The organism is Halomonas sp. TH-94, from assembly GCF_057473365.1.
Genome location: NZ_JBYCKL010000111.1, coordinates 1 through 57,360, shown reverse-complemented (window position 1 = coordinate 57,360; position 57,360 = coordinate 1). Strand labels below are relative to the sequence as shown.

At 63.7% G+C, this 57,360-nt stretch carries 50 protein-coding genes and 1 pseudogene (1 of these 51 only partly in view); 27 read left to right on the top strand and 24 right to left on the bottom strand.

Translation table 11 applies throughout. The annotated features are described in order from the left end of the window. Positions 1-111 carry the final stretch of an ABC transporter ATP-binding protein gene (locus AC2VNO_RS19130; protein WP_486935618.1) on the top strand. The gene continues 1,482 nt to the left of window position 1, outside the view, so the window shows 111 of its 1,593 coding nt (coding positions 1,483-1,593); its start codon lies beyond the left edge, outside the window; its stop codon occupies positions 109-111. 137 nt (positions 112-248) lie between these two features. Next, positions 249-2,009, top strand: coding sequence for a GGDEF domain-containing protein (locus tag AC2VNO_RS19125; RefSeq protein WP_486935617.1), 1,761 nt, complete (start codon positions 249-251; stop codon positions 2,007-2,009). Here AC2VNO_RS19125 and AC2VNO_RS19120 read toward each other — a convergent pair whose 3' ends face one another. Both AC2VNO_RS19120 and AC2VNO_RS19115 read right to left on the bottom strand, forming a co-directional pair. Next, positions 2,010-2,711 carry a pseudouridine synthase gene (locus tag AC2VNO_RS19120; RefSeq protein WP_486935616.1) on the bottom strand — a complete coding sequence of 234 codons (702 nt, stop codon included), beginning with the start codon at positions 2,709-2,711 and terminating at the stop codon, positions 2,010-2,012. Continuing rightward, positions 2,711-3,526, bottom strand: coding sequence for an amidohydrolase (locus AC2VNO_RS19115; protein WP_486935615.1), 816 nt, complete (start codon positions 3,524-3,526; stop codon positions 2,711-2,713). The genes AC2VNO_RS19120 and AC2VNO_RS19115 overlap by 1 nt, the downstream gene beginning before the upstream one ends. A 168-nt stretch (positions 3,527-3,694) precedes the next feature. Between AC2VNO_RS19115 and rarD the strand changes: the two genes are divergently transcribed. Beyond that, positions 3,695-4,633, top strand: coding sequence for an EamA family transporter RarD (rarD, locus tag AC2VNO_RS19110; protein WP_486935614.1), 939 nt, complete (start codon positions 3,695-3,697; stop codon positions 4,631-4,633). A gap of 4 nt (positions 4,634-4,637) precedes the next feature. Further along, on the top strand, positions 4,638-5,786 hold the full coding sequence (locus AC2VNO_RS19105) for an NAD(P)/FAD-dependent oxidoreductase (protein ID WP_486935613.1): 1,149 nt from the start codon (positions 4,638-4,640) through the stop codon (positions 5,784-5,786). 27 nt (positions 5,787-5,813) lie between these two features. On the opposite strand, the gene AC2VNO_RS19100 is transcribed toward AC2VNO_RS19105, so the two are convergent. Then, positions 5,814-7,403 (bottom strand): methyl-accepting chemotaxis protein, encoded by a 1,590-nt coding sequence (locus AC2VNO_RS19100; RefSeq protein WP_486935612.1) that lies wholly within the window; start codon positions 7,401-7,403, stop codon positions 5,814-5,816. Positions 7,404-7,590: 187 nt separating this feature from the next. Beyond that, positions 7,591-8,865: an O-acetylhomoserine aminocarboxypropyltransferase/cysteine synthase family protein gene (locus AC2VNO_RS19095; protein WP_486935611.1), complete on the bottom strand. Its 1,275-nt coding sequence runs from the start codon at positions 8,863-8,865 to the stop codon at positions 7,591-7,593. Positions 8,866-8,996: 131 nt separating this feature from the next. Between AC2VNO_RS19095 and AC2VNO_RS19090 the strand changes: the two genes are divergently transcribed. The 6 genes from AC2VNO_RS19090 (at position 8,997) to AC2VNO_RS19065 (ending at position 18,015) form a co-directional block, all read left to right on the top strand. Continuing rightward, positions 8,997-10,709: a SulP family inorganic anion transporter gene (locus AC2VNO_RS19090; RefSeq protein ID WP_486935610.1), complete on the top strand. Its 1,713-nt coding sequence runs from the start codon at positions 8,997-8,999 to the stop codon at positions 10,707-10,709. Between the two features lie 272 nt (positions 10,710-10,981). Continuing rightward, positions 10,982-12,142 (top strand): TAXI family TRAP transporter solute-binding subunit, encoded by a 1,161-nt coding sequence (locus tag AC2VNO_RS19085; protein ID WP_486935609.1) that lies wholly within the window; start codon positions 10,982-10,984, stop codon positions 12,140-12,142. A gap of 65 nt (positions 12,143-12,207) precedes the next feature. Continuing rightward, positions 12,208-14,232, top strand: coding sequence for a TRAP transporter permease (locus AC2VNO_RS19080; protein WP_486935608.1), 2,025 nt, complete (start codon positions 12,208-12,210; stop codon positions 14,230-14,232). 55 nt (positions 14,233-14,287) lie between these two features. Beyond that, entirely contained in the window at positions 14,288-15,712 is a 1,425-nt protein-coding gene (locus AC2VNO_RS19075) for an enoyl-CoA hydratase/isomerase family protein (RefSeq protein WP_486935607.1), read from the top strand. Further along, a complete protein-coding gene (locus AC2VNO_RS19070; RefSeq protein WP_486935606.1) occupies positions 15,709-16,902 on the top strand; it encodes an acyl-CoA dehydrogenase family protein in 1,194 nt (397 codons plus the stop codon). The genes AC2VNO_RS19075 and AC2VNO_RS19070 overlap by 4 nt, the downstream gene beginning before the upstream one ends. A 9-nt stretch (positions 16,903-16,911) precedes the next feature. Continuing rightward, entirely contained in the window at positions 16,912-18,015 is a 1,104-nt protein-coding gene (locus AC2VNO_RS19065; protein WP_486935605.1) for an acyl-CoA dehydrogenase family protein, read from the top strand. Positions 18,016-18,133: 118 nt separating this feature from the next. Here AC2VNO_RS19065 and AC2VNO_RS19060 read toward each other — a convergent pair whose 3' ends face one another. The 3 genes from AC2VNO_RS19060 to AC2VNO_RS19050 are packed head-to-tail and all read right to left on the bottom strand — an operon-like array spanning position 18,134 to position 22,271. Further along, positions 18,134-19,522 (bottom strand): hypothetical protein, encoded by a 1,389-nt coding sequence (locus AC2VNO_RS19060; protein WP_486935604.1) that lies wholly within the window; start codon positions 19,520-19,522, stop codon positions 18,134-18,136. Next, complete coding sequence (locus AC2VNO_RS19055) at positions 19,519-21,120, bottom strand: class I adenylate-forming enzyme family protein (protein WP_486935603.1); 1,602 nt, start codon at positions 21,118-21,120, stop codon at positions 19,519-19,521. Before AC2VNO_RS19055 ends, AC2VNO_RS19060 begins: the two co-directional genes overlap by 4 nt. Continuing rightward, complete coding sequence (locus AC2VNO_RS19050) at positions 21,120-22,271, bottom strand: acyl-CoA dehydrogenase family protein (protein ID WP_486935602.1); 1,152 nt, start codon at positions 22,269-22,271, stop codon at positions 21,120-21,122. The genes AC2VNO_RS19055 and AC2VNO_RS19050 overlap by 1 nt, the downstream gene beginning before the upstream one ends. A 217-nt stretch (positions 22,272-22,488) precedes the next feature. Between AC2VNO_RS19050 and AC2VNO_RS19045 the strand changes: the two genes are divergently transcribed. The 9 genes from AC2VNO_RS19045 (at position 22,489) to AC2VNO_RS19005 (ending at position 30,910) form a co-directional block, all read left to right on the top strand. Then, on the top strand, positions 22,489-24,012 hold the full coding sequence (locus tag AC2VNO_RS19045; RefSeq protein ID WP_486935601.1) for a 3-hydroxyacyl-CoA dehydrogenase: 1,524 nt from the start codon (positions 22,489-22,491) through the stop codon (positions 24,010-24,012). A 17-nt stretch (positions 24,013-24,029) separates the two neighbouring features. Then, positions 24,030-25,238: a 3-oxoadipyl-CoA thiolase gene (locus tag AC2VNO_RS19040; protein ID WP_486935600.1), complete on the top strand. Its 1,209-nt coding sequence runs from the start codon at positions 24,030-24,032 to the stop codon at positions 25,236-25,238. Between the two features lie 89 nt (positions 25,239-25,327). Then, the gene (locus tag AC2VNO_RS19035; RefSeq protein ID WP_486935599.1) at positions 25,328-26,143 is read left to right on the top strand and encodes an IclR family transcriptional regulator; all 816 of its coding nucleotides are present in this window, start codon (positions 25,328-25,330) and stop codon (positions 26,141-26,143) included. Between the two features lie 104 nt (positions 26,144-26,247). Next, positions 26,248-27,369, top strand: a complete 1,122-nt coding sequence (locus AC2VNO_RS19030; protein ID WP_486935598.1) for an MlaE family ABC transporter permease — start codon at positions 26,248-26,250, stop codon at positions 27,367-27,369. Further along, a complete protein-coding gene (locus AC2VNO_RS19025; protein WP_486935597.1) occupies positions 27,366-28,172 on the top strand; it encodes an ABC transporter ATP-binding protein in 807 nt (268 codons plus the stop codon). The genes AC2VNO_RS19030 and AC2VNO_RS19025 overlap by 4 nt, the downstream gene beginning before the upstream one ends. Next, complete coding sequence (locus tag AC2VNO_RS19020) at positions 28,172-29,110, top strand: MlaD family protein (protein ID WP_486935596.1); 939 nt, start codon at positions 28,172-28,174, stop codon at positions 29,108-29,110. Before AC2VNO_RS19025 ends, AC2VNO_RS19020 begins: the two co-directional genes overlap by 1 nt. Continuing rightward, positions 29,107-29,730, top strand: coding sequence for an ABC-type transport auxiliary lipoprotein family protein (locus tag AC2VNO_RS19015; protein ID WP_486935595.1), 624 nt, complete (start codon positions 29,107-29,109; stop codon positions 29,728-29,730). The genes AC2VNO_RS19020 and AC2VNO_RS19015 overlap by 4 nt, the downstream gene beginning before the upstream one ends. Before the next feature lie 113 nt (positions 29,731-29,843). After that, positions 29,844-30,533: a DNA-binding transcriptional regulator CsiR gene (gene csiR / locus AC2VNO_RS19010; RefSeq protein ID WP_486935625.1), complete on the top strand. Its 690-nt coding sequence runs from the start codon at positions 29,844-29,846 to the stop codon at positions 30,531-30,533. Positions 30,534-30,688: 155 nt separating this feature from the next. Next, positions 30,689-30,910: a hypothetical protein gene (locus AC2VNO_RS19005; protein ID WP_486935594.1), complete on the top strand. Its 222-nt coding sequence runs from the start codon at positions 30,689-30,691 to the stop codon at positions 30,908-30,910. Here the strand turns inward: AC2VNO_RS19005 and AC2VNO_RS19000 are convergent. Genes AC2VNO_RS19000 through AC2VNO_RS18990 form a run of 3 tightly spaced genes read right to left on the bottom strand, consistent with a single transcriptional unit; the run spans position 30,877 to position 33,316 of the window. Continuing rightward, a complete protein-coding gene (locus tag AC2VNO_RS19000) occupies positions 30,877-31,860 on the bottom strand; it encodes a 5-oxoprolinase subunit C family protein (RefSeq protein WP_486935593.1) in 984 nt (327 codons plus the stop codon). The genes AC2VNO_RS19005 and AC2VNO_RS19000 overlap by 34 nt on opposite strands. Next, a complete protein-coding gene (locus AC2VNO_RS18995; RefSeq protein WP_486935624.1) occupies positions 31,857-32,555 on the bottom strand; it encodes a 5-oxoprolinase subunit B family protein in 699 nt (232 codons plus the stop codon). The genes AC2VNO_RS19000 and AC2VNO_RS18995 overlap by 4 nt, the downstream gene beginning before the upstream one ends. An 8-nt stretch (positions 32,556-32,563) precedes the next feature. Further along, the gene (locus AC2VNO_RS18990; protein WP_486935623.1) at positions 32,564-33,316 is read right to left on the bottom strand and encodes a 5-oxoprolinase subunit PxpA; all 753 of its coding nucleotides are present in this window, start codon (positions 33,314-33,316) and stop codon (positions 32,564-32,566) included. Between the two features lie 216 nt (positions 33,317-33,532). Here AC2VNO_RS18990 and AC2VNO_RS18985 point away from each other — a divergent pair, with 216 nt between their 5' ends. From AC2VNO_RS18985 to AC2VNO_RS18965, 5 genes are all read left to right on the top strand, one after another. Then, positions 33,533-33,970, top strand: a complete 438-nt coding sequence (locus AC2VNO_RS18985; RefSeq protein WP_486935592.1) for a VOC family protein — start codon at positions 33,533-33,535, stop codon at positions 33,968-33,970. 9 nt (positions 33,971-33,979) lie between these two features. Then, positions 33,980-34,957, top strand: coding sequence for a LysR family transcriptional regulator (locus tag AC2VNO_RS18980; protein ID WP_486935591.1), 978 nt, complete (start codon positions 33,980-33,982; stop codon positions 34,955-34,957). A 34-nt stretch (positions 34,958-34,991) separates the two neighbouring features. Then, complete coding sequence (locus AC2VNO_RS18975; protein WP_486935622.1) at positions 34,992-35,975, top strand: TRAP transporter substrate-binding protein; 984 nt, start codon at positions 34,992-34,994, stop codon at positions 35,973-35,975. 68 nt (positions 35,976-36,043) lie between these two features. Continuing rightward, on the top strand, positions 36,044-36,607 hold the full coding sequence (locus AC2VNO_RS18970) for a TRAP transporter small permease (RefSeq protein WP_486935590.1): 564 nt from the start codon (positions 36,044-36,046) through the stop codon (positions 36,605-36,607). A 31-nt stretch (positions 36,608-36,638) separates the two neighbouring features. Continuing rightward, positions 36,639-37,943: a TRAP transporter large permease gene (locus tag AC2VNO_RS18965; RefSeq protein ID WP_486935589.1), complete on the top strand. Its 1,305-nt coding sequence runs from the start codon at positions 36,639-36,641 to the stop codon at positions 37,941-37,943. A 12-nt stretch (positions 37,944-37,955) separates the two neighbouring features. Here the strand turns inward: AC2VNO_RS18965 and AC2VNO_RS18960 are convergent, their stop codons facing one another. The 9 genes and pseudogenes from AC2VNO_RS18960 to osmF form a co-directional block, all read right to left on the bottom strand. Beyond that, the gene (locus tag AC2VNO_RS18960) at positions 37,956-39,797 is read right to left on the bottom strand and encodes a protein kinase domain-containing protein (RefSeq protein WP_486935588.1); all 1,842 of its coding nucleotides are present in this window, start codon (positions 39,795-39,797) and stop codon (positions 37,956-37,958) included. A 59-nt stretch (positions 39,798-39,856) separates the two neighbouring features. Continuing rightward, the gene (locus tag AC2VNO_RS18955; RefSeq protein WP_486935621.1) at positions 39,857-41,152 is read right to left on the bottom strand and encodes a 2-oxo acid dehydrogenase subunit E2; all 1,296 of its coding nucleotides are present in this window, start codon (positions 41,150-41,152) and stop codon (positions 39,857-39,859) included. Positions 41,153-41,404: 252 nt separating this feature from the next. Then, a pseudogene (locus tag AC2VNO_RS18950) lies at positions 41,405-41,563 on the bottom strand (biotin/lipoyl-containing protein); the annotation flags it as partial. A 27-nt stretch (positions 41,564-41,590) separates the two neighbouring features. Beyond that, a complete protein-coding gene (locus AC2VNO_RS18945; RefSeq protein ID WP_486935587.1) occupies positions 41,591-42,568 on the bottom strand; it encodes an alpha-ketoacid dehydrogenase subunit beta in 978 nt (325 codons plus the stop codon). 1 nt (position 42,569) lies between these two features. Further along, complete coding sequence (locus tag AC2VNO_RS18940; RefSeq protein WP_486935586.1) at positions 42,570-43,793, bottom strand: thiamine pyrophosphate-dependent dehydrogenase E1 component subunit alpha; 1,224 nt, start codon at positions 43,791-43,793, stop codon at positions 42,570-42,572. Positions 43,794-44,082: 289 nt separating this feature from the next. Next, positions 44,083-44,835 carry an ABC transporter permease gene (locus tag AC2VNO_RS18935; RefSeq protein ID WP_486935585.1) on the bottom strand — a complete coding sequence of 251 codons (753 nt, stop codon included), beginning with the start codon at positions 44,833-44,835 and terminating at the stop codon, positions 44,083-44,085. Beyond that, positions 44,832-45,773, bottom strand: a complete 942-nt coding sequence (locus AC2VNO_RS18930) for an ABC transporter ATP-binding protein (protein WP_486935584.1) — start codon at positions 45,771-45,773, stop codon at positions 44,832-44,834. Before AC2VNO_RS18930 ends, AC2VNO_RS18935 begins: the two co-directional genes overlap by 4 nt. Then, positions 45,770-46,936 (bottom strand): ABC transporter permease, encoded by a 1,167-nt coding sequence (locus tag AC2VNO_RS18925; protein WP_486935583.1) that lies wholly within the window; start codon positions 46,934-46,936, stop codon positions 45,770-45,772. Before AC2VNO_RS18925 ends, AC2VNO_RS18930 begins: the two co-directional genes overlap by 4 nt. A gap of 3 nt (positions 46,937-46,939) precedes the next feature. Beyond that, the gene (gene osmF, locus AC2VNO_RS18920; RefSeq protein ID WP_486935620.1) at positions 46,940-47,854 is read right to left on the bottom strand and encodes a glycine betaine ABC transporter substrate-binding protein OsmF; all 915 of its coding nucleotides are present in this window, start codon (positions 47,852-47,854) and stop codon (positions 46,940-46,942) included. Between the two features lie 84 nt (positions 47,855-47,938). Between osmF and AC2VNO_RS18915 the strand changes: the two genes are divergently transcribed. Beyond that, positions 47,939-48,931 carry a DUF1853 family protein gene (locus tag AC2VNO_RS18915; protein ID WP_486935582.1) on the top strand — a complete coding sequence of 331 codons (993 nt, stop codon included), beginning with the start codon at positions 47,939-47,941 and terminating at the stop codon, positions 48,929-48,931. 55 nt (positions 48,932-48,986) lie between these two features. Here AC2VNO_RS18915 and cysS read toward each other — a convergent pair whose 3' ends face one another. Together cysS and AC2VNO_RS18905 are read right to left on the bottom strand one after the other, a co-directional pair. Next, on the bottom strand, positions 48,987-50,393 hold the full coding sequence (gene cysS, locus AC2VNO_RS18910; RefSeq protein ID WP_486935581.1) for a cysteine--tRNA ligase: 1,407 nt from the start codon (positions 50,391-50,393) through the stop codon (positions 48,987-48,989). Between the two features lies 1 nt (position 50,394). Next, on the bottom strand, positions 50,395-52,074 hold the full coding sequence (locus AC2VNO_RS18905; protein WP_486935580.1) for a glutamine--tRNA ligase/YqeY domain fusion protein: 1,680 nt from the start codon (positions 52,072-52,074) through the stop codon (positions 50,395-50,397). Positions 52,075-52,230: 156 nt separating this feature from the next. On the opposite strand from AC2VNO_RS18905, the gene AC2VNO_RS18900 reads away from it, so the two are divergent. Then, complete coding sequence (locus AC2VNO_RS18900) at positions 52,231-52,740, top strand: peptidylprolyl isomerase (protein ID WP_228576993.1); 510 nt, start codon at positions 52,231-52,233, stop codon at positions 52,738-52,740. Positions 52,741-52,861: 121 nt separating this feature from the next. Beyond that, positions 52,862-53,626 (top strand): UDP-2,3-diacylglucosamine diphosphatase, encoded by a 765-nt coding sequence (locus AC2VNO_RS18895; protein WP_486935579.1) that lies wholly within the window; start codon positions 52,862-52,864, stop codon positions 53,624-53,626. 41 nt (positions 53,627-53,667) lie between these two features. On the opposite strand, the gene AC2VNO_RS18890 is transcribed toward AC2VNO_RS18895, so the two are convergent. From AC2VNO_RS18890 to AC2VNO_RS18880, 3 genes are all read right to left on the bottom strand, one after another. Beyond that, positions 53,668-54,705 carry a CobW family GTP-binding protein gene (locus tag AC2VNO_RS18890; protein ID WP_486935578.1) on the bottom strand — a complete coding sequence of 346 codons (1,038 nt, stop codon included), beginning with the start codon at positions 54,703-54,705 and terminating at the stop codon, positions 53,668-53,670. A gap of 166 nt (positions 54,706-54,871) precedes the next feature. Further along, complete coding sequence (locus tag AC2VNO_RS18885; protein ID WP_486935577.1) at positions 54,872-56,689, bottom strand: SurA N-terminal domain-containing protein; 1,818 nt, start codon at positions 56,687-56,689, stop codon at positions 54,872-54,874. 223 nt (positions 56,690-56,912) lie between these two features. Beyond that, on the bottom strand, positions 56,913-57,185 hold the full coding sequence (locus tag AC2VNO_RS18880) for an HU family DNA-binding protein (protein ID WP_228576986.1): 273 nt from the start codon (positions 57,183-57,185) through the stop codon (positions 56,913-56,915). Positions 57,186-57,360: the final 175 nt, after the last annotated feature.

The window sequence follows — 57,360 nt, the reverse complement described above, 5'->3', positions numbered from 1 at the left end:
AAGGATGGGGAGTTGGTTGAACAGGGAGAGTGCCTGGCACTGCTGGCAGATCCTGCTAGCGACTATACTCGCGCTCTGGTCAAAGCGGCCGGCTTGGCGCCACAGGCCTAAGTGACTGACGATTCCGGCCAGGCTTTCTCGATTACGACAGCAATGGTAGATAACGGTATAAGTAATCGCATGCTTCGTTGAACCCAGCTGTTAGGAAGTCATGAGATAATGAGCTTCCACTGCCAGGAATCGCCGCCATGTGTCGCCTTGCCTTGCTGCCGTGGCCAATCGCAGCACTGCTGAGCCTGGTGCTGCTCATGCTTCCCCCTGTCACCATCGCCTCGGTGCCCCCGCTGGACCTCGATACGGGGTGGGAGTACCGCTGGGGAGACTCGCCCTTCCTGGCGGATGGCACACCTGAATGGCTTGTCGAACCGGCCACCGAAGGCGTTTGGCAAGCCATCGATTTTCCCTCCAATCCTCCGGGACGCAACGGTATGCGTCATGCCTGGTTCAGGATCACTCTACCGCCCGGCGAATGGCGCGACCCGGTGCTGTACATCTACAGTATCGATTTGATCGCCCAAGCCTATCTGGACGATACGCAGATCTACCAGTACGGCAGCTTCGATGAGCGCGGCGAAGGGGCCTTCATCGGTTGGCCGTGGCACATGATCAGCCTGCCTGAGGATTTTGCCGGCCGCCAACTCACCTTCCGCGTCTATTCCAACTACACAGATATCGGCCTGTGGGGTGAAGTACGCCTGATGGACCGTCCCGAGCTGCTCGGGATGATTCTCAAGCGCTCCGCTGCCGACCTGGCGATAAGCGCGTTCTGTCTGCTGCTTGCCCTGCTTGCGCTCGGCTTCGCCCTGGTGCAACAGCGTCGGCGTACCTTCATCGGCATCGCTCTGTTTTCCAGCGCCTCTGGGATCATGATCCTGGCGGAGACCCAGGCCAGCCAGCTGCTGCTTTTCAAACCACTGGTGTGGGACTATCTGGCTGCGGCCAGCTACTATGCCCTCCCCGTAGGGATAGGGGTGTTATTGGAGACCTGGTTCACAGGCAGGAAGAAACGCTGGATAAAGCGTCTCTGGCACTTCCATCTAGGTTACCTGGTGCTGGCAATCGGCCTTGCGCTTGGCGGTGCCGTCAACCTTTCCAGCACCTTCCCCGTCTACGATGCGTTGCTTGCCTTCAGCCTCCCCGCGCTGTTCGCTTTACTGGTCGCCAATCTGGCCCAGCTCGGCGGCGAGCAGCGACTTGTCATCGCTGCCTATGGCTTGTTCGGCTTGTTGCTGCTGTTCGACATGGCAGTTGCCCATGGTCTGCTCCCGTGGCGGCGCATCCCCGTCAGCCTGGGTGCACTTGGCTTCAGTCTCGTCATCGTAGCCATTTCTCTACGCCACTACGCCCGCACGCAGCGCGAACTGATCGAGCTGAACTCACGACTGGAGAAACAGGTGGCGGAGCGTACCCATGAGCTACAGCAGATGGTCGAACGATTCCGCACCTTTTCCTATCAGGACACATTGACGGGACTCAAGAACCGGCGCTTCTTCGATGAAATTCTCACCCACGAGGCGGCCATTGCCCGGCGAGGATCGACACTGACCCTGGCAATGCTCGATATCGATCACTTCAAGCAGTTCAACGACCAGTACGGCCATGAAGCCGGCGACGCGGTGCTGATCGCCACGGCGCAGCTGATTACCGAGCATTTTCGCGAAACGGATGTGATCTGCAGGCTGGGGGGCGAGGAGTTCGTCGTTCTCATGCCTTCAGCATCGGAGGTGGAGGCCAAGGTGGCCGTCGAGCGGCTGCTGGATTCCCTTCGCAGGCAACGTTTCCGGCATGGCGACAATGCTCTCGGTCGCGTTACTCTCTCCTGCGGTATTGCCAGTTACCCGCGCCACACCGACGACCCTTTGGAATTGCTCCGCCTGGCAGACATGGCGCTCTATCATGCCAAGCACTTCGGACGCGACCGCAGTGAAACCTACACGTCCGCCAGCTGATCAGCTGAAAGCAGCCACCTCGTCTACGCTCAGCTCGCGCCACTCACCTAGGGCCAGAGTGCCCAGCGACAGTGGACCGATAGACTCCCGGTGCAGCGCAGTGACGTGATTGCCGATGGCGGCGAACATGCGCTTCACCTGATGATAGCGCCCCTCATAAAGGGTCAGCTCTGCGTCATGTGAGCCGTGCATGACGAGCTCCGCCGGTAACGTCGGCTTTTCCTCGCCTTCGAGCATGAAGCCTTCTGCAAAGCGGCTCACTGCTTCCGCCAACGCCTCACCCTGTAGCGCCTCGGCCAGCGTTGCCCGGTATACCTTGGCGCAGCGCTTGCGTGGCGAGGTGACGCGATGCGCCCACTGTCCGTCATCCGTCAGCAGTACCAGGCCCGTAGTATCCACATCGAGCCGCCCTACTGGCTGCAGACGCTCGGCCTTGGGCAGGTCGACGAGATCCACGGCACGGGGATACAACCCTCGGCGCGCAGTGCATTCGACGTCCGCAGGCTTGTGGAGCATCACGTAGCGCAGCCCCACAAGGGCCAGGGGTTGCCCTGCCCATTCAACGCGATCGTCGCTGGCGATGTGAGTGGCGGACTGCTTTACCACCGCTCCGTTGACCGTGACCTCTCCACGATGCATTGCCTTCTTGGCCAGGCTTCGCGTCAGCTCGGTAGTTTCCGCAAGGAATCGATCCAGCCGCATCAGAACCCGACTCCATCGGCCAGCGAAAAGTGATCGGCGTCGCGCCATGCAGGAAACTTCTCGCGAAACGCTTCCAGCTCGGCCTTGGAGAGAGTGGCGGTCTTGATGAAGACGCTATCTCGCGGCTCGTCGATAAGCGCCTCACCCTTGAAGTCCACGAGCATGGAGTCGCCGGCATAGTGCATGCCGTTGGCATCCTGCCCTACCCGGTTGACCCCGATCACCGGGCACAGGTTTTCGATGGCACGGGCCTGTAGCAGAATGCGCCAGGGATGCCGTCGCGGCGCCGGCCAGTTGGCTACGCACAGCAGCGCATCGTACTCGAAGTGCTCTCCTGGCGCGGGACTCTGGCGAAGCCAGACGGGGAAGCGCAGGTCGTAGCAGACGCTGAGCAGAATACGAAACCCCTTGAGCGTGACGATGACCCGGTCGTGGCCCATCGAATAGCGTTCGTGCTCACCGGCCATGCGAAACAGGTGGCGCTTGTCGTAGGTGACCCGGCTGCCGTCCGGCCGCGCCCACACCAGACGGTTGTAGTAGTTGCCGTCTTCGACGATGGCCACGCTGCCGGTCACGACGCAGTTGCGCTTGACCGCCTGCTCGCTCAGCCATGCGACGGCACGGCTCTGCTCCATTGGCTCGGCCATCGCGCGTGAATTCATGGTGAAGCCGGTGGAGAACATCTCCGGCAACACGATCAGGTCGGTCTCCTCTCCGCCAAGTCCACCGAGCTGCTCTTCGAGCAAGCGGCAGTTGGCTTCGGGCTCTTCCCAACGCAGATCGCACTGCACCAGGGTCGTACGTAAATCGCTCATGCTGGCTCCCCTTGCCACGTCTCACCCGTGTTCAGTCTAGTGCCTCCAGCCTACCCCAGGCGAACGGCGTCGTCAGCCTGATGAATCCTTGCGCTACCGATGGGAATGATCGTGGTGATGCCAAGAATAGCCTGCTAAGTTATACCTTTCCGACATCGAGACCCCTGCATGGCCCTTTCCCCATCGAGCGATCGCGAAGCCACCCGCGGCGTCGGCTTCGGCCTGACCGCCTATATCATGTGGGGCTGCTTTCCACTCTTCTTCGCCCTGTTCGACGGCATACCCGCTTTCGAGGTGCTGATTCATCGCATCATCTGGTCATGCCTGTTCCTGGTCGGCCTGGTGACGCTACTGAAGCGCTGGGGACCGATTCGCAAGGCTCTGGCCGAGCCCCGACGCTTGGGCCGAGTGCTGGGCTGCGCCTTGTTGATCGCCATCAACTGGGGCCTTTACATCTACGCCGTCGAGACTCGACAGGTGTTCCAGGCCAGCCTTGGCTATTTCCTTACCCCTCTGGTCAATGTGGCGCTCGGCATGCTGGTCCTGCGCGAGGCCATGGCCGGCCTTCAGCGCTTGGCCGTGCTGCTGGCAGGTGCGGCCATTGCCATCCAGCTCGTGCTGTTGGGGGAACTGCCATGGATCAGCCTGACGCTGGCGCTCTCCTTCGGCACCTATGGCCTGTTGCGCAAGCAGGTACCGTTGGATGGGCTCTCGGGGCTTTTCGTGGAGACGCTGCTGTTGCTCCCGCTGGGGCTGATGGCGCTGGCCTGGCTCAGTGCCTCGGGCCTCTCGCACTTCCTCGACGGTCAGCGCATAACGCTTCTGCTGATGGCCAGCGGTGTGATTACCGCGCTGCCGCTGCTGGCCTTCGCCGGTGCCGCCCGTCGGCTACGCCTCACCACCCTGGGCTTTTTGATGTACCTGAACCCGACGATTCAATTCTTCATCGCCTTGTTGGTGTTTCGTGAGACGCTATCCCTGGTGCAGCTTGCAACCTTCATCCTGATCTGGGCCAGTCTCGCTCTCTACTCCTGGTCGGCATGGAACGGACGGTCACGTTCTCCACTGGCACCGGCAGGTGCTGGCGGTACGAGCGAGAGAGCTTGACGCAATGCTGCGAGAGTCGGACATCGAGCCGCCTCGTATCGTGCTCATCGGCGCCGGTCACGCCCACCTTCATCTGGTACGGCATATCGGCAGCCTGGCCGAGGCCAAGGTCACCCTCGTCGATCCCGGGAGTTTCTGGTACTCCGGCATGGCGTCCGGCGTGCTTGGCGGGAGCCATGACAGCAGCGAGGATCGCATCGACCCCAAGCGGCTAGCCCGGCACCATGGGATCGATCATGTGCGGGGGCGCCTGGTCCGGCTCGACCGCACCCAGCGTCTGGTCTGCCTGGCGGACGGCCGCTCGCTGCCTTACGGCCTGGTCTCGCTCAACCTTGGCTCCTATGCACCGACGCTCACCCCCCTTGCGGAAGGACCGAGGGCCTGGGCCGTCAAGCCGATTCAGCAACTGGTGGCGTTGCGACACTGCCTGGAAACGGCCTACAGGCGTGGCGAATGCCCAGCACTGGTCGTCGTAGGGGGTGGCGCCAGCGGCGTGGAGCTGGCCTGCAATCTGCGTGCGCTTGCCGAGAAACACGCGGCAAGAACGTCGATCACCCTGGTCACCCGGGGAAATACGCTGCTCGATGGGGCGCCCCAAGGAGCGCGGCACTGGATTGCCGGTCATTTACATCGACTCGACATCCAGGTGCGCTGCGGCATGCGGGCCGTTTCGTATCACCGACAAGGATTGATGATTGCCGCGCAACCTGTCGCCCGGGGTCAGGAGAACCTTGAGCTGATCGAATGCCAGCACGTGGTGCATGCCAGCGGCCTGGCTCCGCCGCCGGTACTGGAGCACCTCGGGGTGAAGCTCATTGCCGGGCGGGGAGTCGCGATCGGCGACACGCTGCAGAGCGTCGACGATCAAGACATTTTTGCAGCCGGGGACTGTGCAGCGCTGGTCGATCACCCCCTGCCCCGGCTCGGCGTCTATGGGGTTCGCCAGGCGCCGGTGCTGCTGGCAAATCTTGCGGCCCGCCTAAAGGGGCAGGGGTTGCATCGTTACACGCCCCAGGTCAGCGCGCTGACCATTCTCGATCTGGGACAAGGGAACGGCCTGGCGATCCGCGGCCGTTTATGGTGGGCCGGGAGGCTCAGCCTGCTGTGGAAGCGCCGGCTGGATGAGCGCTTCATGCAGCGTTACCGGCGCTGACATCCATCCCCCGACGCCACGGCTGTATCAGGCCGTTTCCGGCTTGTAGCCGACGCGGAACCCACCCCAGTGCTTACCCGCCACGTAGATCGGCACCGAAAGATCGTGCATGACTTCTCCGGTGTCGCGTTTGTAGGTCTGCAGCAGCAGCACTTCTTCGTGCGTACCGCAGCGCTGCCCGGTGGTGTCCTCGTAGATCCTGCGGTTACGGCAGAACTTGAGGTCGTGGTCGTAATCCCCGGTAGGCGGCTGACTGGTCTTGGCGTTATGGGTCGGGATATAGCCGCGGCGATCGATACCGATGGCGTAGGCAACGCCCAGCCGCTCGAGCAAAGGCTCCTGAACGGGCGGGAAGTGCTCGTCGGTGTAATGGACGAAGTCAGTCTCGTATTGCCTGGGGTTGGTGCCCGGTATCGGGATATAGTTGGCATGGAAGAGAGTCTGCTCGTCGAGTTCGCCACGACTTATCGCTGACTCGAGCAGCTTGCCGAGCTGTGCCGCCGCCTCCCGGGCCGCTTCGAACACCTGCTGGTGACGCCCCTCCAGCCGCTGTTGAGCCAGGGCAGCATCGACCCCTTCGGCCCCGGCCATCAGCGCTCGCGCCTGACTGGCCAGGCCGTGCATGTCGCGATTGCCTTGCTCGGCATCCTCTTCCAGAGTGGCTAGTGTTCCGGCCACACGCTGTGAATGCTGATTGGTGTCTTCCATGGCCTCGGCGATGGAGCGAATCTCGCCTTCCACCTGATCGAAATGGCCGGTCATCTCGGTGAGCTGCTCACCCACCTTGCCCATCTCCTGGGCTCGGTCGCCGACGCGCTGCATCAGATGCCCGATGGTGTCGACCACTCGATGGCTGCTGTCCCCGATATCCGCCACCAGTGCCTCGACGTTGCGCGTGGCATCGGCGGTTCGACCGGCGAGCTGTCGCACCTCGCCGGCCACGACGGCGAAGCCTCGGCCGTGCTCACCGGCCCGGGCAGCCTCGATGGAGGCGTTCAACGAGAGCAGATTGGTCTGCTCGGCAATCTCCTCGATCAAGGAGGTCACGTGGCGCACGCTATCGGCCTTCTGGCTCAACACATTGAGCAGCTCGAGCGCTTCTTCGGAACGTTCGGCAAGGGCCTGCATCTCCTCGATCACCTGCCCAAGGGATTCCCGACTGACATGGCTGGCATCTCGCGACCGACTGGCCAGTGTGGCTACGTTGGCTGCGCTCGCGGCGACCTGCTGAATGGCCGAAGTGATGGCGGCCATGCTCGAGGAAGCTTCACGAACCGTCTGTTCCTGGCGCTCCAGGCGCTGATCCATGCGATCGGCATGATGGGAGACTTCGGCAGAGGCGATGGCCGTGGTACTGGCCTGGTGAATCAAGCCATGTGCCATACGGCGCAATGAGAGGTAATCCCGGGTAATGGGCAATAGGGTGCGGCTCTCTTCGGCAAGCGCTTCCGCACCGGCTCGATATACCGCAACGGTCCCACTCAACGCCATCAATATGCCCGCCAACAGGCCCAGCCCCAAGCCAGACCAGGCCTCCCAGCCGGCACCGCCAAGGCCGACGAGAAAGAATCCGCCGGCAAGCGCAAGCACGGCCAGCAGAAGCATCAGAATCCGCATGACGTCTCGTCTCTTTGTTATTGGATGTCATAAGAGATTATCGCCATGTAAGTGGTATTGGCATCACCACTTTGGCCTGAGAGACGAAAGGACGACTCAAGTAGTGCAGGGATAGGCCGATAATCGCTCTTCGAGGTCGTTTCGGCTTTCCCAAGCAAGGGCCACCCCGATGGAGTGGCCCGGTGTGTCAGGCCTGACTGGCGGCCAGCGCCTGTTCCAGATCGGCAATGATGTCATCGATATGCTCGATACCGATGGACAGGCGCACCATGTCGGGCGAGACGCCGGCGGCGACCAGCTCGTCATCGTTGAGCTGCCTGTGTGTGGTCGAGGCAGGAATCGATGAACAGGTCTTGGCATCGCCGATGTTGACCAACCGCAGAATCATGCCCAAGGCATCGTAGAAGCGCGCCCCCGCCTCTCGCCCGCCCTGAATGCCGAAGCTGAGAATGCCCGAGGCGTGTCCGCTCATGTAGCGCTGAGCCAGTTCATGATCCTTGTGGCTGGGCAAGCCGGCATATTGAACCCAATTGACCGCCGGGTGCTTGTCGAGATACTCCGCCACCTGACGTGCATTGGCACATATCCGCTCGATGCGCAGCGACAGGGTTTCGAGTCCCTGGAGCAGGTTCCATGCAGCCTGCGCAGAGAGTGCCGCCCCTATGTTGCGCAACGGCACCACCCGAGCGCGGGCAATGAAGGCCGCCTCGCCCACGTCGCGGGTATAGCTGACCCCGTGGTAGGAGACGTCCGGTTCGTTGAGCAGCGGAAAGCGCTGCGGATGGTCGGCCCAGGGGAACTTGCCCGAATCGACGATGACACCGCCCACGGTGGTGCCGTGACCGCCGATGTACTTGGTCGCGGAGTGAATGACGATATCGGCCCCGTGTTCGATGGGCCGCCACAGGAAAGGGGTCGGCACGGTATTGTCGACGATCACCGGCACGCCATGGCGATGAGCGACCTCGGCCAGCCGGGCCATGTCGACCACGCTACCGGAAGGATTGCCGACGCTTTCGCAGAACACCGCCTTGGTGCGCGCATCGATCAGCGACTCGATGCCGGTAAGATCGTCCTTGTTGGCAAAGCGCACCTCGATCCCCTGCCGCGGCAAGGTATGCGCGAACAGGTTATAGGTGCCGCCGTAGAGCTCGCTGATCGAGACGATGTTGTCGCCGGCCTCGGCTATCGTCTGAATCGCGTAGGTGATCGCCGCCATGCCGGAGGCGACCGCCAAGCCGGCGATGCCACCCTCCAGTGCGGCGATACGCTGCTCCAGCACCGCGCAGGTAGGGTTCATGATGCGCGAGTAGATGTTGCCCTCGACCTTGAGGTCGAACAGATCGGCCGCATGCTGGGCACTGTCGAAGGCGAACGAGGTGGTCTGGTGTATCGGCACCGCCACGGCGTGCTGATCGTCTGGCGAGTAACCGTGGTGCAGGGCGATGGTTTCGGGCTTCATGGCGTGTCCTGGTTGCGCGAGCGTTATGGGTCTTGTTGCGAACTTGGATATTCAGCGATGCTAACCAAGACTGAACCCTGGTACCAATATCGTTTAGTCTGGTGCCCTCCACCCCAGAAAAAGAGACGGGGATGCTCAAACGCTATCTGCCGATCCTGACCTGGCTGCCACACTACAACCGTCGGCTGGGGGCAGCCGATCTGCTGGCTGGAACGATCGTCACCGTCATGGTCATACCCCAGTCGCTGGCCTACGCCGTGCTGGCGGGCCTGCCCGCCGTGGTCGGCCTTTACGCCAGCCTGTTGCCGGCTCTGGCCTATGTCCTGCTGGGCACCAGCCGAACGCTGGCAGTGGGGCCGGTGGCGATAGTTGCCCTGATGACCGGGGCAGCCCTTTCCGGAGTTGCCACGCCAGGCACGCCCGACTATCTGCAGGCGGCGCTGGTCCTTTCGCTGCTCTCGGGCGTGATGCTGCTGCTGATGGGGCTGCTGCGCATGGGTTTCGTGGCCAACTTTCTCAGCCACCCGGTAATCGCAGGCTTTCTCGCAGCTTCGGGCATCCTCATTGCCGCGAGTCAGATCGGCCATTTGATCGGTATCGAGCTCACCGCACAGCAACTCTTGCCAAGGCTGGTGGAACTCGCCCAGGGTCTATCCACGCTGCATCTGCCGACGCTGGCCATCGGCGTTGGAAGCCTGACGTTTCTGCTGCTCATGCGTCAGTACGGTCGCATCACCCTGCGCCGCATCGGCCTTTCCCAGCCTCTGGCCGACCTGCTCACTCGCGCAGGCCCCGTTTTCGCCGTGCTCGTCACCACGCTTGCGACCTGGCACTTCCGGCTCGCCGAAGCGGGGGTCGCCGTGATTGGCGACATTCCTCAGGGCCTGCCACCGCTAAGCCTTCCCGGATTCGACCTCATCCTGTGGCAGGCGCTGCTGATACCGGCGCTGTTGATCAGCGTGGTTGGCTTCGTCGAATCCGTCTCCATGGGCCAGATGCTGGCCGCGCGACGCCGCGAGAGGATATCGCCCAATCAGGAGCTGGTCGGCTTGGGCGGGGCCAACATCGCCGCCGCCGTCACCTCGGGCATGCCGGTGAGCGGCGGCCTGACACGCACTGTCATCAACCATGACGCCGGCGCGCAGACGCCTCTGGCGGGCTTGTTCGCTGCCATCGGCATCGGCGTCGTGACGCTTTTTTTCACCCCTGCCCTGGCCCACCTGCCCATCGCCACACTCGCGGCAACCATCACCGTATCGATCCTGACCCTGATCGACATTCCATTGATCCGCCAGACCTGGCGCTACTCACGCAGCGATTTCACTGCCATGGCGGCAACCATTCTGCTGACACTGGTGGAAGGCGTCGAAGCAGGAATCATCAGCGGCGTCACCATTTCCATCGGCTTGTTTCTCTATCGCACCAGCCGGCCGCATAGCGCACTGGTAGGCCGCATCCCCGGTAGCGAACACTTTCGTAACGTGGAACGCCACGAAACCGAGACGGTCAGCCACGTGGCACTGTTGCGAATCGACGAGAGCCTCTACTTTGCCAATGCGCGCTATCTGGAGGATACCGTTTATGACCTGGTTGCCTCCCGGCCCGAACTCGAACACGTGGTCCTGATCTGTTCGGCGGTCAATCTGGTCGACGCCTCGGCGCTGGAGAGCCTGGATGCCATCAACGCACGTCTCAAGGATTCCCGCGTGACCCTGCACCTGGCCGAGGTGAAAGGACCTGTCATGGACCGGCTGAAGTGCAGCGATTTCCTCGACGACATGACGGGCCGAGTCTTTCTCAGCACCTTTGCCGCCTGGCGCGAATTGTCGCGCCCCTCCCAATGACCCGGCCTGCGAACAGGCAATTGCCCCACCAGCCCCATTCAACCTTGGTCTAACAATCTCTCGATCGATTTCCGCCACAGCACCGGCAACTCCTTATTTCTTCAGCCCTTTAAAAGTCATCCACAGGGGTGTTTCGCGTGGCGGAAGTAGCGGATGGAATGACGCATGCCCTTTCGTTGACACCGGACCGACGGCTTCCTAGTATCGGTGTCAGTTTCGGAATCAAATACCGCACAGCAAAACAATAACCACTCACAGCACAGGAGTTTCCTATGCGCCAGCTGTCCCGCCCACTCGCCCTCGTCGCACTTCCTCTCTCGCTGCTCGTTACCGGTGTGGCCCAGGCCGAAGAGGTCGAACTTCCACGCACCATGGCCTGGACCGCCTATGGCACCAATTCCAGTGGTTATGCCCAGGCCGTCGCCATCGGCAACATGCTGCAGAACCACTACGGCACCTCGGTGCGCATCCTGCCCGGCGACAACGATGTCTCGCGCATGACGCCCCTGAAGCAGGGACGGGTCGATCTGTGTGCCTGCGGCATCGCCAGCTACTACGGTGCTGAAGGGGTCATGATGTTCGCCAACCGCGACTGGGGCCCACAGCCGATTCGCGTGATCACCACCTCGACTGCCTCGTTCGGGCTGTCTCTGGCCGTAGCCGGCGACCTGGACGTGGAAACCCCAGCCGACCTGGCCGGCAAGCGCATTGCCTATATCCGCGGCGACGATGCCTTGAACAAGGGCACCGAGGCTTATCTGGCCTTCGGCGGGTTGACCTGGGATGACGTCGAGCGTGTGGATTTCCCCGGCTATGCTCGCTCCTTCGATGGGATCATCGCCGGCAATGCCGATGCCTCCTTCACCACCACCGTGACCCCGCCCGCGCAGCAGCTCGCCAGCAGCCCCCGCGGCATCAGCTGGCCGGTGCTGGATCCCGACGACGCGGAGGGCTGGGAGCGCATGATGGCGGTGGCGCCCTACTTCCGTCCCCATGAGGTGACCGCCGGCGCGGGTGACGTCAGCGCCGACAACCCCGTACCCAGCGCCAGCTATCCCTATCCGATAGTGGTCGCCAATCAGGATCTCGATGACAAGGTGGCTTACGGCCTGATCAAGGCGTTGCAGGACAACTACGACGACTACAAGGATTCGGCACCCGGCGCCGTAGGCTATGCCTTCGAGTACCAGGATCTCCAGTGGGTCGTCCCTTTCCATGATGCGGTCGTGAGGTACTACGAAGAAATCGGCGTCTGGACCGACGAGATGCAGGCACACCAGGAAGCGCTGGTGGAACGTCAGGAGCTGCTCATTGCCACCTGGGAGGATTTCATTGCCGATGCCCCCGACGATGAGGACGAGTTCCACGATGCCTGGATGCAGGCCCGCGCCGAGGCGCTCAACGATGCTGGGCTCGATCCTGTCTTCGAATGAGTTAAGCCTCTCAGCCTGACCCTGGGGCGGCCTTGCCGCCCCCTCTTCGATTCACGGACGCCATCATGACGACCCCCACCGCCCAAAGCGAGTCGACGCGCCAGCTGAAGGAAAAGGTTACCCACATTCGCCAGCTACCCGCAGCACTTCGCTGGGTACCCGGCGCGGTGACCGTAGCGCTGATGCTGATGACCCTGGACTATCTGTTCAACCTGGGCTGGCTGCGCTTCGTCACCGGGCTGGAGACCCAGTTCTACTACGCCGTGGTGGCGCTGCTACTGCCACTGGTCTATTTGCTCTGGCCGATCAAGACGTCGCTGCAGCACCGCCCCATACCCTGGTACGACTATGCGCTGAGCCTCGCGACACTGATCGTTGGCGGCTATTTCGTCTACCACGCCGAATCGATCCTCGAGCGCGGCTGGGCCTTCGCCGCTCCCGATACCGCCATCCTGGCCAGCTATGCCTGGTGGCTGCTGATCGTGGAGGCGGCTCGTCGCGCCGGGGGCTGGCCCATCGCCGTCATCGTATCGATGTTCTCGCTCTATCCTCTGGTCGCGGACATCGTGCCCGGCCCGATCCAGGCGTTTCCCTCCACCCTGGAGGAGACGGCCATGTACCACACCATGAGCACCGAAAGCATCATGGGAGTGCCGCTGCAGGCCTTTGCCGGCCTGGTGATCGGCTTTCTGGTGTTCGGTGTGGTCTTGCAGAAGAGCGGCGGCGGGCGCTTCTTCATCAACCTGGCATTCGCCCTGCTGGGGCACGTGCGTGGCGGCCCGGCGAAGGTCTCGATCTTCTCCAGCGGCCTGATGGGTTCGATGAGCGGCAGCGTGATCAGCAACGTGCTGACAACCGGCGTATTGTCGATTCCTGCCATGCGCCGTATCGGCATGGGGCGGTCGTTCTCCGGCGGTGTGGAAGCCTGTGCCTCCACCGGCGGTGTTTTGATGCCACCGGTGATGGGGGCCACCGCCTTCGTCATGGCGATGTTCCTCGATGTGCCCTACGCCGCCGTGGCGCTGGCCGCGATCATTCCCTCCATCCTCTATTTCCTCGGCCTTTTCATTCAGATCGATGCCTACGCCGCGCGCCATGACATCAAGGGGCTCCCGGCCGCGGAGCTGCCCTCGCTGTGGCAGACGCTGAAGGAGGGCTGGTATTTCATCTTCGTCTTCGCCCTGCTGGTGTGGATGCTGCTGGTGATGCAGCGTGAGGCTGTGGCACCGTTCTACGCCACCGCCCTGCTGCTGGTGCTCAACCAGTTCTCGCGGCGTAACCGCTGGGGCCTGCGTGAGCTGGGCGAGTCGCTCTCATCGGCGGCCAAGCTGTTCGCCGAGTTGATCGCCATTCTTGCCGGCGTCGGCATGCTGGTCGGTGCGCTGTCGATGACCGGTCTATCCGGCACCATCGCCAACGACTTCATCCACATCGCCGGCGGCAGCGTACCGCTTCTGCTGCTCATGGGGGCGCTGACCAGCTTCGTGCTCGGCATCGGCATGACCGTCACCGCGGCGTATATCTTCCTTGCCGTGGCCCTGGCGCCGGCCCTGATCCAGGGTGGCGGGCTCGATCCCATGGCGGTACACATGTTCATCCTCTACTGGGGCATGCTCAGCTTCATTACCCCGCCGGTGGCACTGGGCGCCTTTGCCGCCGCCACCGTGGCCGGTGCACGACCGATGGCGACCGGCTTGCAGGCCATGCGCCTTGGTAGCGTGATCTACTTCATTCCCTTCCTGTTCGTGCTCAACCCTGCATTGATCATGCAGGGTGAGCCCTTGCAGATCGGCCTCGTCTTCATTCAAGCGTTGATAGGTATCGTGCTGTTCGCTTCCGCCATGCAGGGCTACCTGATCGGCGTTGGCCGGCTCGGCGTCGGGGTCGTTGCCGAAACGCTCACCCGCGGCCTGGTGCTGGTAGCCGGACTGCTGTTCGCCCTGCCCGGAGGCGGCATGGTACCGCTCAGCCAGCTCGAGCTGTTCACCCTCGCCCTCGCCGCCCTGGTTCCTGCCGTACTACTGGCGCGTTGGAGCCAGCGCATGGCGCGGCCTCGTCAAGTGACGCTGCCACCCCCCATCGACTCATGAGCTATCGTATGCGCTACTTCTATCCGCCCTTTGCCGACACAGGGAGCACCACGCCATGACGACTCCGGTCACTTATCAGCGTTACGACGATATCGGCGTGATCACGATCGACAACTCCCCGGTCAACGCCCTGAGCCAAGCCGTACGCCAGGGCCTGCTGGATGCGGTGGCGCGGGGCAATGCGGATCGCGAGGTGCGGGTATTGGTGCTGGTGGCACACGGCCGTACCTTCATAGCCGGCGCCGACATTCGCGAGTTCGGCAAACCCCCTCAGGCGCCGATCCTGCCGCAAGTGATCGAAGCATTCGAAGCCGGCACCACGCCCATCGTCGCCTCCCTGCATGGCACCGCGTTAGGCGGCGGGCTCGAGGTGGCGCTGGGCTGCCAAGTGCGTGTGGCCTTGCCAGGCACCAGGGTGGGACTTCCCGAGGTCAAGCTCGGCCTGCTGCCGGGCGCTGGTGGCACTCAGCGTCTGCCACGGCTGAGCGGCATCGAGGCGGCCCTCGACCTGATCACCAGCGGCCGCTTTGCCGATGCCGACGAGGCACTCGCCCTGGGTATCGTCGACGCGGTGGTGGACGCTGACGACCCGCTCGAGGCGGGACTGGCGGCGGCGCGTGACGTCCTGGCAGGTAGTTTGACGCCGCGTGTCACCGGCGACCTGGCGCCCCCGGCTGCAAATCCCGAGGCCATCGAGCGCTACCGCGCCAGCCTAGAGGCAGAGGTTCCCGAACTCTACTCCCCCTTCCGCTGTGTCGAAGCGATTGCCTTCAGCAGTGAAGGCAGCTTGGCCGATGGCCTGCACCGTGAGCGCGAGCTGTTCTTCGCCTGTATGGATTCGCCCCAGCGTGCCGGGCTGATCCACGCTTTCTTCGCCGCTCGCGCACCGCACCGGGTGCCCGACGCCGGTGAACCGCCGACTCTCGAGCACATCGCTCTGCTGGGCGAGCACCCGCTGTTCGAGCATATGCGTGGCAAGGCCGAACGTGCCGGCATCGAACTCGTCGACCGTCCCGCCGAGGCCACTCAGGCGTGTCTGATCGCCGCCGGTGCTGACACGGTATGTCCGAGTCAGTGCCTGAGCATCGTTCTGCTATCACCCGAGGCGGCAGAAGACCTCACCGCCGTCGATGCCGACCTGGCGTTGGTCGCAGCCGCGACCGGCATGGCGGAACTGGTCGCCCTGCACGCCGACGCCGAGCAGCAGCAGGCCGCAGCCAACGCACTGAAGGCGTTACGCCTGACTATCGTCGTGAGTCGCCAGGGCAGCCTGCTGGCAACGCTGGCCAAGGCGGCAGGCAACGATCCCGCCGACCCACGGGGGGCCATGGAGGCGGCCAGCATGACGCTGGCCGAGCGCGGCTGGGCCTACCGCACGAGCGACATCGATCTGCTCGCCATCGAGGCGCTGGACTATCCGCGCCATCTTGGCGGCCCCCACCGGCAGGCAAGTCAGTCCAGCGCGGAGCACGGCTCATGAATCTCGATTTCACGCCGCAGGAGCAGGCGTTTCGTCAGCAAGTGCGCGACTTCCTGGCTACCGAATTGCCCGACGACATTCGCGAACGCGTACGCCTCGGGCGACGCCTCTCCGCCGACGACCACCTGCGCTGGCAGAATGCTCTCAGTCTCCGCGGCTGGCTTGGTGTCGGCTGGCCGCAGGAGCATGGCGGCACGGGTTGGGGACCGGTGGAGCGGCATATCTTCGATGAGGAGTGCGCAGCGGCTCATGCGCCGTCCATCGTGCCATTTGGCGTCAGCATGGTAGCCCCGGTGATCATGGCATTCGGCAGCGAGGCCCAGAAGCGCCACTACCTGCCGCGTATCCTCACCAACCAGGACTGGTGGTGCCAGGGCTACTCCGAACCCGGTGCCGGCTCGGACCTGGCCAGCCTGCGCACCCGCGCCGTGCGCGATGGCGACGAGTATGTCGTCAGCGGCCAGAAGACCTGGACCACCCTGGGTCAGCACGCCAATATGATGTTCTGCCTGGTACGCACCGACCCCGAGGCCAAGAAGCAGGCCGGCATCAGTTTCCTGCTGATCGACATGCACAGCCCCGGCATCAGCGTGCGGCCCATCGTCACGCTGGACGGCGCCCATGAGGTCAACGAGGTGTTCCTCGATGAAGTGCGTGTGCCGGTAACCAACCGCATCGGCGAGGAGGGTCAGGGCTGGACCTGCGCCAAGTTCCTGCTCACGCATGAGCGCACCGGCATTGCCGGTGTTGGCCACGCCAAGCAGGCGCTGCGCCACCTAAAGGCACTGGCCGGACGGGTCCAGCATCGCGGCCGCCCGCTGCTCGAACTGGCGAGCTTCCGCCAGCGGGTGGTCAAGGCCGAAGTCGAGCTGATGGCACTGGAAGTCACGCATTTGCGCGTACTTGCCGCCGCCCGCGACGGCGGTGCACCGGGTGCCGAGAGCTCGCTGCTCAAGGTGCGAGGCTCGGAGCTGAGACAGGAGCTCAGCGAGCTGACCCGGCGCGCTCTGGGGCCGGCTGCGCTGCCCTTCTTTCCCGAGTTTCTCTACGGCGACGAAACGCTGGAGCCCGAGCATGCGGAGCATGCGGCTGTCGGCGCCCAGTATTTCAATCGTCGCAAGCTCTCCATCTACGGCGGCAGCAACGAGATACAGAAGAGTATCGTCGCCAAGACCCTACTCGGCATGTAAGGAACCGCCATGGACTTCACCTACAGTGACGAGCAGCGCATGCTCGCCGACACCCTTGAGCGCCTGGTTGCCGACCGCGAGTGGGACGGGAGTGCCGCTACCCAGACGGCGCCTTCGGCGCTCTGGCAAACCTTTGCCGAGCTGGGCCTGCTGCAGCTGCCATTTGACGAAGAGGACGGTGGCCTGGGTGGCAGCGGCATCGACGTAATGATCGTCATGCAGGCACTGGGCAGAGGCCTGGTGCACGAGCCCTACGTGGCCGGGCTGCTGCTGCCCGGTACCCTGCTCGCCCGCCTGGCGAACCCGGCGCAGCGCGAGCGCTGGCTGGCGCCTCTGATGGTCGGCGAGCACCGCCTGGCACTGGCCTGGCAGGAAACCGCCGTCCGCTACGACGCCCATGGCGTTACCACGCATGCCAAACGACAGGCGGACGGCTGGCTGCTCGAGGGGGCCAAGCAGCTCGTCCTGGGAGCAGGTTCGGCAGAGGCGATCCTCGTCACTGCACGGGTCGACGACGGCACGCTCGGCGTCTTCATCGTGCCCGAGGCAAGTAACGGGGTCGAGCGTCGAGACTATGCCACCCTCGACGGTCAGGTTGCCTGCGACATCAGCCTCGAAGGGGTCGCCTTGCCAAACGATGCACGACTGGGTGAAGACGCTACTGAAGCTCTCGACGCTGCCTTGGCACTGGGTCGCGCCGCGCTCTGCGCCGAGGCGGTGGGCGCCATGCGGGTTGCCTGCGAGCAGACGTTGGCCTATCTGAAGGAGCGCCGCCAGTTCGGCACACCGCTGGCTGGCTTTCAGGTGCTGCAGCACCGCATGGTCGACATGCACCTGAACCTGGAGCAAGCCCATTCGATGGCGATTCTCGCCGCTGCCAGCCTCGAGCGTCCGGCCGATGAGCGCGATTACCGAATCGCCGCGGCCAAGGCCTACTGCGGCGAAGCGGCACGCTTCGTTGCCGAGCAGGCCATCCAGCTCCACGGTGCCATGGGCATGACCGAGGAGTGCCAGGTCTCCCACTATGCCAGGCATCTGATCATGTTCGACCACCATCTGGGCGATACGGATTACCATCTGGAGTTCATCAGCGATCGGCTCTCGGCAGCCTGAGCCTCCTCGACGATCCTCTTTCCTCTTTCACCTGCTCCTCTCGAACAAAGGCCCCTGAAACGGGGCCTTTGGGTCGCATGAATTTCACCGCTCTTCGAGCTGAGGCCAGCAGTCCCCTTTACCAGGCGGCAAACAGGAACCACCCCACCAGCAGCGGGATGCATGCCAGCAGGAAGCGAGCGTTCCAGCGGTAACCGATATGGGTCGAGGCGACGCCGGTGAAGCGTGACAGGATCAGCATCGATGCCGTCATTGGCGATGACATCAGCGCCAGCGCCCAGCCCACCATCAACGCGGAACCGATCAGCGCCGGCGTCAAACCTTCAATGGCCAGTGCCGGCAGCAAACCGACGAGCAGCGTCACGGTGACGATAGGATTGACTCCAACCTGAGCCAGCCCCACGACCAAGAGCATCGCCAGCACCGCATTGGCCGCCCCGAGGGGTTCGAGAATAGCCAAAAGCGGCCCCAGGCTGGCAATGGGGATCAGCGCTACGCACAGATGGCCGATATAGCCCGCCGCTCCCAGCACTACCACCTCGTTGCCAATCGGCGTCACCAGCCAGGGTAGTCTGCGACACAGGCTGACCGCAGCCGCCGGCCCGCCCAACAGGCCGAGACGACGCCGTTGCCAGGCGAGCCAGCCCAGGGCGCTGAGGGGAGCTCCTAGCAGAGCGGCAATCGGCAGTCGCAGTTCGAGCCCCCAGGAGAGCGCGAATACCAGCATGACGATACTGAGCAGCAGCAGGCAGAACCGACCCAAGGGTGCGAGCGAAGGTGCCGGCCGAGCGTGGCTGCGCGCGCCAGGGTTCGGGCCGGTCAGGTGATCGACTGCCCAGCCCACCAGGAAAATGACCAGGGCCGCGCCGATTACAGAGGGCGCCAGATCGATCCAGCGCAGTTCGTGCAGGTTCGAGAGTACCACCGCAACGCCGATCCCCATGGGCGAGATCAGGGGCGCCAGCGAGAAGCCCCTCAAAAGGGCCAGCATCATTCGCCGCTGACGCGCCTGGCGTACCCAGGTGCGCCCTTGGGCCGCCGTCAGGGTGTTGCTCTTCTCGATCATGCCGGCAAACAGATTCAGCACGCCGATGTTCAGGATGATGCCGAACAGCGCCGATCCAGCGGAAAGTATGGGATAGCGACGCCCAGGGGGCTGCAGAAGCATCGCCTCGCCGCAGCGCCGCACCAGTCGTGAACGGTATGCAGGCAAGCGCAGCAGGCTGAGGGCCAGAACGAAAGTGGCGAAGAAGGCGAAGCGGCCGAACGCTTCGAACAGCAGCCCTGCCGGCGCCTCGGCACGCCAGATCGCCACCAGGCTCAATATCCCGGCAGCCAGCAGCAGTGCGCGTGCCATCAGCGAGAGCTCGCCACGCAGCATGAACAGGTAGCCCGCCAGGGCCATGACGCCCACGGCCTGCAGGGTCTGGCTGCCTGCCACGAGATGCCACAGGGTGGCCAGCATGACCACCACTAGCAGACCGGCGCGCAGACGCGCCGATCTCACTCCGGTATATCCTCCCTTGCGGCCATGTCGCGCAAGCGTCCCTTTAGAATCTTGCCGCTGGCCGTCGCCGGCAAGACATCCATCAGGACCCATCGTGTGGGGCGCTTGTAGGGCGCCAACCGCTGGCTGATGAAGTCGCGCAGCTCGGCTTCGCCGAGATTGGCGCCGGGCTCGCACTGGACGAAGGCGACCACTTCTTCGTTGCCGGACACCTGGCGCCCCACCACCGCCGACAGGGTGACGTCAGGGTGTTCGTTGATCACCGCTTCCACATCGGGGGGGTAGATATTGAAACCGGAGCGAATGATCAGCTCCTTGCTGCGTCCGACGATGTAGAGCTGGTCGTCTTCATCGAGGCGCGCGATATCGCCGGTATTGAGCCAACCATCCTCGCTGAGGCAGGCGCGGGTGGCCGTGGGCTGGCGAAAGTAGCCTTTCATCACGTTGGGGCCGCGCACCCACAGCTCACCGGCCCCGGCGTGCTCGGCCTCGTCCTCGCCGCCCTCGCCCAGCACCTCGAGCCGATACTCCAGCAGCGGTAGTACCCGGCCCACGGTATTGCTGTCGAAGCGATCGTCGATACGGGTCTGGCTGATCGTCGGGCTCGCCTCGGTGAGGCCATAGCCGTTGTGCAATGTCAGGCCGAACAGCGACTGAACGCGGCCCTTGAGGTCATCGTCGAGGGGTGAACCGCCGGCGGAGATATAGCGCAGCGCGGGCGCTACCAGAGCTCGCTTTTCACGACGCAGGAACTCCAGCGTGCGCGCGAACATTGCCGGCACGCCTTGCAGCACGGTAATACGCTCACACTCCAGCGCCGACAACATGGCGGCGGCGTCGAAGCGCGGTATGGTGTAGAGGCAGGCGCCGTTATAGAGCGAGCCCATGCAAACCGACGACAGGCCGAACACGTGTGAGATCGGCAGCACGCCGTAGACCCGTTCTCCCTGGCTTAGATGACGCATGCCACCCGACAGCGAAGCGATGAAGAGAATGCCGCGATGGGTCAGCATGACCCCCTTTGCCGTTCCCGTGGTACCGGAGGTATAGATCATCGCCGCCACCTGGTCGGCACCGCCGGCCTCGACCGGTTCCGCTTCCACCTCGGCCACCGCTGAGAACCTCAGCCGGCCCAGCGAGGGATGCTCGAAGGCCTCGGCGCCATGGCGCTCACCGTGAGCATCGGCGTCGCGAGAGGCATCGCTGGTATAGAAGATGCGCCGCGGCTGGCAGTTGTCGCGGATCGCGTCGACCTCCTGATTGGACAGCCTCGAGTTGACGATGGCCACCCAGACATCGCGTTCACTCGCCGCAAGCAACAAGACCACCAGCGCCCGACAGTTTTCGCTGACCGTCATGATGCGGTCGCCCGGACGTATCCCCAGCGAGTCGAGCCAAGCGGCAGCGGCACGAATCTCGCGACCCAGTTCGGCGTAGCTCCAGCGCACCTTGCCATCGACCAGCGCCGGTTCATTGCCCAGATGCTCGGCGTTTTCCAGCGCCCGGGTACTGATACGCTCAGGAAGCTCGGCCACCAGCTCGCTCGCCATCCGGCCGAAGATGAGCTCGTCGGGCGCCTGGCGGGACAGCGAAGCCATCAGCTCACCTCCCGCACCATGTTGCGCGCGATCACGACCTGCTGGATCTGGGTCGTGCCCTCGTAGATGCGGAACAGGCGCACGTCGCGGTAGAAGCGCTCCACCGCATATTCCGAAATGTAGCCCGCGCCACCATGCACCTGAACCGCACGGTCGGCCACGCGCCCGACCATCTCGGCGCAGAACAGCTTGCAGCACGAGGCCAGCGTCGACACGTTCTCGCCGGCGTCCTTGCGCCGTGCGGCGTCGAGCACCATGGAGCGGCCGGCATAGGCCTCGGTCTTGCTGTCGGCAAGCATCGCCTGGATCAACTGGTGCTCGGCCAGCGGTACGCCGAACTGCTTGCGCTCGATGGCGTAATTGAGCGACTCCTCGACCAGTCGCTCGGCCACGCCCACGCACACCGCCGAAATGTGCAAACGGCCGCGGTCGAGCACCTTCATGGCGGTCTTGAAGCCCTTACCCTCCACGCCGCCGATGATGTTAGCGGCCGGAACCCGGCAATCCTCGAAGATGATGTCGCAGGTGTGGGCGCCCTTCTGCCCCATCTTGCTGTCGGCCGGACCGCGCTTGAGGCCGGGGGTATCGCCCTCGACGATGAAGGCGGTAATGCCGCCGGCGCCCTTGTTCTTCGGATCGGTGCGTGCCATCACCGTGAAGACATCGGCCTCGGGGCCGTTGGTAATGAAGCGCTTGGTGCCGTTGAGCACGTAGTGATCGCCGTCGCGTACCGCCGTGGTGCGCAGGCTGGCGGCATCGGAGCCGGAATCGGGTTCGGTGAGACAGAAGGAGCTGAGCAGCTCGCCGGTGGCCAGGCGCGGCACGTATTTGGCTTTCTGCTCGGGGGTGCCGTCGATCAGGATGCCCTGGGCGCCGATGCCGTTGTTGGTACCGAATATCGAACGGAAAGCCGGCGAGGTCTTGCCGATCTCCATCGCCACCAGCGCCTCCTCCTCCATGGTCAGCCCCAGACCGCCGTACTCCTCGGGGATCGACAGGCCGAACAGCCCCATCTCCTTCATCTCTTCGAGCAGCTCGGGGGGCACGGCATCCTCTTCCGCCAGCCGCGCCTCGTTGGGTATCAGCCGCTCACGCACGAAGCGGGAGATGGTATCGATGAGCTGATCGAGCAGTTCGGGATCGCGAATCATGACGTGTCCTCACGCAGAAAAAAGACGGCGATTCGGGAGATACCCTTGAATTCATCGGGTTCATCTGCCCTTATTTCGCTAAGCAGAATCAAAGACCGCATTCGGTTGCCAGGCAATGTGGCATAGCCTAGGATGGCAGTCAATAAACGGAATATCATTCCGCTAAGCGAAATAATAACGCCAGAAATAACAACGCCAGAAGAGAGAGGAACGACTCATGTCGAACGAGTTACCGGCTCCGCCCTTCGCGACGCTGGGCATCGTTGGAACCGGCGCCATGGGCCGCGGTATCGCCCAGATCGCAGCCCAGGCCGGCTTGACCGTCATGCTTCACGATCTGCGCGAAGGCGCCGTTGCCGACGCGCGTGAATTCGTCGGCGGCATGTGGGACCGCGCGGTGCAGAAACAGCGCTTGAGCGAAGACGATGCAGCGCGATACCGCAGCCGCCTGAAGGAAGCCGCGACACTCGCCGAGCTGGCCGAGTGCGATATCGTCATCGAAGCCATCGTCGAGAAGCTCGAGGCCAAGCAGGAGCTGTTCACGAAGCTCGAGGAGATTCTCGACGACCGCGCCGTGCTGGCCACCAATACCTCGTCGCTCTCGGTGACCGCGATTGCCGCGAACTGTCGTCTTCCCCAGCGCGTGATCGGCTTTCACTTCTTCAACCCGGTGCCGCTGATGAAGATCGTCGAGGTGATACCGGGGCTTCGCACCGCTGACGACGTGGCTGCCAATGTCGAGTCCCTGGGCCGAGCCATGGGGCACTTCACGGCAAGAACCACCGACACGCCGGGCTTTCTGGTCAACCACGCCGGACGTGCCTTCGGCACCGAGGCGCTGCGCATTCTCGGCGAGAGCGTGACCGACCACGCCACCATCGATCGCATCCTGGTCGACCAGGGCGGCTTTCGCATGGGGCCGTTCAGCCTGCTCGACCTCACCGGGCTCGATGTTTCCCATGCGGTGATGGAGTCGATCTACCACCAGTACTACGAGGAGCCGCGCTTTCGTCCCTCGCCGCTGACCCGCCAGCGCCTCACTGCAGGCCTTCTCGGGCGCAAGAGCGGCGAAGGCTTTTATCGCTACGTGGTGGGCAAGCCTCAAGTGCCCGAGGAGCCGCCGCTGCCCAAGGCCGAACCGCTCCCTGTCTGGATCGGCGCCGAGGACGATACGGCTCGACGGCTGCTCGTCGACCTGGTGACCGCAGCCGGTTGGCCGCTGGAAAGCGCCGAGACTCCCTCCGCGGAAGCGCTTTGCCTGGTAGCCCCCCTGGGCGAGGACGCCACCGCCTGCGCCCTGCGCTTGGGGCTGCCGGCCGAGCGCTGCGTGGCCGTGGATCTGCTGGCCGGCCTCGAACGCCGGCGCAGCCTGATGGTCACACCGGCCACTCGTGCGGCCTACCGTGATGCCGCCGCCACCCTACTGGGCCATGACGGTACGTCGGTGAGCGTGCTCGAGGACAGCAACGGCTTCGTGCTGCAGCGGGTGGTGGCGTGCATCGTCAACGTCGGCTGCGAGATCGCCCAGCAGGGTGTGGCCGAGCCGCAGACCATCGATCGCGCCGTGGAGCTGGGCCTGGGGTACCCCCATGGGCCGCTGGCCCTGGGCGACCATTACGGCAGCCGCCGGATCCTCACCGTACTCGACAACATGCTGGCGGCCACCGGCGACCCCCGCTACCGCGCCAGCCCCTGGCTGCGCCGGCGTGCCACTCTCGGTCTGCCACTGACAGCCGCCTGACACCTCAAGGAGCCACCATGCAAGACGCCTACATCTTCGATGGCCTGCGCACCCCTTTCGGCCGCCACGGCGGCAGCCTGGCCGCAGTACGCCCCGACGATTTGCTCGGCCATGTGCTCAAGGCGCTGGTCGAACGCAACGCCTTCGCCGCCGAGGCCTACGAAGAGGTATTGGCCGGCTGCACCAACCAGGCCGGCGAGGATTCACGCAACGTGGCCCGCCATGCAGGGCTGGTGGCCGGGCTGCCGGTCGAGGTGGCGGCTCAGACGGTCAACCGCCTGTGCGGCAGCGGGCTCGCTGCCGTGATCGATGCCGCGCGTGCCACTCGCCTCGGCGAGGGCGAGCTGTTCCTTGCCGGCGGCGTGGAGTCGATGTCGCGCGCCCCCTACGTGTTGGGCAAGGCCGAGACGCCCTTCGCGCGCAATCAGCCCCTGTACGACACCGTGATCGGCTCGCGCTTCCCCAACCCCTGGATCGGCCGTGAGTACGGCAGCCACAGCATGCCCGAGACCGCCGACAACGTAGCCCATGATCTCGGCATCGGTCGCGAGGTGAGTGACGCCTTCGCCGCTCGCTCCCAGACGCGCTATGCCGAGGCCCAGGCGCGTGGCTTCTACGACGACGAACTGCTCGCCGTCGAAGTGCCGCAGGGGCGCAAGCAGCCACCGCTGGCGGTCAATCGCGACGAACATCCGCGGCCGGGTACTGACGCCGCCAAGCTCTCCCGACTGGGACCGCTGTTCGAAGGCGGCGTGGTGACAGCCGGCAACGCCTCCGGTCTCAACGACGGCGCCGCCGCCCTGATCGTCGGCAGCCTGGCCGCCGGTGAACGGGCCGGCATCGCCCCGCGGGCACGAATCGTGGCCAGTGCCGTGGCCGGCGTACCGCCAAGAGTGATGGGACTGGGACCGGTGCCGGCCAGTCGCAAGGCATTGGAGCGGGCAGGGCTCACCCTGGAGCAGATGGACGTGATCGAAATCAACGAGGCCTTCGCCGTACAGGTGCTGGGCTGCGTCAAGCAGCTCGTCCTCGACCCCGATGACAGCCGTCTCAACGCCAACGGCGGTGCCATTGCCATCGGCCACCCGCTCGGTGCCTCCGGTGCTCGCCTGGCCCTGACCGCCCTGCGCCAGCTCGAAGCCATCGGCGGACGCTACGCGCTCGTCACCATGTGCATCGGTGTCGGCCAGGGCATCGCCTGCGTCATCGAAAGGGTCAGCGACTGACCCTCGGCCGCCCCGGGCCGGCGCCGCCAACGACCCCGCCCGGGGCAATATGCGATACTCCGCCAAACGCTCTCGCGACAGGAACCGCCATGAACAAGCCTGCCCCGCTGGAAGATGACTCCGCTCCACCCAGCAAGGACCGCAACTTCGTCACCGCCCTGGCCCGCGGCCTTGAGCTGCTGCGCGCCTTTGGCACCGGCGAGGAGTATCTGGGCAACGCCGAGCTCTCCAGCCGCACCGGCATTCCTCGCCCCACCGTGTCCCGTCTGACCTACACCCTGACCCAGCTCGGCTACCTGCGCCACAACACCCGGCTCGAGAAGTACCGCCTGGGCCCCGGCATTCTGGCACTGGGCTACCGCTTCCTGGCGAGTCAGGGCATCCGCGAGATCGCCCGACCCTTCATGCAGCAGTTTGCCGAGGCCACCGACTGCAACGTCAGCCTGGGTGCGGCGGACAAGAGTGACATGGTGTATGTCGAAAGCTGCCACGGCAGCGGCCCGCTGATCGTGCGCCTCGACGTCGGCTCACGCCTGCCGATGGCCACCACGGCCATCGGCCGCGCCTGGCTCTGCGGCCTTTCCGAGTCCCGCCGTGAAGCGGTCATGGCGGAGCTGGCCAGGGCTCACGGCAGCGACTGGCCGGCCCTCGAGAAGGGAATCATGCGCAGCCAGGAAGATTACGCGCGCTACGGCTTCTGCCTCTCCGAAGGCGACTGGCAATCTCAAATCAGCGCCGTAGCCACCCCATTGGTTCTCGAAGACGGCGCCGAGGTGATGGCGATCAACTGCGGCGGCGCCGCTCACCGACTCGGCCACTCGATCATGGTCGACAACCTGGGGCCGCGGCTCAAGGAAGTGGCACGCCGTATCCTGGCAGAGCTGCAGCACGGCAACGCTCGGTAACCGATCAGTCGGTCGTTTGCCGCTGTCACCCGCCGGCATATGACGATATAGTGATGGCGAGTTGCCTTCGGGCATCATATTCAGGAAGAGATGATTGACTCGCCATGCCTGACACCGCTTCTCGCCCCGGCATGCTGGAACAGGATGCCCAGCGGCTGAGAGCCATCGGCGACTGGACGCTGCCGCACTATGCCAGGCTGAAAGTTGCCGTGGCCCAGGCGCATGAAACCGACTCGGTCGACCTTTCCCTGCTCGGTGAACTGGATACTTCAGGCGCCTCCCTGCTGGTGGACCTGCTGGGCCCGGATGCGATACGGGAAGTAAGCGACTGGGCACCGGGACTTCCCCTCGAGCGCCAGGCACTGTTGAAAGCGGTGGCCGAAGCCACACGTGACCGCCCCGCGCCGCCCCCCGTCCCCCGAGCCAATCCACTGACGTCTCTGGCCAGCCTGGGGCTGATCGTCGAACAGCTCGCTCGCCAGCAGTGGCAGCTATTGGCCTTTATCGGCCTCACGCTGGCAACTCTCGCAACCACGCTGTTTGCCCCCCGCCGCTGGCGCATCACACCGCTCGTCGCGCATGTCCAGCAGACCGGCCTCAATTCCATTCCCATCGTCGCTTTACTGACCTTCCTGGTGGGCGCGGTGGTGGCCTTCCTCGGCGCCACGGTGCTGCGCGATTTCGGCGCCACCATCTACACGGTCAACCTGGTCGCCTACGCCTTCCTGCGGGAATTCGGTGTCTTGCTCGCCGCGATTCTGCTGGCCGGCCGCACGGCCAGCGCCTTTACCGCTCAGATCGGCTCGATGAAGGCCAACGAGGAGCTCGACGCGCTGCGCGCTCAAGGCCTGGACCCGATTGAGTTGCTGGTCTTGCCGCGGGTGCTGGCGATGTCCATCAGCCTGCCGATCCTGACGTTGATCGGCATGCTCTGCGGCATGCTGGGGGGCGCGATGGTCTGCGTGATAGCGCTGGATATCTCCACCGCCCAGTTCATCGCCATCGTGCAGCGCGACATACCTCTGACGCATTTCCTGGTGGGCATCGGCAAGGCGCCACTGTTTGCCTTCGTGATCGCCGTCATCGGTTGCGTGGAAGGCTTCAAGGCCGAGGCCAGCGCCCAATCGGTGGGCGAACACACCACCTCCAGCGTGGTGCAATCGATCTTCATGGTCATCCTGCTCGATGCCCTCGCCGCACTGTTCTTCATGGAGATGGGCTGGTGACGCAGGGCAATGACACCGTTATCGAGATTCGCGGGCTGATCAACCGCTTCGGCCAGCATGTGGTGCACGACGGCCTCGACCTTGACATACGTCGCGGCGAAATACTCGGCGTGGTAGGTGGCTCCGGCACCGGCAAGTCGGTACTGCTGCGCAGCATTGTCGGTCTCAAGCGTCCCAACGGCGGGTCCATCCAGGTCTTTGGCGAAGACCTGCAGCGCCTGCCCACCGCCAGGCGCGCCAGGTTGGAACGCCGCTTCGGGGTACTCTTCCAGCGCGGCGCCCTTTTCTCGTCGCTCAATCTGCAGGAAAACGTCGCCCTGCCATTGATCGAGCATGCCAAGCTGCCGCGAGCCGATGCCGAACGCCTGGCCCGCGTCAAGCTGGCCCTGGCGGGACTACCGGCCGAGGCCGCCCGACTCTATCCGGCGGAGCTTTCCGGCGGCATGGTCAAGCGCGCCGCGCTGGCACGCGCCCTTGCCCTCGACCCGGAGGTACTGTTTCTCGACGAGCCCACCGCCGGGCTCGACCCCATCGGCGCCGCCGCTTTCGACAGATTGCTCATGACCCTGCGTGATGCCCTGGGCTTCAGTGTCTTCCTGGTCACCCACGACCTCGATACGCTGTACTCGAGCTGCGACAGAGTGGCCGTCATCGCCGATAAAAGGATTCTGGTGGCCGATACGTTGTCCGAGGTAGAAGCGACCGACGATCCCTGGATACGCAATTACTTTCACGGCCCCAGGGGGCGTGCCGCCAGCCAGGCAGCACGGCAACCTTCGTTACCCGATGGAGAGCAACGCTGATGGAAACTCGTGCGCACCACGTCGTGATCGGCCTGTTCGTCGTGCTGGCGATGGGTGGCGGCGTACTGTTCGCGCTGTGGCTCAATCAGAGCACCCGCGCCCAGGCCTTCACCCATTACGAGGTACTGTTCAACCAGGGCGTAAGCGGGCTCTCGGAAGGAAATGCCGTTGAATACAGCGGGGTCAGGGTCGGGGATGTGGTCGAACTTCGTCTCGACCCGACCGACCCGCGCAATGTCATGGCAATCATACGGGTAGAGAGCCAGATTCCTATTCGCCAGGACACCCGAGCGCGCCTTGCGCTGGCCAACATTACCGGAAGCATGTCGATCCAACTGCATGGCGGGAGCCCAGAAAGCCCCCTGCTCATTGCTCGCGGGGCCAGGCCGGCGCGCATCGTGGCCGATCCGTCGCCGCTGGGTGCACTACTCAGCGACAGTGAAGAGCTGCTCGGCAACGTCAATCGGGTCCTCACACGACTCGAAGCCGTACTCTCGCAAGACAACGTGGAGAGCGTCGAGCAGATCCTCGCCAATCTGGAGCGCACCACGGCCCAGTTTGCCGCTCTGGGCGACGCCCCGAGCCGGCTGGCCGAGAACATGGAGGAGGTTTCCCGAGAGGCCGCCCGTACATTGGCTGAATTCCGCGCCCTGGCCAGCCGCACCGGCGGCATGTTGGAGGGACAGGCAGAGGGCGTTCTCGACGATGCTCGCCGGTTGACGTCCAGCCTCGCGCGCACGGCCCAGAGCCTGGAGGAGCTGCTCGCAGACAACCATGGCGCCATGGAGAGCGGACTGCGCGGCGTTCAGGGTCTGGGGCCGGCCACCATCGAACTGCGCAATACCCTCTCGTCTCTCAACCGTCTGGTGCGACGCCTGGAGGAGAATCCCCGCAATTTCCTGTTGGGGCGCGACCGCGTCGAGGAGTTCACGCCATGAAGCTTTACCCTTCCCGCCTGACTTGGGCGGCTCTACCGGTCATCGCGCTGCTCATGGCAGGCTGCCAACTGGTACCCGAACGCACACCGGTCGCCTTCTACGACTTGCCGTCCCAGCCACTCGAACCCGCTCCCGGCTCCAGCACACGGGTTGATACCACCGTGCGCCTTGCCACTCCCTATGCCAGTGGCCTGCTCGACGGAGCCAGAATCGTCGTGGTTCCAGAGCCCAATCGGCCGCAGGTCTATGAGGGAGCCCGCTGGGTGGACGGCATGCCGCAACTGCTGCGCGACCGCCTGCTCGATGCCTTCCAGGACGACGGACGCCTGTCACGAATGGTATCCGCTGACAGTGGCGTGGCAGTGGACATGGAGCTGCTCAGCGACTTGCGTATCTTTCACAGCGAGTATCGCAACGGCCACCCGGAAGCGGTGATCCGACTCGATGTCAGGCTCGTTGAAGCGCGCAGCCAGCGTCTCGTCGCAACCCAGCGTTTTCTCCATTCTCAACGGGCCGAAAGCGAGGCCATCGCCGATGTCGTCAACGCTTTTGGGGTCGCCAGCGACAGCCTGGCCCGGGAGCTCGTCGACTGGACCGCGTTGCAGACACTGAATAATTGAGTACGGCGCCATGAGCCAGCGAATGTAGATACTTCGCATGAATATCGAGCGATTAGCGGCAAAGGTTACGTTTGGTTATCATGCTTGGCAAAAGCAAGGAAATTGCACGAATGATGATGGACAGCCCGCCACGCCAGAACCTCGGCATCAGCGCCTACAGTTGGCTCAAGCACGACATCACACGCGGCGTCTTCCAACCCGGCGAGAAGCTGCTGATGAGCCGTTTGAAAGACCGTTATCAACTGGGTATCGGCCCCCTGCGCGAGGCGCTCTCGCAGCTCGTTGCCGAGCGCCTGGTGGTAGCCATCAGTCAGCGGGGCTATCGGGTCGCCCCCATGTCGCTGGCCGAGCTCAACGATCTCTACGATGCCCGCGCACAGCTCGAAGGGCTGATCCTCAAGCTCGCCATCGAGCGCGGCGACGATACCTGGGAAGCCGATATATTGGCCAAGGCGCACACCTTGGCCAAGGTCATGGAAGTGAACAGTCCCGACGAGCTGCTGGACGTATGGGATACCCGCCACAAGGCGTTTCACACCGCCATCGCCAGTGGCTGTCGCTCGCCTCACCTGCTGCAGATACGCGAGAGCCTGTTCGACCAGGTAGAGCGCTACCGCCACCTGTGGCTACGCGAAACGGTCTTCTCGGAGGAGGCGCTGGAGCGCAAGCGACAGGAGCATGCCGCTCTTGTCGAGGTCATCCTCGGGCGTCATGCGGAGCATGCCGCCGAGATGATGCGCCAGCACCTGATGACACCCGTCCCCATCATCACTGAAGTCATGACTCGCCGCGGCCTGGCCTGACCCGACAGCTCGATTCACTCCAGCGTCACGGCGATGTCACAGGCAAGCGGCAGAATCTTAGGTGACAGGCCGCCGCCGGCGGCATATGGTTAGCAGATACCATCCCGTTACGATCAGGCGCCGCTTTGGGTTGCCGTGATCATATGGAGGGCACCATGCCACACTTGCTGCGGTTCTCACGCGACATCGAATCCCGTCTCGAACGCCTCGCCCAGCGCACCGGCCACAGCAAGAGCGAACTGATCGAGCGCTGCCTGACCGTGGGCATGCACGACCTGGAGTCTCAGCTGCTGCTCGAAGATGCCGGCAGCCCCTCGCCGGCCCTTGCCAAACCCTCCCTCGATCAGCTACTGCGCGAGAGCGGCCTGGGCGCCTGACCCGGGTTTACCCGCTCGAACGCCGCCAGGCAGCGACGGTACGTTGCCAGCGCCTGTTCGCGTGCCGTGGCCACGAACCTGACTTCATGCCCAGGCAGGCACTGCGCCAGCCGAGCAACGGCGAGTGGCGTCAACGCCCCCAGGCGAGGGTACCCGCCTATCGTCTGTCGATCGTTGAGCAGCACGATCGGCTGCCCATCGGGTGGCACCTGCACCGCACCGAGCGGTATGCCCTCCGAGATCATGCTTCCCATGCGGCAGACGAGTTTCGGCCCCACCAGCCTGACCCCCATGCGATCGGCTCGATCGTCGACGCGCCAGGGCAGGTTGAAGGCGCGATAGAGACTGCCCCCCGTGAAACGATCGATCTGAGCACCCGGCACCAGGGCCAGCGAGTTACCCGAAAGCGTCAGGCTGGTGGCCGAATGGAAAGGCAGGCTACGCGTCGTGCCCGCCTGGCCATGCCAGCGGAGGCGGTCGCCGGCCTGCAGCGCCCGCCCATCGCCATGCTGGCCACCCAACTGCTCTCTTGGCGTGGCGCTGCGACTCCCCAGCACCTCGGTGACATCGAAGCCGCCCGGCACGGCCAGATAGGCACGCAGGCCGTTACGCGGTTGACGGAAAGCCAGCCGCTGACCGGCGCCGATACGGAAGCTCGCGCCGGGTGCGAGCGGGCGGTCGTCGAGCCGGACATCCAGGTCCGCCCCCATCAGTGCCAGCGTCGCGTCCGCTTCCGCCTCCAGCACGAGCCCGCCGCCGATGGCGATTTCCAGCGCCGCGGCATTCAGGGCATTACCCAACAGCCAATTGGCCCAGTGGTATGAGAACCAGTCGGCGGCCCCGCCCTGGGTGACGCCGAGGTGACGTACCCCGAAGCGCCCGTCATCCACCATGAGCGACAAGGGACCCGCCTGGACGACCCGCAGTACGCCGTTACCGTTTCTATTCATGGCGCGAGCTCCAGCGGTGTCGTATCTCCCCCCTGCCGAATGAATTCCTCACGGCTGATTGGCTGAAAGCGTACCCGGTCGCCCGGTTTGAGCAGTGGATCACCGCGCCGTGCATGCTCGAAAAGCGGAAAGGTGGTTCGTCCCAGGATGTTCCAGCCACCCGGCGAGAGCAGCGGGTATATGGCCGTCTGCCGGTCGGCGATGCCGACACTGCCAGCCGCCACCCGCCGCCTGGGCGTAGGCAGCCTAGGCGTAGCCAAGGCCTCTTCCACCAGTCCCATGAAGCCGTAGCCGGGAGCGAAGCCCAAGGCGAAGACCTGGTAATCCCGGCCGCAGTGGCGTTCTACCACTTCATCGACGGCAAGACCGGCACGTTCGGCTATGCGTACCAGCTCGGGGCCGACGCTGAGGTCGTACCACACCGGCACGTCATGACAGCGGCCGAGTTCGGTACTGGCCGGCTCGAGCCGCTCCAGAACGCGCCGGATCCGCGCCAGAGCCTCGCCGTGCTCCATGTTCAGCGCATCGTAGTGCAACATTAGCGTGGTGTAGGAGGGCACCAGGTCGATCAGCGCACCGCCGAAGGCTTCGCGCAATTCCCGGTCGGCCGCCACGATCCAGCCCATGTTGGATTCATCGATACTGTCGAACAGGCGGACCATGACGACGTCCATGGCGGTCAGCTCGATCCGCATGGTGCTCGTCACGCTCGCTCCAGCTTCAGGAAGGCCTCGCGAATGGCCCGCACCGCCGCTACCGACTCGGGATTGTCGCCATGTACGCAGAGCGTGTCACAGGGTAGCTGCAGCGAGGTTCCATCGGCAGCCTGCAGCGGCTCGCCGCGAGCCAGGCGGATGGCTTGGGCCACGATGGTCTGCTGATCGTGGTGGACCGCTCCCGGGAGACGTCGCGACACGAGATGTCCGTTGGCATCGTATGCCCGGTCGGCGAAGGTCTCGAACCAGATGGCAATACCCATCTCCTCCGCCAGCTGTCGGCTCGGGGCCGGGTCGGCGGTGGCCATCAGCATGAGTGGCAGGCTGGGATCGTAACTGATGACGGCACGCATGACGGCGCGCAGCAGTTCGGGATCACGCGCCATGTCGTTGTAGAGCGCACCATGCGGCTTGACGTAGCCGATGGCCGTTCCCTCCGCCCGACAGATACCGGCCAGCGCCCCTATCTGATACAGCACGAGATCCTCTACCTCGGCAGGCGAACAGGCCATGGAGCGACGACCGAATCCCATCAGGTCGGGATAGGCCGGGTGGGCGCCCACCTTGACCCCATGAGCCACCGCCAGACGCACCGTATGGCGCATGACGTGAGGGTCGGAGGCATGAAAGCCGCAAGCGATGTTGGCGCAATCGACGAAGGGCATCACTTCACTATCAAGCCCCAGCGTGTAGTTGCCGAAGCTCTCCCCCATATCGCAATTGAGCAGTGGCACGGCCATTGGCGACTCCTGTTTGTCCGCTTTCATGAACTGTTCTTGTAGTGATTTACACTATATGGAGCGGCTATTTTCAACGCCAATCGTTTTTCACGATACTTAAAATCGGCATCCCCTATCATATTGTTATTCTGTGGAAAAATGGTTGACGCCGCGCGTCTTCAAGATTATCAATTAAATGAAGCGAGGCACCACAATGCCAATAAAAGGAGCTCTCCAATGGCGGTAAAAGATCCCTTCCACCTGGCCATACAGGTGCACGATATCGAAGAGGCACGGCGCTTCTATGGCGATTTCCTCGGCTGCCCCGAAGGCCGTTCCTCCGACAGCTGGGTCGATTTCGACCTTTACGGCCATCAGTTCGTCTGCCATCTCAATCCGGCCCTGAAAGACAGTTCGGCATCAAGCCACAAGAACCCCGTCGACGGTCATGGGGTGCCGGTGCCGCATTTCGGTGTGGTGCTGGAAATGGACGCCTGGGAAGCGCTGGCGCAGAAGCTGCGTGACCATGGCGTGACCTTCGAGATCGAGCCTTACATTCGCTTCAAGGGCGAGCCAGGCGAACAGGCCACCATGTTCTTCCACGACCCTTCCGGCAATGCGCTGGAGTTCAAGGCATTCAAGAACCGCGAAGAACAGCTGTTCAGGAAGGCATGAGCCGGGGCCATGCTCGACTTCAAGGAGCTTGAGGCATTCGTCTGGGCGGTCAGGCTCGGTTCGTTCCGCAAGGCAGCGGCGCGCCTGCACCTGACCCAGCCCTCGATTTCGGAGCGCATATCGCGTCTCGAAACCGGCGTGGGCGAGATACTGCTGGAGCGCTCGGCGAGGCCCATCCAGCCGACCATGCGCGGTCGTGAGTTCTTCGTTCACGCCGAACGCCTGCTGCACCAGCGCGACGAAGCGATGAAGCTGTTCGAAGACGATGAAAATTACTCGGCGCCCCTGCGGCTCGGGGCCATCGAGACCATTGCGCACAGCTGGCTCCCCGATTTCATGCGCTGCCTCACGCAGCGGTATCCACAGCTGACCATCGAGCTCAGCGTCGACTATTCGCCGGCGCTGAACCGCAGACTGGCCAAGAACGAGCTGGACATTCTGCTTGCCATGAACGGTTACCTGGAGCCGGAGAGTATCGACCAGGTGCCGCTGAGTCCCTACGAAATGGGGATGTTCGTCTCACCGGATCATGTCGGAATGCTCTCGGAGAGTGCCGAAGGCTGGCTTCGCAGCCTACCGTTCATATCGTTTGGCAGAAAGGCCCGGCCCTTTGAAGAACTGGTGGAATACCTCGCCCGACAGGGCGTCACTGAACCGCGGATCCATAGCGTAAGCACGCTGATGACCATACTGCGCATGACCATGGAGGGACTCGGTATCGGTGCGTTGCCCGTAGCCACCGTGCTCGATGAGTGGCACCAGGGTCGGCTGTACCGCATCGAACTGCCGCAGGCCTTGCCGGACATGCATTACGACGTGATATGGCGCAAGGCCAGCCATCCCCGCTTCTGCCGCAGCGTCGGACTGCTGGCTCAACAATGCGCCGTACGCTATGCCGAATCACGCGGCACAGACATGCAGCCGAGCGATTTTACCGGCCGTTGGGTGCGGCCAGTGCGCCCCGAAGAACACCCGAATGCGTTATGAAACAACCCACACAAGTCCAATAAGAGAGATCATGATGAACAAGACCCTGTCCCGCTCCCTGCTGCTGGCCGCTGCCTTCGGCCTTCCCGCCTCGGCCAGTGCCGCCCAGTGGACCATGGCCACTCCCTATGGCGATGCCAGCTTTCATACCAAGAACGTCAAACAGTTTGCCGAAGACGTGGCCGAGGCCACCGGTGGCGAGCTGACCATCAATGTTCATAGCGGCGGTTCGCTGGTCGCCCACGGCGAGATCAAGCCTTCGGTCCGTCGCGGCACCATCGAGGCCGGCGAGGTGTTCCTCTCGGTTCTCTCCAACGAGGATCCCATCTTCGAAGTCGACACGCTCCCGGGGGTGGCCGGCAGCTATGACGAGGCCTTCGAGCTCTGGCAGGCCACCAAGCCGTTGATCACCGAGCTGTTCGCCAACCAGGGCATGATGCCGCTCTACGCCGTGGCCTGGCCGGCTCAGGGGATCTATACCGATTTCGAGCTGAACGATCCGGAGCAGTTCGAAGGATTGCGGGTACGTGCTCCCAACATCAACACGCAACGCTTCGTCAACAACCTGGGCGGCAGCCCCACGGAAACGGAAGAGTCCGACATTCCGACGGCCTTCAGCACCGGGCGCGTGGATGCCATGATCACGTCTAGTTCCACCGGCAACTCGATGACCGCCTGGGACTACGTTTCTCACTACACCGATGCCAATCTATGGCTGCCCAAGAATATCGTATTCATCAATCAGCGGGCCTTCGACCGTCTCGACGAAGCGACTCAGGAAGCCGTGCTGGAAGCCGCCGCACGCGCCGAAGAGCGTGGCTGGCAGATGAGCCGCGACGATAACGAGTCCAGCACCGAGGCGCTGAAGGAGAACGGCATCACCGTTGCCACGCCCAACGACGAGGTAGCGGCTGCGCTGCAGGCCGCCGGTGACCAGCTGTTCTCGGACTGGCAGGGCCGTGCCGGAGAACAGGCCCAACAGGTGCTCGACGAATACCAGCAGCAACGCGCCGACTGAGCGCGGCCGGTACCACGGCGTGGCGGCCCGCCGCCACGCCTCCCCACGTACGCCTCGAGGCCTGTTTCATGATCTTCAAGTTCAATACCCTCTATCGTCTGGGTGCCTGGGGCGCAGCAATCTGCATGATCACGATCTGCACTCTGATCGCTCTGCAGGTCTCCTTCCGCCTGATCGACGCCCTGCTCGTACTGATCGGCATGCGTCGGCTTGGCCTGGGCATCACCGGCGTTTCGGAGATCGCGTCTTACCTGCTGGTGGGTGCAACCTTCCTGGGGCTCGCCTACACCTTCGTGCACCACTCCCATATACGCGTCACGCTGCTGATTTCACGACTACCCTCGGCCATCAGGGTCTGGTTCGAGGTCTTCTGCCTGCTGATCGCCCTGGCTATCAGCCTGCTGCTGGGCTACGGGCTGGTGGAGCTTGCCCGGGAGAGTCGCGTATTCAATGACGTCTCCTCCGGTTTCCTGTCGATTCCTCTGTGGATCCCTCAGACGGTACTGGCTACCGGCGTGGGACTGCTCTGCCTGGCTCTGAGCGAAGCTCTGGTGATTACGCTGCGCATCGCCATACGCGACCCGAGCCGCTTCCGCGAAGCGACGGCCACCGACGACAGCGAGACTCACTGAGTCGCACCTCAACCACACGGAGTAATGTCTCGTGCTGATACTCAGCCTGGCCACCATCATGACCCTGGCCGTTCTGCTCGGCAGCGGGGTGTGGATCGCCTTTGCCCTGATCGGAACCGCCTGGGTCGCACTGGCCTTCTTCAGCCCCTTTGCCCCGGGCCCGATCCTGGCCTCCGACTTCTGGGGAGCCAGCTACGGCTGGGACCTCACCGCTCTGCCCATGTTCATCTGGATGGGCGAGATCCTGTTTCGTTCGGGCCTGGCCGACAACATGTTTCGCGGCCTCTCGCCCTGGCTCAACCGTATGCCGGGCCGTCTGCTGCACACCAACATCATTGGCAGCGGCATGTTTGCCGCCGTCTGCGGTTCCTCGGCGGCCACCTGTGCCACCGTGGGCAAGATGACGCTACCGGAGCTGGAACGCCGCGGCTACGACAGCAACATGGCCATCGGCACCTTGGCCAGCGCCTCGACGCTGGGGCTGCTGATACCGCCCTCCATCGTGCTGATCGTCTACGGCGTCGTCACCGAGCAGTCGATCTCGCGGCTGTTCATGGCCGGTATCGGGCCAGGCCTCATGATCCTCGCCCTGTTCATGACCTACCTCATTCTCTGGTCGCTGATTCGCGGTAACCGCCAGGGCCTGACCGGACATGACGAGTCGTCCATGCCGCTGGCTCAGAAGCTGAGGCAAACGCTGGAGCTGCTGCCCATTCTGCTGCTGATCGGCGGCATCATCGTGTCCATCTACGGCGGGCTTGCCTCTCCCACCGAGGCCGCCGCCGTCGGCGTTGTACTGTCGATACTCATCGCCCGCTGGAATGGCAGCTTCGGTATCGGCATATTTCGCGACTCCCTGTTCGCAGCCATTCGCACGGCCTGCATGATCGCCTTCATCATTGCCGGCGCCTCGTTCCTGACCTCGGCCATGGGGTTCACCCAGGTGCCCATGCAGCTGGCAAGAACGATTGGGGAGATGGGGTTGTCGCCTACCATGCTGCTGGTGGCGCTGACCGTGCTGCTGCTGGTGATGGGCTGCTTTCTCGACGGTATCTCACTGATCCTGCTGGTGACCGCCATCATCATGCCGCTGGTCAGCGCCGCCGGCTTCGATCTCATCTGGTTCGGTATCTACCTGGTCATCGTGGTGGAAATGTCGCAGATCACACCGCCGGTGGGCTTCAACCTGTTCGTGATCCAGGGCTTGACCGGGAAGGATATCCTGACCATCACCAAGGCCACCCTCCCCTTCTTCCTGCTGATGATGCTGGCCATCGCCTTGATGCATCTGTTTCCCGAAATCGCTCTCTACCTGCCGCAGACGATGACCCGCTGAAAACCTTTCCGGCTAGCCTGCCGCGCTGCCATCCCGCGCTTCCCCTCGAGGGTTGCGCGGGTAGTAGCGTTCGGGCTGGCGCTCCACGTGGGCAAAGAAGCGCGTGTCCTTATAGGGCATCTTCATGAAGCCCGATACGCCCAGCCCTTCGATGAGCCCTACCGCGTCGAGAATGTCTTCGAGCCGGTCGCTGAATTCCGCTTCGCGGGTAGGATCGAGCAGGCGATAGTAGCTGTGGATCTTGAGGTGCTGCGGTAGCGCTTCGAAGATGATCATGCCGGTGTGGTGGATGTCGTTGAGCGCTTCCAGCGAGGTGATGATCGGCTCCGGCAAGACCAGGAACTCCTCAGGATCGGGCCCGTCCTCGAAGTAGCTGTGCAGCCGGCTGCGATCCTCCAGCTCGGGTACCGAACTGAGTTCGTAACGCAGCCGCATACCCGGTTCGACGATGAACGGGTGCGCCGGGCTCTCGCGGTCCAGGTGCAACGTATCGCGCGCGTTGAACAGGCAGCTCTTGAAGATCCCCTGACGATAGATGGCGCGTGCCAGGTTGACCATATTGTTGACCGCCGCCACGAAGGCCGGCTTGAGTGAAGTGTCGTGCAGGTTGAGCGAAGTATCGATATAGACGCCTTCCGCCTCCCAGCGCACGGCGAGACCCCCTACCACCGGGTACTTGCCCAATCGGCTCACCGCCGCGAGAAAGGCCTTTTCGGTCTCCCCCATGCCCTGCATGAAATTCTTGTAGTAGCGATCGAGCTGCACATCGTTGACGTCATTGAGCGTTTCCTGGCCGCCCTCCTCGCGCAGGAATGCCTTGCGCGAGCTGTACACCACGGTATCGATCTCTCGTGTCAGGGGGCGCACCCAGGTGGGCACGAGCGGGGTTTCGGCCGCTTCGGGAAGATCGATCATCACCACCCGGGCCAGGCGCGGCATCTCGCGGATGAAATGATCGCCGGCACGCAGGCGAACTCGGGGGTCGGGGTCGAGCATGCCGTCGAGCATGCGGGCAAACTCCATGGGCAGCCCCAGCGAGGTCGCGGGGATGGCCCGATGGCCAAAGCGACAGGACTGCGCCGAAGCCAAGGCGTAGAGCGTACCGGCCGCGCCCTGCTCGTCGAAGCGCGGCGACGACAGCGCGCCGTTCAGCTGCTCCTCGCCGATGAAGTAAACGTCGCCGAGGCGAGCATTGGTCTGCTGCAGGTTCTCCGACATCAGCTCCATGACGTTGGCCGCCACGAATTGCTGGTTGGCATCGAGCTGGGCGAAAACCGACGAGCCCCAATCGATCAAGGCCACCTCCTCACGGGCGGCATCGAAGACGAGATTGGACGGTTTGATGTCACCATGCACGATGGGCCGCCCCGCCGGCCCGGCCTCTTGGCGCAAGCGACGCAGGATGCCGGCAAGCTGATCGGCAATCCGCACCACCAGGCGCGGGGTGAGGCGCCCTTCGCGCAGCGAGACCTCTTCGAGATTGATGCCGGGAGCACGCTGCATCACCAGGATGGACTGATTGCGTACCCGCTGGAATGCGATCAGCCTGGGAACCCTGGGATGGTCGACCTGCTCCAGCATGAACGCCTCCTCTTCGAGACGGTCCTGCAGCTGTTGGGGCAGGGTTACCCGGGTGAACTTGAACACGTATTGCTCTTCGTGGGCGGTAATGCCGCCAAACACGAAGCCATAGGCGCCCTTGCCGATCAATTCGATATTGCGGTAACCCAGCTGTTCGAGCTGGGCCTGGCACAGCGCCACCCACTCCTTGAGCTTGCGCGCATCATCCTGGCTGAGCAGGTAGACGGACTGCTCCTCCGGAATGTAGAACTGCTGCAAGGTCGCCTGATTCATGGGTGTCTGCCTGTCGCTGCGAAAGCCGCCCGGGGTCGACGCCGGGCGGCTTTCACGGGCTAGCCGAGATGCAGGAGCATCGTTTCGGGCCTTTCCAGATAACCCTTCCACGCGTTACAGAAGCGCGCGATGGTGCCGCCGTCGATGACCCGGTGGTCTCCCGCCCACGTAGCGGTCATGATCGCTCGCTTGACTACCTCGCCACGCTCGTCGAAACGCGGCAGCCACTGACTCTTGCCGATGGCGACGATGGCCAGCTCCGGCGCGTTGATGATCGGCGAGGCGTAGGTACCGCCGAAGGCGCCGATGTTGGAGATGCTGATGGTGCCGCCCTTGAGGTCCTCCTGTGACACCCGCCCTTCCCTGGCATCGGCGGTGAGGCGCTGGATTTCCCGGGCTACCTCGAGCACGCTGCGCTGCTCCACCCGCTTGACGTTGGGCACGATCAGTCCCGAACGGCTATCCACCGCCATGCCCACGTTGACCGACGGCAGGTAGTGAATCTCGGTGACCTCGGCGTTGAGACGCGCATTGAGGATCGGCTCCTCGCGCACCGCCAGTGCCAGTGCCTTCATGAAGAAGGGCATCAGCGTCAAACGCGCCTGCTGCGCCTCGGCAAGGGGCTTGAGACGCTCCCGCAGGGCGAGCAGCTCGGTGACGTCGATCTCCTCGCCATACTGGAAGTGCGGGATGGTGCTGGCGGACTCCACCATACGTCGTGCCATGACCGCACGCACGCCGCGTATCGGCTCGATTCGCACCTCGCTATCGTCCCGCTTCGGCGGCGCTGCGGCCGCGGCGCTGCGAGAGGCATCGTCGGCTGCGGTTTGACGCGAAGGCCGATCGCTGCCGGCGCGAGCTTGCTCATGCTGAGCCTGTGCCGACGGCCCGGTTTCGAGAAAGCTCAGCACGTCCTCCTTGAGCACGCGACCATCCTTGCCCGAACCGGCAATGGCCTCGAGCTCCAGAGCATGCTCGCGTACCAGGCGTCGCACGGCGGGGCTTGCCGGGATGCGGCCGTAGGGCCCCCGGCCACCGCTCGCGACCGGGGTCACCGCCCTCTCCCCTGCCTCTCGCGCCGGAGCCGAAGCCTCGCTGTCGCCTGATTCATCCGCCTCATCGGGCTCGGTATGTGCCGGTAGATAAGCGAACAGCGGCGCATGGACCTTGGCGATATCGCCCTTGGGCACGTGAAGCTTGCTTACCGTACCGGCCTCGGGCGCCGTGATCTCGACAAGCGCCTTGTCGGTCATCACGTCGACCAGGGGCTGGTCCTCGGCAATCTCGTCGCCTTCATTGACACGCCATTCGACCACCTCGCATTCGACGATCCCCTCGCCGATGTCCGGCAGGATGAAGTCCTTGGCCTTGGTCGTCTTCGCAGTGGCGTCTCGCGTCTCGTTTGCCGACGATTGGCCGCCGGCTGAAAGCCGTGCCGTGGGGGGCGGGGCTTCGGCAGCCGGGCTGACCACTTCATCCTCGGCATTCGCTACGGGGATGGGGGGCGCTGCCGTTTCGGCAGACACTTCCCCTTCGGCCTCGTAGGCGAACAGCGGGGCATGCACCTTGGCGATATCGCCCTTGGCCACGTACAGCCGGGTCACACGGCCCGCCTCCGGCGCGGTGATTTCCACCAGCGCCTTGTCGGTCATCACTTCCACCACCGGCTGATCTTCGGCGATCGTGTCACCTTCCGCCACGCGCCATTCGACCACTTCGCACTCCACGATACCTTCGCCGATATCGGGCAGCTTGAAATCGCTCATCGTTCTCTCCTGTCCTGATATCGGGCGTCAGAACGCCACGGATGCCTTGATCGCTTCGAAGATTTTCAGGTGGTCGGGCATGTACTCCTTCTCCAGCGTCAGCGGGAAAGGCGTGTCCATACCCGTCACCCTCTCGATGGGCGATTCCAGGTACAGGAAGCAGCGCTCCTGAATGGTAGCGGCAATTTCGCCGGCAAAGCCGCCGGTTCGCGGCGCCTCGTGGGTGATGACCAGTCGGCCGGTCTTGAGCACCGACTCCACCACGGTATCCTCGTCCCAGGGCAGGATGCTGCGCAGGTCGATCACTTCGCAGGAGATACCGGCCTTCTCGGCCAGCTCCACGGCCTTGTCGATCACCTCCATCTGCGCCCCCCAGCCCAGCACGGTGATATCGGTTCCCTCCTTAGTCACCTCGGCTTCGCCGATGGGAAGCTGATAATCCTCCTCTGGCACTTCACCCACTGCGGCGCGGTAAAGCCGCTTGGGCTCGAAGAAGATCACCGGGTCGGGATCGCGAATGGCGGAAAGGAGCAGCCCCTTGGCTTGATAGGGGTTGCGTGGCACCACCACCTTCAGCCCTGGCGTATGTGCGAAGTAGGCCTCCGGCGACTGGGAGTGATAAAGCCCACCGGAGATGCCGCCGCCATAGGGCGTACGAATGGTCAGGCCGCCGACATTGAACAGGTCGCCCGAGCGGAAGCGGAACTTGGCGGTTTCATTGACGATCTGGTCGAAGGCCGGAAAGATGTAGTCGGCGAACTGAATTTCGGCCACCGGCACCGAGCCCTGGGCAGCCAGGCCGTTGGCAAAGCCGATGATGCCCTGCTCCACCAGCGGGGTGTTGAAGCAGCGCGAGCGCCCGTACTTTTCCTGCAGATGGCTGGTGGCGCGGAATACGCCACCGAAGACACCGACGTCCTCGCCGAAGCAGAGCACCTTTTCATCTTCGGCCATGGCGATGTCGAGCGCGTTGTTGATCGCCTGAAGCATGTTCATTCTGGGCATCTCAGGCTCCTCCCTGCTCGTCGCTGGACTTGTCGTCGCCACCCGGCTTGACGTCGGGGTCGAGGGAGAGCGCCCCCTTCGGGTAGGCATCGGGATGCTTGCGAATATGGGTCTTCAGCGCATCGAGCTGACGCTGAAGCGCAGGCGTGACATCGGCATACACATCCGTCACCAGGCTTTCCAGCGGGGGCGGTGGGCGCTTCTCGGCACGCTTCATGGTTTCGAGCACGTCACGGCGCAGGGTCTCCTGCTGCGCCTTCTCCTGCTCCTCGCTCCACCAGCCGCGTTCGATCAGCCAGCGCTGCATGCGCAGCAGCGGGTCCTTTTCACGCCAGGCCTCCTCCTCCTTGCGCGATCGATAACCGCTGGGATCATCGGATGAGGAGTGCGCTGCCAGGCGATAGGTCATGGCTTCGATCAGCACCGGCTGGTTGCGCTCGACGGCGATCTTGCGTGCCTCCTGGGTGGCGCGATAGACCGCCAGCACATCGTTGCCGTCGACGCGGATCACATGCATGCGGTAGCCGAAGGCCCGCGGCGCGATGCCGTCGGCGGCAAACTGCTCGCTGGCCGGCGTGGAGATGGCATAGCCGTTGTTACGGCAGAAGAAGATCACCGGGACCTTGTGCACCGAGGCCATGTTGAGCGCGGCATGGAAATCGCCCTCAGAGGCCGCGCCTTCGCCGAAGAAGGTAATGGTGCAGTGGCCCTCACCGGCCAGCTTCTGGCCGTAGGCGTAGCCGGCCGCCTGAGGAATCTGGGTGGCCAGCGGCGACGAGATGGTCATGTAATGCAGCTTGCGCGAGCCGTAGTGGATCGGCATCTGCCGGCCCTTGCCGTAGTCGAGCTCGTTGCCGAACAGCTGATTCATGAACTCGTCGTAGCTGAAGCCGCGGTAGACCAGGGCGCCCTGCTCGCGATATTGCGCCATGATCATGTCGGCGTCGTCGAGGGCTGCCGTGGCACCGATGACCGCCGCCTCCTCGCCGGTACACTGCATGTAGAAGGAAAGCCGGCCCTGGCGCTGGGCCGCCATCATGCGTTCGTCGAGCACCCGAGTGACGAGCATGGCGTGATAGATCTTGAGCGCTTTTTCCTCGTCGAGCTCGGGGGCTTCGGCACCTTCGTACAGGGTGCCGTCCTGCTGCAAGAGTCGAAACGTGGGGATGTTGAACTCATCGCCTGTCATGAAGCTTGGCGTGTGGACGTCGTGTGTTGTTGTCATCTTCCTGATCCTTGGGTAATGGCAGGAGGAGTGCCGCCCCTCGTGAGGGCAGTGTTGTCTCTAATGTAGCCGTCTGCCAGAGGGTCACTCCAGCAGTTCGCCAACGCTGGAAAAGTTGACGTTAACGTAAGATGAATCTAAACGCACCTATTTTGCTGGACAACCCCCAGGGCATACGACGAATGCACTACCCGCCCTTCGAGTGCCAGCCGAAGACCCCATGAGCGCCAGTGCATCCGACATATCGAACCTGCAGCACGGCCGCACACTGGGACGTGCCTGACTCAGCCTATGGGCGACGCTGCAGTCGCTCGAAGACACTATCCACGGTAAGCGCCAGCAGGCCGATGAGCAAAGCGCCCTGCACGATGTAGGCCGTATTGCCGTTGACGATGCCGGAGATTATCGGATCGCCGAGGTTGCTCGCGCCCACCGTTGCCCCCAGAGCCGCAGTGGCGATATTGATGGTGACCGAAGTGCGAATGCCGGCGAGGATGAAGGGTGCCGCCAGCGGCAGCTCCACTTGACGCAGTATCTGCCTCGGCGTCATGCCCATGCCGCGCGCCGCCTCGTGTACATCGGGGTCGATACTGCCAATCCCTGCCAGGGTATTGCGCACGATGGGGAGCAGGCCATAGAGCAGCAGAGCGACGATGATGGGCAGTGTGCCGAAGCCCAGAGCCGGCACTGCCAGCGCCAGTACGGCAACGGGTGGGAAGGTCTGACCGATGGAGGCGAGCTGGGCTACCAAGGGCAGGAAATCTCGGCCCGCCTCCCGTGTGACCGCGACCGCAGCGCCAACGCCGAGGATGACCGCCAACAGCGAGGCGATGGCCACCACCAGGACGTGCCGTCCCAACAGCGCAAGGAAATCGCCGCGACGGTAGATCACCTGGCGCAGGTCCGGCTCGAGCAGACGAAACAGCCATTCCAGCTGACTCATGCCCGCGGCCAACGACAGCAGCAGGATGAACCAGATGAGCGGCGCCAGCCACTGGCGCTGTGTGGCCACTGCACGCGTCGTGACGGGCGATGCTGTCATGGCGCCTTGGCTCCGAGCAGACGGCGCAGCGAGAGCTCCCCGATGGGGATATCCTCTTCATCGACTACCGTCAGCCGATCGACCCGATGCCAGAGCATGACCGACAGCGCCTGGCTGAGCGAGGCTCCGTAGGGAATTCGCTCGCTGGCCAGCAGACGCGGGCCGAAGGGCAGCATACGCTCACCGACCTGGATCAGCGCCGCCTCCTTCAGGCCACGATCCAGGCCGCCCAGCAGGGACTCGACGAAGGGGTTCGCAGGTTCGTGCAGCAGATCGATGGGACTGCCCTGCTGAACGATTCGCCCCTGATGCATCACCACCAGACGGTCGGCGAGCGCCAGCGCCTCGTCCATGTCATGGGTGACGAAGACGATGGTCTTGTGCAGACGTGCTTGAAGCGCACGCATTTCATCCTGCAAGGTGGCCCGGGTAATGGGGTCGAGTGCACCGAATGGCTCGTCCATCAGCAGGATGTCGGGGTCCGCGGCCAGGGCTCGCGCGACACCGACGCGCTGCGCCTGGCCGCCGGAGAGCTGACGGGGGTACTTGTCGGCAAATTCCGCCACCGGCAGACCGAGTAGCTGCATCAACTCCTCGACCCTGTCGCGCACCCTCTCCTTGGGCCACTTGAGCAGGCGTGGCACCAGACCGATGTTGCGTGCCACCGTCCAGTGCGGGAACAGGCCGGTACTCTGGATCACGTAACCGATGCGCCGGCGCAGCGTGACCTCGTCGAATGAGCGCACCGGCTCACCGTCCAGGTGAATCTCTCCACCATCATGTTCGATCAGGCGATTGATCATGCGCAGGGTGGTCGACTTGCCGCAGCCCGAGGTACCCACGAGCGCACACAGCTCCCCTTTCGCGACACGCAGCGAAATGGCATTGACGGCCGTGTCATCGCCGAAGCGCTTGGTCACGTCGAACAACTCGATCATTGAGCCCCTCCTGGGCGCAGTCGCTCACTCAAGGCGCCGATCAGGGCGTCGGCGACCAGCGCCAGCGCTATGATCGGCAAGGCGCCAAGCAGCACCATGTCCATGGCCGCCTGGCCCAAGCCCTGAAAAATGAAAGTGCCTAGACCGCCGGCACCGATCAACGCCGCCACCGCCGTCAAGCCTATTGCCTGAACGGTGGTGATGCGCACACCTTCCAGCACTACGGGCAGTGCCAGCGGCAGGCGGACCTGAACGAATACCTGGCGCCGGCTCATGCCCATACCGCGGGCCGACTCGATCACTCCCGCGTCCACTTCCTCGAGAGCCACGAACATATTGCGCACCATCGGCAACAAGCTGTAGCCGAGCAGTGCAAGGAACGCCGGTGCCCAGCCGATACCGCTTACCCCCATGGCTCCCAGCCAGTCGACCCTGGAGCCGAGCCAGGCTAGCGGCGCCAATAGCAGACCGAACAGCGCAAGGCTGGGAATGGTCTGAAGAAAATTGAGCGCAGCGAAGCCGATACGACGCACGCCCGAATGCCTGCGCATGACCAGTACCAGCACAGCGGCAAGCAGCAAGCTGACCCCCACCGCCGCACCGACCAGCATGAGATGCGTATAGACGGCGCTGGCGAACTGATCGCTGCGTACCCGGTATTCACGCACGAGCGCCAGCGGCTCGAGCCAAAGCGTCAGGGCCAGCCACCAGCACGCCAGCACGGGCATGAACAGCAGCCAGCCTTTGGCACGCGACACGCCCAGCCGGGTGCGCAATTCGATCATCGCAAGCAGCAGCAGGAACAACAACAGCCACAGGGCACTGCCGATTCCCACCCGGGCCTGGGGGGTATCAGCATCGACGAAGCCGAGCGTGGCGGCGGCCAACCACAATGGCAGCAGCATCAGCACGGCCACCACCACGGCCAGCGAGCATTGCAGACCCTTGCGGCTTGGCTGCCAGGCCAGCACCGCCACTCCCAGCAGTGGCAGCCCCAGCAGCAGCGCCGGCCAGCCGCCCATCACCTCCAACGAGGTATATGGCGTGCCGGGCACGATACGATTGGGTGCAACGTTCAACGCGTCGAGAAACAACCAGGCCAGCACCGAGGCCAGCATCAGACTCAACAGGACCCAGTTGGGAGACTGTCTGCTCACGCCCACGCATCAATCCTGGAGTTCGGCAAGATAGTCCTCGGCAACCTGACGCGGATCGATACCCTCTACCGCGACCAGGCCGTTCAACTCCTGCAGGGTCTCGAGATCGAGGGATTCGAACAGGGGTTCGAGCAGTTCGGCAATCTCGGGATGCGCCTCGAGCACTTCCTGACGCACCACAGGAGCCGGCTGGTACACCGGCTGAACGCCAAGCGTATCCTCCAGCACGACGAGATCCAGCGCGCCCAGCCCACCGTCGGTACCGTAGGTCATGGCGGCGTTGACCCCACTCGTCTGCTGGGCGGCGGCTCGCATGGTGGCTGCCGTATTGCCACCGGACAGCACCAGCAGTTGATCGGAGCTCAGCTCGAAGCCATAGGCTTGCTGAAAAGCCGGCAACGCCTGTTCGGATTCGACGAACTCGGCGCTGGCGGCGAACTTGAACTCGCCGCCGTCATTGAGATAGTCCGCCAGATCCTCGAGGGTCTCGAGACCATGCTCGCGGGCGAGATCGGCGCGTACGCTCATGGCCCAGGTATTGTTCGCCTGGGCGGGTGTCAGCCACACCACGCCATTCTCGGCATCACGTTCACGCACCGTCTCATAGGCGCTGGCGGCGTCGTTCCAAACATCGCTGTCGGTCATGTCGAAGAAGAAAGCGCCGTTGCCGGTGTACTCGGGGTAGAGATCGATCTCGCCGTTGAGCAGGGCCTGGCGCACGATACTCGTACCGCCCAGCTGCAATCTGTCCTGGGTCTCGATGCCACCCTGCTGCAGCCGCTGAATGATCAACTGGCCCAGCACGGAGCCCTCGGTATCGATCTTGGAAGAGACCGTCACCGGATCGCTGGCGTGAACGTTCGCGATGAATAGCAGGGAGCCGACAGTCACTGCCGCAAGAGACGAGTTGCGCTTCATGATCATCACCATCCTTTGTGTATGTCCGTAGAGTATAAGGCGTGTACAGTTTGTCTGTCAGACCCGATCTCAACGCGGAGCTTGACGCCCATGCCCGACAGCCATGCCACCCTGCTCTCTCGTTGCCACCACCCCCTGGTGCGTGACCTGGCCTGGCTCGTGCTCGCCCCCGACCTGATCGCCACGCCATGGCCGGGCCGTCCGACACGCGAAACGCTGGGTCTGAAGGACGACGAGCCGTTTTGGCGCTACTTCGAGGGACTGGAGGCGCAACCGCAGGGACTGGAGCGTCGGGTGGGCACTACCGTGGATGGCCGCATGGGGCATTATCACGAGCGGCTGTGGCAGTTCCTGCTCGACAGCGCGCCGGGCACCCGCCTGCTCGCCAGCAACCTGCGTATCCACCAAGGCAAGCGCACGCTCGGCGAGCTAGATCTGCTCTACCGGCGCCGCGATGATCCAACGCCGGTGCATCTCGAAGTGGCGATCAAGTTCTATCTGGGCCTGCCGCAAGGTCCAGGCTCCGAGCACGATCAGGCCCGCTGGATAGGTCCCGGCGGTGCCGACAGCCTGGCCACCAAGCGTGAACACCTGGATCGCCACCAGTTGCGCCTCACCGAGCGGGTCGAGGCACGCTTGGCGATCCACCAGCATATCCAGCCCCGCGACCTGGGCCCCGCTGCCGAGGCCAGCATTCAACGCCAGCTGGCAATGCCGGGTGTGCTTTTCTACCCCTGGCATCAGGCAATGCCGGCGCCGCACGAAGCGGCCCCCGGCCACCTGCGCGGCGACTGGCTGCATTGGAGCGACTGGCGACGGCTACGTGACGGGCTGCCGAAAGGCACCCGAGCGGCGTGGCTGGTCAAGCCGCACTGGCTGGCACTGCCTCGTGACGAAGCGTTCCTGTCGTTACGCGACGTGGAATCACGCCTGGCGCAACATTTCTCGCGCCCCGCCTCACCGGTGCAAATAGCGCTACTGGAACCTGGCCACCATGACGTACGCCACCGTCGCCTCTTCGTCGTGGGTGACGGCTGGCCGCTCCAGATTCCGTTACCGCCCCGCCCGCGCCCCGCCGGCTGAGGAGAGACGAAAACGCCCGGCCAACGTGGGCCGGGCGCGCGACGCAACCGAACCGCTATCGTCCTGGCGGCTCGAAGATCCAGCTCGTACCCTCGCGGGAATCCTTGAGCACGATACCAAGGGCGGCCAGCTCGTCGCGGATGGTATCGGCGGCGGCGAAATCCTTGGCCTTCTTGGCCTCGGCCCGCTGCACGATACGCGCCTCGATCTCATCTACCGCCAGTGGCAGCGACGCCTGATCGCCCTTGAGAAAGACCTGAGGCTCCTGGGCGAACAGCCCCAGCACTCCGCCCAGGCGACGCAATTCGGCGGCCAGCACAGGTGCCTCAGCGGGCGATTCCTTCCTGGCCCGATTCAGCTCACGTACCAGGTCGAACAGCACCGCCAGCGCCTCCGGGGTATTGAAATCGTCGTCCATGGCGGCAGTGAAGCGTTCGGCGTAGCGGCCGTCGACCTGCCCATCGAGAGCTTGGACGGCCGTCAGGTCGACTCCTTCGAGTGCATTGTAGAAACGCTCCAACGACTTGCGCGCCTCTGCCAGAGCGTCGGGGGCGTAGTTGATCGGGCTGCGGTAATGGCTCGCCACCAGCAGGTAACGCACTACCTCGGGATCGTGAACCTCGAGCACCTCGCGAATGGTGAAGAAGTTGCCCAGCGACTTGGACATCTTCTCCTGATTCACCCGCACGGCGCCGGCATGCATCCAGGTGTTCACGTAAGTCTTGCCGGTGGCCGCCTCCGACTGAGCGATCTCGTTCTCGTGATGCGGAAAGGTCAGGTCCGGGCCGCCGCCATGAATGTCGAAGGTATCCCCCAGGCAGCAGGTGGACATCGCCGAGCACTCGATGTGCCAGCCGGGGCGGCCCTCCCCCCAGGGTGAAGGCCAGCTCGCCTCACCCGGCTTGGCCGCTTTCCACAGCACGAAGTCGAGCGGGTCTTCCTTGTGCTCGTCGACCTCCACCCGCGCGCCGGCACGCATCTCGTCGGGGTTGCGATTGTTGAGCTTGCCGTAGCCCGCGAACTTGCGCACGCGGTAATAGACGTCGCCGTTCTCGGCCGGATAGGCATAGCCCTTGTCGATCAGCGTCTCGATCATGGCGATGATTTCGGCCACGTGCCCGGTGGCGCGGGGCTCGTGGTTCGGTCGCAGTACGCCGAGGCGAGCCTCGTCCTCATGCATGGCAACGATCATGCGCTGGGTCAGCGCCGCGATGGTCTCGCCGTTCTCGTCGGCACGCTTGAGGATCTTGTCGTCAATGTCGGTGATGTTGCGCACGTAGGTGACGTCATAGCCGCGCCAGCGCAGGTAGCGTGTGACGACATCGAACGCCACCATCACCCGGGCATGGCCCAGGTGGCAGTAGTCGTAAACGGTCATGCCGCAGACGTACATGTTCACCTTGCCCGGTTCGAGCGGGGTGAACGGCTCCTTGCGGCGGGTCAGCGTGTTGTAGATCTGCATGTCAGCCCTTCTTCTGTATCTTCGCCCAACTGTCCTTCAGCCCAACGGTGCGGTTGAACACCAGCTTACCGTCGCGACAGGCGTGACGGTCGGCACAGAAGTAGCCCACGCGTTCGAACTGAAAGCGCTGCTCGGGCGCGGCGTGAGCCAGGCTCGGCTCGCCCATGGCCTGACAGATCTGCAGCGACTCGGGGTTGAGGTGCTCGAGGAAGTCGGCATCCTTGTCCTTGTCGGGTTGCTCGACCAGGAACAGATTGTCGTAGAGACGCACTTCCATCGGTACCGCCTGGGTCGCACTGACCCAATGGATGACGCCCTTGACCTTACGGCCTTCCGGGTTCTTGCCCAGGGTGTCGAGGTCTACCGAACAGCGCAGCTCCACGATCTCGCCGGCATCGTCCTTCACCACTTCGTCGCAGCGAATCACGTAGGAGTTGCGCAGGCGCACTTCCTGACCCGGCGCCAGACGGAAGAACTTCTTCGGCGGCTCCTCCATGAAGTCTTCCTGGTCGATGTAGAGCTCACGGGTGAGCGGCACCCGGCGCACGGCCATGTCCTCTCGCGCCGGATGGCCCGGCACCTCGTAAACTTCCTCGTGGTCCGCGTCCACGTTGGTCAGCACCACCTTGAGCGGATTGAGCACGCACATGGCACGCGGCGCGTTGTCCTCGAGGTCCGCGCGGATGGCGTGGTAGAGCATGGCGATGTCGACCAGGCCGCCATCGGCGCGAGTCACCCCGATCATCTCGCAGAACTTGCGAATCGATGCCGGCGTATAGCCACGCCGACGCATGCCGGAGATGGTCGGCATGCGCGGATCGTCCCAGCCATCCACGATACCCTCGTCCACCAGCAGCTTGAGCTTGCGCTTGGAGGTCAGGGTGTAATTCATGTTGAGCCGTGCGAACTCGATCTGCCGCGGCTTGGCCGCCACCGGCAGGTTATCGAGAAACCATTCGTAGAGCGGGCGATGATCCTCGAACTCCAGGGTGCAGATCGAGTGGGTCACGCCCTCGATGGCGTCCGACTGGCCGTGGGCGAAATCGTAGGAGGGGTAGATCTTCCACGCATCGCCGGTCTGATGGTGATGGGCATGGCGGATGCGATAGAGAATCGGGTCGCGCAAGTTGATGTTGGGCGAAGCCATGTCGATCTTTGCCCGTAACACCCGCTCGCCCTCGTTGAATTCACCGGCACGCATGCGTTCGAGCAAATCGAGATTCTCCTCAACGCTGCGGTCGCGCCACGGACTCGGGCGGCCCGGTTCGGTCAAGGTGCCGCGATACTCACGGATCTCGTCGGGTGAAAGGTCGTCTACGTAGGCCTTGCCGTCACGCACGAGATGCTGCGCCCAGGCGTAGAGCTGATCGAAGTAATTGGAGGCATAGCGCACCGAACCGGCCCATTCGAAGCCGAGCCAGCTGACGTCCTCCTTGATCGCATCGATATAGGCCTGCTCCTCCTTCGCCGGGTTGGTATCGTCGAAGCGCAGGTGACAGTCCCCACCGAATTGCTCGGCAAGCCCGAAGTTCAAACAGATCGATTTGGCGTGCCCCACATGGAGGAAGCCGTTGGGCTCCGGCGGGAAGCGGGTCACGACCTTGCCGGCACGACCGGCCTCGATCTCGTCGCGGATCTGATTACGAATGAAATTCGGCGCACTGGCGGTTTCGGTGGTCATGTTATTGCGGCAAACCTCTGGTTGGATTGCGAGTCTGGGCAGGGCCTTGGCTGAACATGGGCCCGACGTGCTTCGCGCATCGGTGCAAAACCGCTATTATAACGCCACGCCCATGCACGGCGCCAAGGCGCACTCCTTTCGTACAGGAAAACTTCGATGATCATTCTCGAGACCAGCTTCGGCGATATCGCCATTGCTTTGAACCACGACCAGGCGCCCAAGTCCGCGGCCAACTTCGAGCAGTACGTTCGCGACGGCCACTACGACGGCACCCTCTTCCATCGCGTCATCCCCGGCTTCATGATTCAGGGCGGTGGCTTCGACCAGGACTTCAACCAGAAGCCGACCCGCGATCCGATCGAGAACGAGGCCGACAACGGCCTGAAGAACCTGACCGGGACGCTGGCCATGGCCCGGACCCAGGACCCGCACTCCGCCACTGCCCAGTTCTTCATCAACGTGGCCGACAACGACTTCCTCAATCACAGCGGCAAGTCGCTGCAGGGCTGGGGCTACTGCGTGTTCGGTGAAGTGGTCGAAGGAATGGACGTGGTCGAACGCATCACCGCCGTGGATACCACACGTCGCGGCATGCACGCCGACGTGCCGGCCGAGGACGTGATGATCAAGCGCGCCTATCTCAAGGACGAGGCCAGCGATAGCTGAGGTCTCCCGTGCGCCCACGAACGGACAGGCCAATGCTCGGGCCAGCGAGGCTGGCCCCGAGCCATGACTCGGCCGGGCTTATCACGCCACCTATGCAGCCAGCCAACCACGAGACATCGCCATGAGCACCACCCTGCTGATCTCCGACCTGCATCTGCACCCCGAGGCCCCCGAGGTTACCGAGGGCTTTCTCGGTTGGCTCGACAGGCGGGCACGCGGCGTGGACGCTCTCTACATCCTGGGCGACTTCTTCGAGGCCTGGATCGGCGACGACCTGCTCGACCATGCCGACCAGGACCCCAGCGGTAACGCCGCGCTAGCCCTGCGGGTGACCGCGGCACTGCGCAGCCTGGCAGACGACGGCACGCAGATCTATCTGATGCATGGCAATCGCGACTTCCTGCTTGGGCATCGCTTCGCCGCAGCCGCCGGCGCCAAGTTGGTTACCGACCCGGCAGTACTGCGCTTTGCCGACGAACCCGTGCTGCTCATGCATGGCGACAGCCTGTGTACCCGTGACGAGGCTTACATGGCATTTCGCCAACAGGCTCGCAACCCGGCCTGGCAGGAGCAGGTCCTGGCCATGCCGCTTGCCGACCGGCTTCAGCTGGCGGCCGCATTGCGTCAGCAATCGGGTGAAGCGACATCCAACAAGGCCGAGGACATCATGGACGTCACGCCTCAGGAAGTGATCGACACCATGCGCGACCACGGCGTAACGACACTGATTCATGGCCATACCCACCGCCCCGCCGTGCATGAACTCGAGCTGGACGATCGGCGTCCTGCCAGACGCATCGTATTGGGGGATTGGCAGCCCGGTCAGGGTTGGGAAGTCGAGATCGGCGCCGATGGGAATCCGACGCTGCGTGAAGTCGCCCTCTGACGGTCAAACTTCACCGATAACCGAGCTTCGACCCAACATCCTCACGCCTCTGGCAGACGACACGACTGAAGCGCGGCAAGGAGCTCTTGCGCCGGTGGCATCTTCTCCGGCTCACCTATCAGTTCCAGGCGCGAGTCCCTGCGCCATGCGGAGCTGACAAGGCTCACCGCACCATCACTTCGGTTATAGAGTTTCCAGCCTGCATGGGTGTGCCAGACCCCCTTCACGCGCAAGTCGGTCGGCAGACCATGCAACACCTGGGTAAGACGGTCGAGATCGAAGACGTCTGCAGCGTTCCAGCGCCACCCCTGAGTGACATAGCCCAACGCCCGCCCACTTGCTTCCAGCGGGCTTCCGGGCGCTGGGTCGAGCTGAGCGAAATCATCCAGCACCAATACCTGGGAGCCAGCCTCGCGCAGTGCTGCATGGCCGTCACTCGTCGCTATCGCTCTCTCAGGCCGGTGACAGCCGCTCGCCAGCAGCACACCCACATCCAGCTCGCCGCGAGGCGCTTGCGCCACCCATTTCTTGGCCGGCCACAAGCCTCGAGCAAATGTCTCGGCGGCGGCGACCTGCTCCGGCCCCACCCGATCGATCATCGTCAGCACCACCGCATCGGCCATGGCCAATTGATCGTTGAAGGTTTCGTGCTCACGCACCCGGGGATCGTCGAGGCGGGATGGGTCCAGCAGCGCCACGATATCGTGAACCTCGAGCACGCCGGCAAAGGCTTCGCTACGCAGCACATCGAGCAGACCCGCCGGATGCCCTAGCCCCGAGGGTTCGATAAGCACTCTATCCGGCCGATGGAGGCGAAGCAGATTGACCAGAGTGGCCTGTAACACGAAAGCCAACTGACAGCATAGGCAACCGCCAGGCAGCCCCTTCACGATGACGTCGTCACGGGAGTCGAACATCGTCTGGTCGATGCCGATCTGGCCGAATTCATTGATCAGTACCGCCCAACGCTCGCCCTGAGGCTTCTGATCGATGAGACGACGAATCAGCGTGGACTTGCCGCTGCCCAGAAAACCGGTGAACAGGTGAACGGGTATCGATTCGAGAGGTGTCGAACGCATGTGCGCTCCAGAAGGACGATAGCGTTATAGAGTAACATATCGCACCTCCCCTGGTAGCAGCTGCGGCCAGGAAAGTGAATCCCAGATAACGGTATAATTAATGCACGAAAGAAAGGGGGCGGACGCCCCCTTTCTTTCGTCATGCTAGCGGTTCAAACCGCCACCATCAGCGGGATATATCCGCCGTCTCACGCAGATGGCTGCGTAGCGCCTGGACTGCCGCCTGGGCACGCAACTGCTCTGCCATGCGCGCGACGAAGGCCTCGGTCTGCTCATCCGCTTCGCCACGCTCGACGCTGTCCAGAGCGATCAGGACGACTCTCTCACCGTCCGAGGTATGGCCGAAGACGGTACCCTGGTCCTGGTCAGGATGAGGTAGCCGGAAAGCCGCCTGGAGTACGGCACGCGGCACATTATCCTGCTGCCGGGAGGCCTGCTCGACCTGCTGCCAGTCGAACTCGAGATCCTCCCCTTGACGCAAGCGCTCGACCTGCTGACGAGCCACGTCGAGCAACGCCTCGCGCTCCTTGATACGAGTCACTGAGGCCGCCACGGGCTCACGCACCTCTTCGAGCGGCAGAACGGTGGCTTCACGATGCTCTGCGACCCGCAGCACCATGCGACGATCGGTATCGAGCTCGATGACTTCACTATTGAAGCCCTCGACCAGCACGTCCTCGCTGAATGCCTCACTCATCACGCCGGGCTCGGAAAGCACGCCGGAGCCACCGTCGCGAGACACCCAATCGCTCTCACGCAGCTCGAGATCGAGACTAGCGGCGACGCTTTCCAGGTCATCGGCGGCAAAGCTCTCGTCGATGAGCGCCTGTACACGGCGGTTGAAATCGCCGGTGACCTGGTCGAGCGCCAATTCGCGAGACAGCTCGTCGCGCATCTCGTCGAAGGAGGGCTGGTCGAGCTCCGTGACCTTGACCAGATGCAGCCCATTGCTGGTTTCGACCACGCCGGACACTTGACCTGGTGCCAGCGCGAACGTTGCTTCGTCGAATTCGTCACCGAAGAAACCGCGACTGATCACGCCGAGATCACCACCCTGCTCGGCGGAAGCGGGATCCTCGGAGACCTCCAGAGCCAGCGTTTCGAACGCTTCGCCTTCGGCCAGGCGAGCGCGGACGCTCTCCAGCCTTTCCGCGGCTTCTTCACGGCTGCGCTCACCGTTGTGCGTGACCATGATATGCGAGACACGCCGATCAGCATCTCGCCCCCGCTCCTGCCACGCCTGACGCAGCGCTTCCTCGCTCACATCGACACGCTCGGCCATGTCCTGCCGGTCGACGATCACGTACTCGAGACGGACCTGCTCCGGGCGCTGATAGTTGGCCTGATGCTCCTCATAGTAAGCCAGCAGCTCCTCCTCACTGACCGTCACCGGCTCCTCGAGGTCGCCGGCTGTAAGAGCATGGTAGCGGAAGCTACGCACCTGGCCTTGCAGAGCAGCGAGGGTTTCACGCTCTCCCGCAAGCACGAAATCACTTACGGCCAAGCCCTGCTGCAGCTGCTGACGCTTGAGATCGACCCGAAGAGCCGCGCGGAACGAGGTAGGCGTAAAGCCGGCACTGGCGAGGCGATTGCGAAACAGGTCGGAATCGAAGCGGCCGCTCTGATCCTGGAATTCAGGCAGGGTCACGATGACCTGGTCGAGCTGCTCTTCGGAGAGATGCAACCCACCCTCCTCAGCGAAGGCAAGCATCAAGCGCTCGCCGATCATCTCATCGAGCACCTGACCACGCAGGGCGCGCTCCTGCTCGGGTGGCACCTGGCCGGAGCGGATGGCACGTTGTACCTCCATCTCCAGCTCCTGACGGGTAATGCTCTGGCCGTTGACCTTGGCGACCTCATCGCCACCGCCACCGAACAGCCCCACCAGGGATTCGACACCGAACAGCGCCATGGTAACGACCACGGCACCGATGATGATCTTGGCGCCCCAACTTCTGGAGCGGTCACGAATACTTTGCAGCATGCAGGCCTCGGTTACTGATTGTTGGCTGGCGGTGGCGCCACATTATACGGCGGCCAGGGCCCGTGGGCCATGGGTCAACGGAGTGGCGTACCACCGATGGCAGATAGCGTGCCTGGACGTTGCTACCAAAAAGAAGGCGCACCGCCGAAGCGATGCGCCTGATGGTTTGCTGCCGACACCGATTCGCCCGTTAACGAGCTGGCGGCGCAAACGATCCGTTGACTCAGTTGACGGAGTCCTTGAGCGCCTTGCCAGCCTTGAAGGTCGGCACCTTGGCTGCGCTGATCTGGATCGGCTGGCCTGTCTGCGGATTACGACCGGTACGAGCGGCGCGCTCCTTCACCGAGAAAGTACCAAAACCGACGAGTGAAACGGTGTCACCTTTCTTGAGGCTCTCGGTAACGGTATCGACCATGGCATCCAGTGCACGAGACGCAGCGGCCTTGGGAATATCGGCAGACGCGGCGATAGCTTCGATCAGCTCGGATTTGTTCACACTTCACCCCTTGACGGTTTCAGTAAATGGCTCTAATCGGCATGCCTTGCGCCGGGCAACACGATCACAGCATGGCTGGCAGTTTATAGCAATGCTGTAAAAGAGGTGTCAAGCAACTCAGGCGCCGAACCGCGTCATACCGAGGTTTGCTCCCCTGCATGACACGGTAATTATC

Bases quoted from the DNA above. Each gene is read 5' to 3' on its own strand.
- AC2VNO_RS19125 (WP_486935617.1), top strand. From the start codon at position 249: ATGTGTCGCCTTGCCTTGCTGCCGTGGCCAATCGCAGCACTGCTGAGC.
- AC2VNO_RS19120 (WP_486935616.1), bottom strand. From the start codon at position 2,711: ATGCGGCTGGATCGATTCCTTGCGGAAACTACCGAGCTGACGCGAAGC.
- AC2VNO_RS19115 (WP_486935615.1), bottom strand. From the start codon at position 3,526: ATGAGCGATTTACGTACGACCCTGGTGCAGTGCGATCTGCGTTGGGAA.
- rarD (WP_486935614.1), top strand. From the start codon at position 3,695: ATGGCCCTTTCCCCATCGAGCGATCGCGAAGCCACCCGCGGCGTCGGC.
- AC2VNO_RS19105 (WP_486935613.1), top strand. From the start codon at position 4,638: ATGCTGCGAGAGTCGGACATCGAGCCGCCTCGTATCGTGCTCATCGGC.
- AC2VNO_RS19100 (WP_486935612.1), bottom strand. From the start codon at position 7,403: ATGCGGATTCTGATGCTTCTGCTGGCCGTGCTTGCGCTTGCCGGCGGA.
- AC2VNO_RS19095 (WP_486935611.1), bottom strand. From the start codon at position 8,865: ATGAAGCCCGAAACCATCGCCCTGCACCACGGTTACTCGCCAGACGAT.
- AC2VNO_RS19090 (WP_486935610.1), top strand. From the start codon at position 8,997: ATGCTCAAACGCTATCTGCCGATCCTGACCTGGCTGCCACACTACAAC.
- AC2VNO_RS19085 (WP_486935609.1), top strand. From the start codon at position 10,982: ATGCGCCAGCTGTCCCGCCCACTCGCCCTCGTCGCACTTCCTCTCTCG.
- AC2VNO_RS19080 (WP_486935608.1), top strand. From the start codon at position 12,208: ATGACGACCCCCACCGCCCAAAGCGAGTCGACGCGCCAGCTGAAGGAA.
- AC2VNO_RS19075 (WP_486935607.1), top strand. From the start codon at position 14,288: ATGACGACTCCGGTCACTTATCAGCGTTACGACGATATCGGCGTGATC.
- AC2VNO_RS19070 (WP_486935606.1), top strand. From the start codon at position 15,709: ATGAATCTCGATTTCACGCCGCAGGAGCAGGCGTTTCGTCAGCAAGTG.
- AC2VNO_RS19065 (WP_486935605.1), top strand. From the start codon at position 16,912: ATGGACTTCACCTACAGTGACGAGCAGCGCATGCTCGCCGACACCCTT.
- AC2VNO_RS19055 (WP_486935603.1), bottom strand. From the start codon at position 21,120: ATGGCTTCGCTGTCCCGCCAGGCGCCCGACGAGCTCATCTTCGGCCGG.
- AC2VNO_RS19050 (WP_486935602.1), bottom strand. From the start codon at position 22,271: ATGATTCGCGATCCCGAACTGCTCGATCAGCTCATCGATACCATCTCC.
- AC2VNO_RS19045 (WP_486935601.1), top strand. From the start codon at position 22,489: ATGTCGAACGAGTTACCGGCTCCGCCCTTCGCGACGCTGGGCATCGTT.
- AC2VNO_RS19040 (WP_486935600.1), top strand. From the start codon at position 24,030: ATGCAAGACGCCTACATCTTCGATGGCCTGCGCACCCCTTTCGGCCGC.
- AC2VNO_RS19035 (WP_486935599.1), top strand. From the start codon at position 25,328: ATGAACAAGCCTGCCCCGCTGGAAGATGACTCCGCTCCACCCAGCAAG.
- AC2VNO_RS19030 (WP_486935598.1), top strand. From the start codon at position 26,248: ATGCCTGACACCGCTTCTCGCCCCGGCATGCTGGAACAGGATGCCCAG.
- AC2VNO_RS19020 (WP_486935596.1), top strand. From the start codon at position 28,172: ATGGAAACTCGTGCGCACCACGTCGTGATCGGCCTGTTCGTCGTGCTG.
- AC2VNO_RS19015 (WP_486935595.1), top strand. From the start codon at position 29,107: ATGAAGCTTTACCCTTCCCGCCTGACTTGGGCGGCTCTACCGGTCATC.
- csiR (WP_486935625.1), top strand. From the start codon at position 29,844: ATGATGGACAGCCCGCCACGCCAGAACCTCGGCATCAGCGCCTACAGT.
- AC2VNO_RS19005 (WP_486935594.1), top strand. From the start codon at position 30,689: ATGCCACACTTGCTGCGGTTCTCACGCGACATCGAATCCCGTCTCGAA.
- AC2VNO_RS19000 (WP_486935593.1), bottom strand. From the start codon at position 31,860: ATGAATAGAAACGGTAACGGCGTACTGCGGGTCGTCCAGGCGGGTCCC.
- AC2VNO_RS18995 (WP_486935624.1), bottom strand. From the start codon at position 32,555: ATGCGGATCGAGCTGACCGCCATGGACGTCGTCATGGTCCGCCTGTTC.
- AC2VNO_RS18990 (WP_486935623.1), bottom strand. From the start codon at position 33,316: ATGGCCGTGCCACTGCTCAATTGCGATATGGGGGAGAGCTTCGGCAAC.
- AC2VNO_RS18985 (WP_486935592.1), top strand. From the start codon at position 33,533: ATGGCGGTAAAAGATCCCTTCCACCTGGCCATACAGGTGCACGATATC.
- AC2VNO_RS18980 (WP_486935591.1), top strand. From the start codon at position 33,980: ATGCTCGACTTCAAGGAGCTTGAGGCATTCGTCTGGGCGGTCAGGCTC.
- AC2VNO_RS18975 (WP_486935622.1), top strand. From the start codon at position 34,992: ATGAACAAGACCCTGTCCCGCTCCCTGCTGCTGGCCGCTGCCTTCGGC.
- AC2VNO_RS18970 (WP_486935590.1), top strand. From the start codon at position 36,044: ATGATCTTCAAGTTCAATACCCTCTATCGTCTGGGTGCCTGGGGCGCA.
- AC2VNO_RS18960 (WP_486935588.1), bottom strand. From the start codon at position 39,797: ATGAATCAGGCGACCTTGCAGCAGTTCTACATTCCGGAGGAGCAGTCC.
- AC2VNO_RS18945 (WP_486935587.1), bottom strand. From the start codon at position 42,568: ATGCCCAGAATGAACATGCTTCAGGCGATCAACAACGCGCTCGACATC.
- AC2VNO_RS18940 (WP_486935586.1), bottom strand. From the start codon at position 43,793: ATGACAACAACACACGACGTCCACACGCCAAGCTTCATGACAGGCGAT.
- AC2VNO_RS18935 (WP_486935585.1), bottom strand. From the start codon at position 44,835: ATGACAGCATCGCCCGTCACGACGCGTGCAGTGGCCACACAGCGCCAG.
- AC2VNO_RS18930 (WP_486935584.1), bottom strand. From the start codon at position 45,773: ATGATCGAGTTGTTCGACGTGACCAAGCGCTTCGGCGATGACACGGCC.
- osmF (WP_486935620.1), bottom strand. From the start codon at position 47,854: ATGATCATGAAGCGCAACTCGTCTCTTGCGGCAGTGACTGTCGGCTCC.
- AC2VNO_RS18915 (WP_486935582.1), top strand. From the start codon at position 47,939: ATGCCCGACAGCCATGCCACCCTGCTCTCTCGTTGCCACCACCCCCTG.
- cysS (WP_486935581.1), bottom strand. From the start codon at position 50,393: ATGCAGATCTACAACACGCTGACCCGCCGCAAGGAGCCGTTCACCCCG.
- AC2VNO_RS18905 (WP_486935580.1), bottom strand. From the start codon at position 52,074: ATGACCACCGAAACCGCCAGTGCGCCGAATTTCATTCGTAATCAGATC.
- AC2VNO_RS18900 (WP_228576993.1), top strand. From the start codon at position 52,231: ATGATCATTCTCGAGACCAGCTTCGGCGATATCGCCATTGCTTTGAAC.
- AC2VNO_RS18895 (WP_486935579.1), top strand. From the start codon at position 52,862: ATGAGCACCACCCTGCTGATCTCCGACCTGCATCTGCACCCCGAGGCC.
- AC2VNO_RS18890 (WP_486935578.1), bottom strand. From the start codon at position 54,705: ATGCGTTCGACACCTCTCGAATCGATACCCGTTCACCTGTTCACCGGT.
- AC2VNO_RS18885 (WP_486935577.1), bottom strand. From the start codon at position 56,689: ATGCTGCAAAGTATTCGTGACCGCTCCAGAAGTTGGGGCGCCAAGATC.